The 56,064-nt window shown below is 69.5% G+C and carries 52 protein-coding genes, 2 tRNA genes and 1 riboswitch (2 of these 55 only partly in view); of the genes, 27 read left to right on the top strand and 27 right to left on the bottom strand.

Going from position 1 to position 56,064, the window contains the following annotated elements:
* A protein-coding gene (locus tag ACZ60E_RS17770) for a peptidoglycan-binding protein (protein WP_469441449.1) crosses the window boundary here: on the bottom strand, positions 1 to 1,159 show its 5' portion. The gene continues 197 nt to the left of window position 1, outside the view; only the first 1,159 of its 1,356 coding nucleotides appear in the window; its start codon is at positions 1,157 to 1,159; the stop codon falls past the left edge of the window.
* 283 nt (positions 1,160 to 1,442) lie between these two features.
* Here ACZ60E_RS17770 and ACZ60E_RS17765 point away from each other — a divergent pair.
* From ACZ60E_RS17765 to glxA, 4 genes are all read left to right on the top strand, one after another.
* Positions 1,443 to 1,516, top strand: a tRNA-Lys gene (locus ACZ60E_RS17765).
* Positions 1,517 to 1,631: 115 nt separating this feature from the next.
* A complete protein-coding gene (locus ACZ60E_RS17760) occupies positions 1,632 to 2,333 on the top strand; it encodes a FadR/GntR family transcriptional regulator (protein WP_469441448.1) in 702 nt (233 codons plus the stop codon).
* A 322-nt stretch (positions 2,334 to 2,655) separates the two neighbouring features.
* Positions 2,656 to 4,671, top strand: coding sequence for a glycosyltransferase family 2 protein (locus ACZ60E_RS17755; protein WP_469441446.1), 2,016 nt, complete (start codon positions 2,656 to 2,658; stop codon positions 4,669 to 4,671).
* Between the two features lie 100 nt (positions 4,672 to 4,771).
* On the top strand, positions 4,772 to 6,709 hold the full coding sequence (gene glxA / locus ACZ60E_RS17750; RefSeq protein WP_384805096.1) for a radical copper oxidase GlxA: 1,938 nt from the start codon (positions 4,772 to 4,774) through the stop codon (positions 6,707 to 6,709).
* Positions 6,710 to 6,793: 84 nt separating this feature from the next.
* Here the strand turns inward: glxA and ACZ60E_RS17745 are convergent, their stop codons facing one another.
* From ACZ60E_RS17745 to ACZ60E_RS17720, 6 genes are all read right to left on the bottom strand, one after another.
* Positions 6,794 to 7,810 (bottom strand): glycoside hydrolase family 6 protein, encoded by a 1,017-nt coding sequence (locus tag ACZ60E_RS17745; protein ID WP_453795031.1) that lies wholly within the window; start codon positions 7,808 to 7,810, stop codon positions 6,794 to 6,796.
* A gap of 419 nt (positions 7,811 to 8,229) precedes the next feature.
* The gene (locus ACZ60E_RS17740) at positions 8,230 to 8,916 is read right to left on the bottom strand and encodes a class F sortase (protein ID WP_469441445.1); all 687 of its coding nucleotides are present in this window, start codon (positions 8,914 to 8,916) and stop codon (positions 8,230 to 8,232) included.
* A gap of 6 nt (positions 8,917 to 8,922) precedes the next feature.
* Positions 8,923 to 9,564: a hypothetical protein gene (locus tag ACZ60E_RS17735; RefSeq protein ID WP_469441444.1), complete on the bottom strand. Its 642-nt coding sequence runs from the start codon at positions 9,562 to 9,564 to the stop codon at positions 8,923 to 8,925.
* Between the two features lie 116 nt (positions 9,565 to 9,680).
* Complete coding sequence (locus ACZ60E_RS17730; protein ID WP_107016032.1) at positions 9,681 to 10,460, bottom strand: HAD-IIA family hydrolase; 780 nt, start codon at positions 10,458 to 10,460, stop codon at positions 9,681 to 9,683.
* A 180-nt stretch (positions 10,461 to 10,640) separates the two neighbouring features.
* Complete coding sequence (locus tag ACZ60E_RS17725) at positions 10,641 to 11,501, bottom strand: hypothetical protein (RefSeq protein WP_469441440.1); 861 nt, start codon at positions 11,499 to 11,501, stop codon at positions 10,641 to 10,643.
* Positions 11,502 to 12,090: 589 nt separating this feature from the next.
* The gene (locus tag ACZ60E_RS17720) at positions 12,091 to 13,206 is read right to left on the bottom strand and encodes an ROK family transcriptional regulator (protein WP_469441438.1); all 1,116 of its coding nucleotides are present in this window, start codon (positions 13,204 to 13,206) and stop codon (positions 12,091 to 12,093) included.
* A 147-nt stretch (positions 13,207 to 13,353) separates the two neighbouring features.
* On the opposite strand from ACZ60E_RS17720, the gene ACZ60E_RS17715 reads away from it, so the two are divergent.
* Positions 13,354 to 14,475, top strand: coding sequence for a Gfo/Idh/MocA family oxidoreductase (locus ACZ60E_RS17715; protein ID WP_469441436.1), 1,122 nt, complete (start codon positions 13,354 to 13,356; stop codon positions 14,473 to 14,475).
* Positions 14,472 to 14,963 (top strand): heme-degrading domain-containing protein, encoded by a 492-nt coding sequence (locus ACZ60E_RS17710; RefSeq protein ID WP_469441434.1) that lies wholly within the window; start codon positions 14,472 to 14,474, stop codon positions 14,961 to 14,963. The genes ACZ60E_RS17715 and ACZ60E_RS17710 overlap by 4 nt, the downstream gene beginning before the upstream one ends.
* Positions 14,964 to 15,111: 148 nt before the next feature.
* Here the strand turns inward: ACZ60E_RS17710 and ACZ60E_RS17705 are convergent, their stop codons facing one another.
* From ACZ60E_RS17705 to ACZ60E_RS17695, 3 genes are all read right to left on the bottom strand, one after another.
* On the bottom strand, positions 15,112 to 15,969 hold the full coding sequence (locus ACZ60E_RS17705; RefSeq protein ID WP_469441429.1) for a fumarylacetoacetate hydrolase family protein: 858 nt from the start codon (positions 15,967 to 15,969) through the stop codon (positions 15,112 to 15,114).
* Positions 15,970 to 16,108: 139 nt separating this feature from the next.
* A complete protein-coding gene (locus tag ACZ60E_RS17700) occupies positions 16,109 to 16,894 on the bottom strand; it encodes a YidC/Oxa1 family membrane protein insertase (protein WP_469441427.1) in 786 nt (261 codons plus the stop codon).
* A gap of 188 nt (positions 16,895 to 17,082) precedes the next feature.
* On the bottom strand, positions 17,083 to 17,397 hold the full coding sequence (locus ACZ60E_RS17695; protein WP_469441423.1) for a DUF6412 domain-containing protein: 315 nt from the start codon (positions 17,395 to 17,397) through the stop codon (positions 17,083 to 17,085).
* Between the two features lie 212 nt (positions 17,398 to 17,609).
* Between ACZ60E_RS17695 and ACZ60E_RS17690 the strand changes: the two genes are divergently transcribed.
* Genes ACZ60E_RS17690 through ACZ60E_RS17680 form a run of 3 tightly spaced genes read left to right on the top strand, consistent with a single transcriptional unit; the run spans position 17,610 to position 23,055 of the window.
* Positions 17,610 to 18,446, top strand: a complete 837-nt coding sequence (locus ACZ60E_RS17690; protein WP_469441421.1) for a hypothetical protein — start codon at positions 17,610 to 17,612, stop codon at positions 18,444 to 18,446.
* Positions 18,443 to 20,758 (top strand): protein kinase domain-containing protein, encoded by a 2,316-nt coding sequence (locus tag ACZ60E_RS17685; protein ID WP_469441418.1) that lies wholly within the window; start codon positions 18,443 to 18,445, stop codon positions 20,756 to 20,758. Before ACZ60E_RS17690 ends, ACZ60E_RS17685 begins: the two co-directional genes overlap by 4 nt.
* A 35-nt stretch (positions 20,759 to 20,793) precedes the next feature.
* Positions 20,794 to 23,055 (top strand): bifunctional serine/threonine-protein kinase/ABC transporter substrate-binding protein, encoded by a 2,262-nt coding sequence (locus tag ACZ60E_RS17680; RefSeq protein WP_469441797.1) that lies wholly within the window; start codon positions 20,794 to 20,796, stop codon positions 23,053 to 23,055.
* A gap of 7 nt (positions 23,056 to 23,062) precedes the next feature.
* Here the strand turns inward: ACZ60E_RS17680 and ACZ60E_RS17675 are convergent, their stop codons facing one another.
* Positions 23,063 to 23,860, bottom strand: coding sequence for a class E sortase (locus tag ACZ60E_RS17675; protein ID WP_469441416.1), 798 nt, complete (start codon positions 23,858 to 23,860; stop codon positions 23,063 to 23,065).
* Positions 23,861 to 24,055: 195 nt separating this feature from the next.
* On the opposite strand from ACZ60E_RS17675, the gene ACZ60E_RS17670 reads away from it, so the two are divergent.
* From ACZ60E_RS17670 to ACZ60E_RS17655, 4 genes are read left to right on the top strand one after another with little or no spacing between them, the layout of a single operon-like run.
* Complete coding sequence (locus ACZ60E_RS17670; RefSeq protein ID WP_469441413.1) at positions 24,056 to 25,072, top strand: SEC-C metal-binding domain-containing protein; 1,017 nt, start codon at positions 24,056 to 24,058, stop codon at positions 25,070 to 25,072.
* A gap of 46 nt (positions 25,073 to 25,118) precedes the next feature.
* Complete coding sequence (locus tag ACZ60E_RS17665) at positions 25,119 to 28,259, top strand: DEAD/DEAH box helicase (protein ID WP_469441411.1); 3,141 nt, start codon at positions 25,119 to 25,121, stop codon at positions 28,257 to 28,259.
* A 41-nt stretch (positions 28,260 to 28,300) separates the two neighbouring features.
* Positions 28,301 to 29,287, top strand: coding sequence for an SRA domain-containing endonuclease (locus ACZ60E_RS17660; protein WP_469441409.1), 987 nt, complete (start codon positions 28,301 to 28,303; stop codon positions 29,285 to 29,287).
* A gap of 1 nt (position 29,288) precedes the next feature.
* Positions 29,289 to 30,233, top strand: a complete 945-nt coding sequence (locus ACZ60E_RS17655) for a hypothetical protein (protein ID WP_469441407.1) — start codon at positions 29,289 to 29,291, stop codon at positions 30,231 to 30,233.
* 56 nt (positions 30,234 to 30,289) lie between these two features.
* On the opposite strand, the gene ACZ60E_RS17650 is transcribed toward ACZ60E_RS17655, so the two are convergent.
* Positions 30,290 to 30,967: an ATP-binding protein gene (locus ACZ60E_RS17650; protein WP_469441404.1), complete on the bottom strand. Its 678-nt coding sequence runs from the start codon at positions 30,965 to 30,967 to the stop codon at positions 30,290 to 30,292.
* Positions 30,968 to 31,170: 203 nt separating this feature from the next.
* On the opposite strand from ACZ60E_RS17650, the gene ACZ60E_RS17645 reads away from it, so the two are divergent.
* The 8 genes from ACZ60E_RS17645 (at position 31,171) to ACZ60E_RS17610 (ending at position 36,601) form a co-directional block, all read left to right on the top strand.
* Entirely contained in the window at positions 31,171 to 32,016 is an 846-nt protein-coding gene (locus ACZ60E_RS17645) for a helix-turn-helix domain-containing protein (protein WP_469441403.1), read from the top strand.
* Positions 32,016 to 32,195 (top strand): DUF397 domain-containing protein, encoded by a 180-nt coding sequence (locus tag ACZ60E_RS17640; protein ID WP_469441401.1) that lies wholly within the window; start codon positions 32,016 to 32,018, stop codon positions 32,193 to 32,195. The genes ACZ60E_RS17645 and ACZ60E_RS17640 overlap by 1 nt, the downstream gene beginning before the upstream one ends.
* A 157-nt stretch (positions 32,196 to 32,352) precedes the next feature.
* A complete protein-coding gene (locus ACZ60E_RS17635) occupies positions 32,353 to 32,889 on the top strand; it encodes a hypothetical protein (protein WP_469441397.1) in 537 nt (178 codons plus the stop codon).
* Between the two features lie 398 nt (positions 32,890 to 33,287).
* On the top strand, positions 33,288 to 33,800 hold the full coding sequence (locus ACZ60E_RS17630) for a SigE family RNA polymerase sigma factor (protein ID WP_469441396.1): 513 nt from the start codon (positions 33,288 to 33,290) through the stop codon (positions 33,798 to 33,800).
* Complete coding sequence (locus tag ACZ60E_RS17625; protein ID WP_384805155.1) at positions 33,797 to 34,318, top strand: hypothetical protein; 522 nt, start codon at positions 33,797 to 33,799, stop codon at positions 34,316 to 34,318. Before ACZ60E_RS17630 ends, ACZ60E_RS17625 begins: the two co-directional genes overlap by 4 nt.
* Before the next feature lie 119 nt (positions 34,319 to 34,437).
* A complete protein-coding gene (locus ACZ60E_RS17620) occupies positions 34,438 to 35,154 on the top strand; it encodes a hypothetical protein (protein WP_384805157.1) in 717 nt (238 codons plus the stop codon).
* A gap of 152 nt (positions 35,155 to 35,306) precedes the next feature.
* The gene (locus ACZ60E_RS17615; protein WP_469441392.1) at positions 35,307 to 36,176 is read left to right on the top strand and encodes a rhamnogalacturonan acetylesterase; all 870 of its coding nucleotides are present in this window, start codon (positions 35,307 to 35,309) and stop codon (positions 36,174 to 36,176) included.
* A gap of 122 nt (positions 36,177 to 36,298) precedes the next feature.
* Positions 36,299 to 36,601 (top strand): hypothetical protein, encoded by a 303-nt coding sequence (locus ACZ60E_RS17610; RefSeq protein ID WP_453795011.1) that lies wholly within the window; start codon positions 36,299 to 36,301, stop codon positions 36,599 to 36,601.
* Between the two features lie 129 nt (positions 36,602 to 36,730).
* Here ACZ60E_RS17610 and ACZ60E_RS17605 read toward each other — a convergent pair whose 3' ends face one another.
* Positions 36,731 to 37,774 (bottom strand): GlxA family transcriptional regulator, encoded by a 1,044-nt coding sequence (locus ACZ60E_RS17605; RefSeq protein ID WP_469441390.1) that lies wholly within the window; start codon positions 37,772 to 37,774, stop codon positions 36,731 to 36,733.
* A 198-nt stretch (positions 37,775 to 37,972) separates the two neighbouring features.
* Between ACZ60E_RS17605 and ACZ60E_RS17600 the strand changes: the two genes are divergently transcribed.
* Entirely contained in the window at positions 37,973 to 38,491 is a 519-nt protein-coding gene (locus ACZ60E_RS17600) for a protease (RefSeq protein ID WP_469441388.1), read from the top strand.
* A 3-nt stretch (positions 38,492 to 38,494) separates the two neighbouring features.
* On the opposite strand, the gene ACZ60E_RS17595 is transcribed toward ACZ60E_RS17600, so the two are convergent.
* The 3 genes from ACZ60E_RS17595 to ACZ60E_RS17585 all read right to left on the bottom strand — a co-directional run bounded on the left by ACZ60E_RS17595 (position 38,495) and on the right by ACZ60E_RS17585 (position 42,235).
* Positions 38,495 to 39,043 (bottom strand): hypothetical protein, encoded by a 549-nt coding sequence (locus ACZ60E_RS17595; RefSeq protein ID WP_469441385.1) that lies wholly within the window; start codon positions 39,041 to 39,043, stop codon positions 38,495 to 38,497.
* Between the two features lie 66 nt (positions 39,044 to 39,109).
* Positions 39,110 to 40,576 (bottom strand): MFS transporter, encoded by a 1,467-nt coding sequence (locus tag ACZ60E_RS17590; RefSeq protein ID WP_469441383.1) that lies wholly within the window; start codon positions 40,574 to 40,576, stop codon positions 39,110 to 39,112.
* 234 nt (positions 40,577 to 40,810) lie between these two features.
* Positions 40,811 to 42,235, bottom strand: coding sequence for a DUF445 domain-containing protein (locus tag ACZ60E_RS17585; protein WP_469441381.1), 1,425 nt, complete (start codon positions 42,233 to 42,235; stop codon positions 40,811 to 40,813).
* 224 nt (positions 42,236 to 42,459) lie between these two features.
* Here ACZ60E_RS17585 and ACZ60E_RS17580 point away from each other — a divergent pair, with 224 nt between their 5' ends.
* A complete protein-coding gene (locus ACZ60E_RS17580; RefSeq protein ID WP_453795006.1) occupies positions 42,460 to 43,782 on the top strand; it encodes an SGNH/GDSL hydrolase family protein in 1,323 nt (440 codons plus the stop codon).
* Positions 43,783 to 44,049: 267 nt separating this feature from the next.
* Here the strand turns inward: ACZ60E_RS17580 and ACZ60E_RS17575 are convergent, their stop codons facing one another.
* From ACZ60E_RS17575 to ACZ60E_RS17560, 4 genes are read right to left on the bottom strand one after another with little or no spacing between them, the layout of a single operon-like run.
* The gene (locus tag ACZ60E_RS17575) at positions 44,050 to 44,793 is read right to left on the bottom strand and encodes a DUF1707 SHOCT-like domain-containing protein (RefSeq protein ID WP_469441378.1); all 744 of its coding nucleotides are present in this window, start codon (positions 44,791 to 44,793) and stop codon (positions 44,050 to 44,052) included.
* A 10-nt stretch (positions 44,794 to 44,803) separates the two neighbouring features.
* Positions 44,804 to 45,811 carry an ABC transporter ATP-binding protein gene (locus ACZ60E_RS17570; protein ID WP_469441377.1) on the bottom strand — a complete coding sequence of 336 codons (1,008 nt, stop codon included), beginning with the start codon at positions 45,809 to 45,811 and terminating at the stop codon, positions 44,804 to 44,806.
* Between the two features lie 6 nt (positions 45,812 to 45,817).
* Positions 45,818 to 46,732: an ABC transporter permease gene (locus ACZ60E_RS17565; protein WP_469441375.1), complete on the bottom strand. Its 915-nt coding sequence runs from the start codon at positions 46,730 to 46,732 to the stop codon at positions 45,818 to 45,820.
* Positions 46,725 to 47,534: an ABC transporter permease gene (locus ACZ60E_RS17560; protein ID WP_469441795.1), complete on the bottom strand. Its 810-nt coding sequence runs from the start codon at positions 47,532 to 47,534 to the stop codon at positions 46,725 to 46,727. The genes ACZ60E_RS17565 and ACZ60E_RS17560 overlap by 8 nt, the downstream gene beginning before the upstream one ends.
* A gap of 198 nt (positions 47,535 to 47,732) precedes the next feature.
* On the opposite strand from ACZ60E_RS17560, the gene ACZ60E_RS17555 reads away from it, so the two are divergent.
* Positions 47,733 to 50,402, top strand: a complete 2,670-nt coding sequence (locus ACZ60E_RS17555) for a transglycosylase domain-containing protein (RefSeq protein WP_469441373.1) — start codon at positions 47,733 to 47,735, stop codon at positions 50,400 to 50,402.
* 56 nt (positions 50,403 to 50,458) lie between these two features.
* Here ACZ60E_RS17555 and ACZ60E_RS17550 read toward each other — a convergent pair whose 3' ends face one another.
* From ACZ60E_RS17550 to ACZ60E_RS17540, 3 genes are all read right to left on the bottom strand, one after another.
* Positions 50,459 to 50,779: a DMT family transporter gene (locus ACZ60E_RS17550; RefSeq protein ID WP_384805179.1), complete on the bottom strand. Its 321-nt coding sequence runs from the start codon at positions 50,777 to 50,779 to the stop codon at positions 50,459 to 50,461.
* Between the two features lie 28 nt (positions 50,780 to 50,807).
* Positions 50,808 to 50,871: riboswitch (guanidine-III (ykkC-III) riboswitch) on the bottom strand.
* Between the two features lie 90 nt (positions 50,872 to 50,961).
* Entirely contained in the window at positions 50,962 to 51,318 is a 357-nt protein-coding gene (locus ACZ60E_RS17545; protein ID WP_107015997.1) for a GroES family chaperonin, read from the bottom strand.
* 78 nt (positions 51,319 to 51,396) lie between these two features.
* The gene (locus ACZ60E_RS17540) at positions 51,397 to 51,735 is read right to left on the bottom strand and encodes a DUF3618 domain-containing protein (protein ID WP_384805181.1); all 339 of its coding nucleotides are present in this window, start codon (positions 51,733 to 51,735) and stop codon (positions 51,397 to 51,399) included.
* A 168-nt stretch (positions 51,736 to 51,903) separates the two neighbouring features.
* Between ACZ60E_RS17540 and bcp the strand changes: the two genes are divergently transcribed.
* Both bcp and ACZ60E_RS17530 read left to right on the top strand, forming a co-directional pair.
* Positions 51,904 to 52,371 (top strand): thioredoxin-dependent thiol peroxidase, encoded by a 468-nt coding sequence (gene bcp, locus ACZ60E_RS17535; RefSeq protein ID WP_381833322.1) that lies wholly within the window; start codon positions 51,904 to 51,906, stop codon positions 52,369 to 52,371.
* Between the two features lie 84 nt (positions 52,372 to 52,455).
* Positions 52,456 to 52,540, top strand: a tRNA-Leu gene (locus tag ACZ60E_RS17530).
* 98 nt (positions 52,541 to 52,638) lie between these two features.
* Here ACZ60E_RS17530 and rdgB read toward each other — a convergent pair.
* The 4 genes from rdgB to ACZ60E_RS17510 form a co-directional block, all read right to left on the bottom strand.
* Positions 52,639 to 53,241, bottom strand: coding sequence for an RdgB/HAM1 family non-canonical purine NTP pyrophosphatase (gene rdgB, locus ACZ60E_RS17525; RefSeq protein ID WP_453795002.1), 603 nt, complete (start codon positions 53,239 to 53,241; stop codon positions 52,639 to 52,641).
* Positions 53,242 to 53,487: 246 nt separating this feature from the next.
* A complete protein-coding gene (locus ACZ60E_RS17520) occupies positions 53,488 to 53,892 on the bottom strand; it encodes a hypothetical protein (RefSeq protein ID WP_384805185.1) in 405 nt (134 codons plus the stop codon).
* Positions 53,893 to 54,061: 169 nt separating this feature from the next.
* Entirely contained in the window at positions 54,062 to 54,799 is a 738-nt protein-coding gene (rph, locus tag ACZ60E_RS17515) for a ribonuclease PH (RefSeq protein WP_384805187.1), read from the bottom strand.
* 93 nt (positions 54,800 to 54,892) lie between these two features.
* A complete protein-coding gene (locus ACZ60E_RS17510; RefSeq protein WP_384805189.1) occupies positions 54,893 to 55,192 on the bottom strand; it encodes a PTS sugar transporter subunit IIB in 300 nt (99 codons plus the stop codon).
* Positions 55,193 to 55,323: 131 nt separating this feature from the next.
* On the opposite strand from ACZ60E_RS17510, the gene ACZ60E_RS17505 reads away from it, so the two are divergent.
* Positions 55,324 to 56,064, top strand: the 5' portion of a protein-coding gene (locus ACZ60E_RS17505; RefSeq protein ID WP_384805191.1) for a PTS transporter subunit EIIC. It continues 546 nt past the right edge of the window; only the first 741 of its 1,287 coding nucleotides appear in the window; its start codon is at positions 55,324 to 55,326; the stop codon falls past the right edge of the window.

Genomic DNA, 56,064 nt, shown 5'->3' with positions numbered 1-56,064 from the left:
GGTCGTTGTCCGCGCCGGGCCGGAACATCGCCCGTCCGGGATAGCCGGGGACGCCGTGCGGGGCGACACCGCCGGCCGGGGGCTTCACGGGCGTGCCGGGGCTGCCTGCGCTCGCGGCCCGGACGTCCCGGCCCTTGCCGTTCACCAGGTACGACCAGGTCGCCGGCCCCGGCAGCCCGTCGGCGTCGGCCCCGGTCCAGCCCTGCGCCTGCTGGAACGCCCGGGTCGCCCGCCGGTCCGCGTCCGACCAGCGCGGCCCGGGACCCGAGGTGTAGAAACTCCCCGCGCCCCGCGCGACGAGCATCCGCCCCAGCCGGGTGACGTACGCGTTGTTCGCACCGGGCCCGAACGCGGCGGCGCCGGGATAGCCGGCCGCGGCCGGAGAGGTGACGGGCGTGCCGGTGCCGGTGCCCGTGCCGCCCTTGCCCGGCTCCGGCTTGAGCCCCTTGTAGCGATACGCGAGATAGCGGTCCGAATTGCTCCAGTAGGCGTAAGGAGTGGCCTGCCTGCGGGCGTGCGGACGCGTCAGCTCGTACGCGACGTAATGGCTCTGCGTGTAATCCGTCCAGCCGCCGAAAATCACGACGTGGGACCCTTTCTCGGGGTCGGACGGATTGTGGAAGAGCAGGATGTCCCCCGGCTGGAGATCACCCTGGGCGATCCGGACGCCGTACTTGTCGAGGCTGCCCGTCCATTCGTTCCCGCCGAGGTTCCACGCCATCGAGACGAAGCCGGAGCAGTCCTGGCGGTAGCCGTCGGACCAGTACGCGCCCATGTTGTAGGGCACCTGCGCGGCGACCCACTCCCTGGCCCGGTTGATGATCTCGGCCCGGGTCGTCTGGGGCGCCTTGATCCTGGCCGGCACCCCACCGGGGCCGTGCAGCGGGGTCGTGCCGCCCTGCGGAGTGCCGGGGTCGTCGGCCGCGGGGGCGCCGGGGCGCTGCGGGGCGTGCGCTGCGGCGACGGCGGGGGTGGCGCCGGCCGCGCCGAGCACCGTGCCGGTGGCCGCGGCGAGGGCCAGCGCCATGGGGGACAGTGCGGCCGGGTGGCCGCCGAATCCGCCGGTTCTGGAATGCGGCAGTACGCGCCGCCAGTGTGTACATCCGGGGCAGTCGCAGTCGCTCTCGGGATCGAATTCCTCGAATGCCGGAGCGGGCATGCTTTTCCCGTCGTCGTCCTGTCTGAGAATTTCGCGCTTCTGCACGTGCGTCAGTTTCGCAACGTGTTGCTCGGACCGCATGTTGACGGTCCGAATGATGTATCGACCGCCTCCGGCGAGCGGGTCTGATTTCGGCTGCGGGCCGGTGGGGGTTGCTCGCGCAGTTCCCCGCGCCCCCAACCGCCCAGGGGCGCGGGGAACTGCGCGGCCCACCCCCACCGGCCCGCAGCCGAATCCCCCGGTCAAAGCCCCCGCAGGGATCCGCTAGGATTCCTGACGAGACGCGCCGCTAGCTCAGTTGGTTAGAGCAGCTGACTCTTAATCAGCGGGTCCGGGGTTCGAGTCCCTGGCGGCGCACAAGAAGCAGGAAGAAGCACCAGCAGGGCAAGAGAAGTAACGAAGAGGCTCCCCGCGAGAAGCGGGGAGCCTCTTCGCGTATGGCCGAACCCTTACGGCCCGCTACCCTCTCGCCATGGCGCGCGACCTCCAGGAGCAGATCAAGAAGCTCATCATCGACCGTCGGCTGCCCTCGGGCGCCGTACTGCCGACCGAGCCCGACCTCATGGAGCTGCTCGGCGCCAGCCGGAACTCCGTGCGCGAGGCCCTCAAGGCCCTCCAGGCGATGGGCATCGTAGAGATCCGGCACGGCTTCGGCACTTACGTCGGCCCGATGTCCATGGCCCCGATGATCGAGGGCCTGGCCTTCCGCACGGTCGCCGGGCACTACCGCGGCGAGGACAGCCTCCTGCAGCTCCTGCAGCTGCGCGAGGCCGTGGAGACCGGCCTGGTCTCGCGTGTGGCGGGCAACGTCCCGCCGGACGATCTGGCCGTCCTGGACGCGCTGGTCGAGCGCATGGAGGCCGAGGCCACCGCGGGAGCGGGTCTCGCCGAGACCGACCGCGCGTTTCACGCCACCCTCTACCGGAGTCTGGGCAACGTCCTGCTGAGTGAACTCCTGGAGGCGTTCTGGGACGCCTTCCACCGCGTACGCACGGATCTCGTGGAACTTCCGCAGGATCCGAAGGTCACCTGCCGGCAGCACCGGGAGATTCTCGACGCGGTGCGCTCCGGTGATCCGGGGCGGGCCGAGGACGCGATAAGAGAACACTTCGGCAACATCCGTACGCGGTTGACAGCAACCGGTACCGAACGAGACCAGCAGGCTCCCCAATGAGCGCGTATGACCGGTAAACACCGTGTTTCGCATCTTGCGATCATGACGAACGGCATAGAACCCTGGGCAACAAGAGGCTGCGGTTACAGAGCAGTTGGGGGCATGAAAGCGGTTGCGTGCGAAGGCAGGGATTGGGGCCCTGTCAATGAACGGATGCCGAGGGGGGCATCATGCAACCGGAAGGCCGCTCCGCCATGTCTATAAGGTGTGTGGATGATGTGGTGACGGGGGCCTGCTGTTGATACGCCAGTGCGGGTTCAGGGGGACCGGCCGGCGAAGGGAACAACGAGCACGTGGAAACTCGCGTGTGGGGGGATGACTCATGACGTCGACGCCGACGGGCGCCCGGCAGAACTCCGACCCGTCCGAGACCACCCAGCTGAGGGTGCCGTCACAGACGCGGACCGGCACTTTCCGCAGAATCAAGAAGAACCTGCCGAGATACGACTACGAGCACTACAGCCGGCTCGCGGGTCCTCTCACGCAGCCGGACCCGACCAAGCCGTACAAGGTGCAGTACCGCACGCTGCTCTCGCAGGAGCCGCACCGGCTGCGCGCCGCCCTGATGCTGGGCGCGGCCCCGCTGCTGTCGATCGTGCTGCTCATCTGGCTCCTCCAGCCGGCGCACTGGACCGAGCGGGACTATCCCGCGTACGACTTCCTGCCGGCGCTCGACGTGGTGATGCTCGTCTCCATCGGTCTGATCGAGCTGTTCCGCTGCATGAACGTGCTGTCGAACGCGCACGCCACGCTGGTCGCCCGCGACCCGATCCCGGTGGTGCCCGAGACCGGCACCAGAGTGGCCTTCCTCACCTCCTTCGTGCCCGGCAAGGAGCCGTTGGAGATGGTGACGAAGACCCTGGAAGCCGCGGTGCGGATCCGGCACCGCGGCCTCATGCATGTCTGGCTCCTCGACGAGGGCGACGACCCCGAGGTGAAGGCGGTGTGCGAGCGCCTCGGAGTGCACCACTTCTCCCGCAAGGGCGTCGCGAAGTGGAACCAGAAGAAGGGCCCGCACCGCGCCAAGACCAAGCACGGCAACTACAACGCCTGGCTGGACGCGCACGGTGACCACTACGACTTCTTCGCCAGCGTCGACACCGACCATGTCCCGCTGCCGAACTACCTGGAGCGGATGCTGGGCTTCTTCCGCGACCCGAACATCGGCTTCGTGATCGGCCCGCAGGTCTACGGCAACTACGACAACCCGATCACCAAGGCCGCCGAGTCGCAGCAGTTCCTGTTCCACGCGCTGATCCAGCGCGCGGGCAACGCGTACGGCTCGCCGATGTTCGTGGGCACGTCGAACGCCGTGCGCATCAAGGCGCTGAAGCAGATCGGCGGCCTGTACGACTCGATCACCGAGGACATGGCGACCGGCTTCGAGATCCACCGCCACAAGAACCCGGCGACGGGCAGGAAGTGGCGCTCGGTCTACACCCCGGACGTCCTCGCGGTCGGTGAGGGCCCGAACGCCTGGACGGACTTCTTCACCCAGCAGATGCGCTGGTCACGGGGTACGTACGAGACGATCCTCAAGCAGTACTGGAAGGGCGCCTACTCGCTGCCGCCGAGTAAGTTCTTCAACTACACGATGATGATCATCTTCTACCCGATGTCGGCGCTCAACTGGATCCTGGCCGCGCTGAGCTGCGCCCTGTTCCTGGGTCTGGGCGCCTCGGGTGTGAACATCGACCCGGCGATCTGGCTGATGCTCTACGGCAACGCCTCGGCGCTGCAGATCGGCCTCTACGTCTGGAACCGCCGCCACAACGTCTCGCCGCACGAGCCCGAGGGCTCCGGCGGTGTGGCGGGCATGATCATGTCCGCGCTGTCGGCACCGCTGTACGCGAAGGCCCTCATCGACTCGATGCTGCGCCGCAAGAGCAAGTTCGTGGTGACCCCGAAGGGCGACTCCGCGAGCCCGGACACCTGGTTCGGGACGTTCCGGTACCACTGGTACTTCATCGCGATCTTCAGCGGTTCGATCACCGCGGGCTTCGTCTACGGCCACTCCCACCCGGCGATGATCATCTGGGCGACGTTCGCGCTCCTCATCACGGCCTCGCCGATGTTCGCCTGGCGCTGGATGATGCGGCAGGACAAGAAGGGGAGGAAGCACCGGCACGGTTCCCCCCAGGAGCCCCCGGCCGCCCCGGCGCCCGTGTACGACAGCCGGATCCCCCTCCAGCCACAGCAGTCCCAGGCGCCTCAGCACGCCGCCCCGCACGGGCAGCAGCACGCACCTCAGCACAAGCCGAGCTGGGCGTCGGGCGGGGGCACCGACCAGACCGTGCAGATCTCCCTCGGAGGCCGGCACCGTTCGTCCGGGGAATGAGATGCGCGGCCACCGCGCCGCGTATCCCACCCCAGGGGCCGGACCAGGGACGAGGCCTGGTCCGTGCCGGCCAAGTCAGTCGAGTTAGACGGGAATTCAAGTGAAAGACGGTTCCAGCCGCCGCCGCGCCCGCCGCATCGCGATAGGTGCGGCGGTGGTGCTTGCGCTGGCCGGGATGAACGGACCCGCGCTCTACCGCTTCGGGTCGGAGCAGTACCACGAGTACAAGATCAACAGACCTGAGTACAAGGCCGAGAACGGCAAGTGGGACATCGTCGAGTTCCCCGAGAAGTACCGGCTGAACACCATTCACGCCGCGCTGCTGCACACCGGCAAGATCCTGCTGATCGCCGGTTCGGGGAACAACCAGGACAACTTCGACGCGAAGAAGTTCGACACCCGCGTCTGGGACCCGGTCAAGAAGACGATCAAGAAGGTCCCGACGCCGGCCGACCTGTTCTGCACGGGCCACACCCAGCTGCCCAACGGCAATCTGCTGATCGCGGGCGGCACCAAGCGCTACGAGAAGCTCAAGGGCGACATCACCAAGGCGGGCGGCCTGATGGTCGTCCACAACGAGAACCCCGACGAGCCGATCACCCTGCCCGCGGGCACCCGCTTCTCCGGCAAGGAGAACGGCAAGACGTTCGTGTCGAAGGACCCGGTCGTCGTCGAGCGCGCCAAGAAGGTCTTCGACCCGGCGACCGGCAAGTTCCTGCGCAACGAACCGGGCCTCGGCCGGATCTACGTCGAGGCGCAGAAGAGCGGCTCCAAGTACGAGACGGGCACGCAGGACAACTACCGCGTGCAGGGGCTCTCGGGCGCCGACGCCCGCAACACGTACGGCATCGCGCAGAAGCTCGCCCTGGACAAGAAGGACTTCCAGGGCATCCGGGACGCCTACGAGTTCGACCCGGTCGCCGAGAAGTACATCAAGGTCGACCCGATGAACGAGGCGCGCTGGTACCCGACGCTCACCACGCTCTCGGACGGCAAGATCCTCAGCCTCTCCGGCCTGGACGAGATCGGCCAGCTGGTCCCGGGCAAGAACGAGGTGTACGACCCGAAGACCAAGAAGTGGACGTACACCGACGGCGTCCGCCAGTTCCCGACCTACCCGGCGATCTCCCTGATGCAGAACGGCAAGCTGTTCTACTCGGGCGCGAACGCCGGCTACGGACCCGACGACGTCGGCCGTGACCCGGGCGTCTGGGACCTGGAGACGAACAAGTTCAAGAAGCTCAAGGGCATGTCCGACCCGAAGCTCCTGGAGACCGCGGGCACGGTGCTGCTGCCGCCCGCGCAGGACGAGAAGTACATGGTGATCGGCGGCGGCGGGGTCGGCGAGTCCAAGCTGTCCAGCAAGAAGACCCGCATCATCGACCTGCTGGCCGACAACCCGAAGTTCGTCGACGGTCCCGAGATGGAGAAGGGCACGCGCTACCCGCAGTACTCGATCCTCCCGGACGACGACGTGCTGGTGTCGGGCGGCTCGGAGGACTACCGCGGGCGCGGTGCCACCAACATCCTGCAGGCGCGGATGTACGACTCGAAGACCAACGAGTTCAAGCGGGTCGCCGATCCGCTGGTGGGGCGCAACTACCACTCGGGCTCGATCCTGCTGCCCGACGGCCGCGTGATGTTCTTCGGCTCGGACTCGCTCTACGCCGACAAGGCCAACACCAAGCCGGGCAAGTTCGAGCAGCGCGTGGAGATCTACACGCCGCCGTACCTCTTCCAGGGTTCGCGGCCGACGCTCTCCGGCGGTCCGAAGACCATCGAGCGCGGCGGGTCGGCGACCTTCACGTCGAAGCACTCCTCGTCGATCAAGTCGGCCCGGCTGATCCGGCCGAGCGCGTCGACGCACGTCACCGACGTCGACCAGCGGTCGATCGCGCTGGACTTCGAGAAGACGCAGGACGGCATCGAGGTCACCGTCCCGAAGAGCCGCAACCTGGTCGAGTCCGGCTGGTACATGCTGTTCGTGACGGACGACCAGGGCACCCCGAGCAAGGCCCAGTGGGTGAAGATCCCCTGACGGACGTGGTGCGTACGTGACTGGGGGCGCCCTCCGCACAGGGAGGGCGCCCCCAGTCACGTGCACGTCACCTACAAGCAGTTACTACTTGCTCGCCTTCGCGAGCTTCAGCGCGTACTCCGGCCACCACTGGCCCGCCTTCGGTCCGTCCTTGCACGTGCCGTCGGACTCGCCGGGCCGCTTGACCCACAGGTACGCGTCGACGAGATCGTCGTCGGTCTTCGTGGTGGGTGACTCGCCCAGCGCGCGCCCCGGCGGGTTGCACCAGTTCTCCTCCGGGTCGCCGTCCGTGTAGGGGCCGTTGCCGTTGCGGCTGGTGTCGATCACGAACGGTTTGCCGCCGACCTTCGACGACAGTTCCTTGCCGTACTTCGTGCTGTCGGGCGTCTTGTAGAAGTTGGAGACGTTGACCGCGAACCCGTCGCCGTTCTCGACGCCCGCCAGCTTCAGCGGCTCGGCGATGTCGGCGGGCTTGCCCCAGCCCGCGTTGCCGGCGTCCAGGTAGACCTTCGTGTTCTTCAGCGACTTGAACTTCTCCACCGCGCCCCGGAGCAGGTCGTAGCGCTCCTCGTGGAACTCGTCCGGGGTGCAGCCGTCCACCATGTGGAGCACGGCGTCCGGCTCCAGGATCACCGTGGCCGCCCGGTCGCCGATGCCGTTGGCGACCTGGTCGATGAAGGTCCGGTACGCGTTGCCGTCGGCGGCGCCGCCGCTGGAGAACTGGCCGCAGTCGCGGTGCGGGATGTTGTAGACGACGAGCAGGGCGTCCCGGTCGGCCTTCGCCGCGGCCTCGGTGAAGCCGCGCGCCTCCTGCTCCGCGTTCTCCGGAGTCAGCCACTGCCCGGTGGGCTGCTCGGCGATCTTACGGATCAGTTCGGCGTTCTCGTCCTTGCCGTCCTTCGCATAGGCGGCGACCTGTTCGGCCGCGTTCCCGTCCGGGTTGACCCAGAACGGGTCCTTCTCCTTGGGCTGCTGGCTCACCTCGGCGCCCGACGTGTCCTTGTCGCCGTCGTCGCCCGAGGACGAACACGCCCCGAGCAGCAGCACAGCTCCGGCCACCGCCACGGACGCCCTTGCCCCGGCCCCCCTGCTCCCGTACATCGAAAAACTCCCCCTCGGGTGCACCGTCCGAAGTACCAATCCTGACATACGTGTCGGGCCGCCCACGAGCACAGTCACGCCTTGTCGGCCAGCTGTTACAGCGCTGAACGGCCGGACAGCGGCGGGGTCCCGCGGACCTGCCCGGACGCCGCGGCCACCTGCGCGGATAACGCAGCGCCACCGTGCTGGGACTTGGCGTCATTCAGCCCCTAGGCCGGGGCGCTCATCCGTTCTAGAGTCGTCCCAGACGGCCCGGGCCCCCGGCTGTCCGGCCATCCGCCCGTCCGCGGATGGGACCCTGAACCTCCCGTGCCGGTCGCCGGGTTACTCCCGCAGCCCGTGCGCGCACGGTCGAGGACCAGCCCGGTCGACGGCTCCGGGGGGAGCGGGTCGTCGACCGGGCCAGGTACCGCCGCCCCTCATCCGTGACGGGTCCCGCTGAGGTACGCGGAGACGACCACGTTCGCCGTGTAGGTGCGGCTCGTGCGGTCGAAGGTGCCGCCGCACGTGATGAGCCGCAGTTCGGCGCGCCCGGTCTGCCGGGCCCCGTACACCTTCCGGGCGTCGAAGCGGTCGCGGGCGAAGACCTGTACGTCCTCGACGGTGAACTCGGCGACCGTGCCGTCGTCCCGGACCACCCGGACCGCCGCGCCGGGCCGTATCTCGCTGAGGTGGTAGAAGACCGCGGGCCGGGTCTCGGTGTCCACGTGCCCAACGAGCAGCGCGGTTCCGGCCGCCCCGGGCCGCACCCCGTCCTGGTACCAGCCGACGGTCCCCGGCTGTCCGTACGGCGGCGGATCGATCGCCCCGCCCGGGTCGAGGCCGCGGCTCACGACGGGGGCCCGTACGCCCAGTGCGGGCACGTCCACGCGCTGGGGCCGCGCGTCGCCCAGCGGCTTCACGGCGGGCGGCAGTTCGACGCCGAGCGGGCGTCCGACCGCCGCCATGTCGCCGGTGGTCGGCGCGGATATGCCCTGCCGTATGTCGGTGACCTCGCGGCCCCAGAGCCACAGTCCGAGCAGCAGCAGCGCCCAGGCGAGCCCCATCAGGAGCCGGCCGGCGCCCGCCGTGTGTTCCCGGTGTTCCGATTGCGTGCGTGGTGACATGGCCCCTCAGTCCGTACGGCGGCGGCCCCGCCGGGCGCTGCTGACGGCCACGGCGACGGCGGCGACCCCGGCCAGGACGAGTCCGACGACCGCGTGCCGGGTACCGGGCCCCTCCGACCTGGCCTCGGCGGCGGCGAGCCGTGAGGTACCGCCACCGCCCGCGTGCACGGGGGCGACGGGGGACGCGGGCGCGGCGGGCGAAGCGGCGGCCGAGCCGTCCGGCTGCTTCCGCTTCTGCTTCTCCTCCCGCTGCTCCTCCCGCTCCCGCTTCTCCTTCTGTTCCTGCTTCTCGCGCTGCTTCTTGTCGGCGACGGTGACCGTGCCCTTGACCTTGTGCTCGAAGCCGTCGCAGGTGACCTTGATGTCGTACGTGCCCGGGTCGAGCGTCGAGCGGACGCGGGTCTCGCCCGCGAGGTCCCCCCGGCCCCCGGTGAGCTGTGCGTCGGCGACGAACGCCGCCGACGCGGCGGTGCCGGTCAGCCCGGTGCACCCCTGGACCCGCAACCGGACGTCGCTGCCGGGAGCCGGGGACCCCGGGGTCACCCGGACACCTCCGTCGGCCGCGAACACAGAGGGGGCGTACGCCGTGGGGGCGAGTGCGGCGGCAGCCGCCGCACCGGCACAGAGAGCGAGTCGCAGTGAACCCATCGTGAACCTCCAGACATCTGGAGCGTCCTCCGCGGGCCGGACGGGCGCATCCGGGGAGGGGGCCCGCTGCTCCGTACGGGTGGCGGCCCGTACGGGTGGCGGCTCGTGCGGCCGGCTCAGACGCGGTCGACGAGGTCCGCGATGGAGTCGACGATCGTGGACGGGCGGTACGGGTACTTCTCGATCTCCGCCTTCGTGGTGAGACCGGTGAGGACGAGGAAGGTCTCCATGCCCGCCTCCAGACCGGCCAGCACGTCGGTGTCCATGCGGTCGCCGATCATCGCGCTGGTCTCGGAGTGCGCGCCGATGGTGTTGAGCCCGGTCCGCATCATCAGCGGGTTCGGCTTGCCCGCGAAGTACGGCTGCTTGCCGGTCGCCTTGGTGATCAGCGCGGCGACCGCGCCGGTGGCGGGCAGCGCGCCCTCGGCGGACGGGCCGGTCTCGTCGGGGTTCGTGGCGATGAAACGGGCGCCGTCGTTGATCAGCCGCACCGCCTTGGTCATCGCCTCGAAGGAGTACGTGCGGGTCTCGCCGAGGACCACGTAGTCGGGGTCGTGGTCGGTCAGCACGTACCCGATGTCGTGCAGCGCGGTGGTCAGACCGGCCTCGCCGATGACGTACGCGGAGCCCTCGGGGCGCTGGTCCTCCAGGAACTGCGCGGTGGCCAGGGCGGACGTCCAGATGTTCTCGACCGGCACGTCCAGGCCCATCCGCCGCAGCCGGGCGTGCAGGTCGCGGGCCGTGTAGATGGAGTTGTTGGTGAGGACCAGGAAAGGCTTCCCGGAGTCCCTGAGCTTCCTTATGAAGGCGTCGGCGCCGGGGATGGGCACGCCCTCGTGGATGAGCACCCCGTCCATGTCGGTGAGCCACGATTCGATGGGCTTGCGCTCTGCCATGTGCCGTCTCCTGCCGTACGCGTTCTGCGTGAGCCGTGCGGGTGCGCCGTGCGGGTGCGCCGACGCCGCCGGTCACCGCCGTGTGCCGACGCCCCCAGCCTAGCCATCCGCTGGATCTTGGAGGAGGGGAGGACGAGGGAGAGGGACGCGGGAGGGGGAACGCCGGAGGGGGTCGCGGGCTCAGCGTCTGCGGCGGGCCACGACCAGCGCGGTGGCCCCGGCGGTCAGGAGCAGCAGCGCGCCGCCGGCCGCGGCGAGGAGGGCGCGGGGCGAGGAGAGCCCCGTACCGGCCAGTTCCTCGGCGAACGGCAGCCCGTCCGGTACGCCGTCGGCGGCACCCCGACGCTCCGGGTCCGGGTCCCGGTCCGGGACGCCCGTGTCACCGCGCGGCTCGCCCGTCTCCTTGCCCCCGGCCACTCCCCCGACGATGCGGAACCGGTAGTCGTTCGACTGGCCCACCCAGGCGCCGTCGTCCTGGTGCCGCTGGACGACGGCCGCGTTGGCGACGACGTCGTTGGCCACCGCGTCCGAGGTGACCGCGAGCCGCACCTTGACGGAGAGGGTCTTGCCGGGCGCGACGGTGAACCCAGGGAAGCCGTCCTCCCCGGCGGAGTCCGGCGCCGGGGAGCCCGACACGGAAGGGCCTGGCCCGGCGGAGCCGAGCACGCCGATGTGCTCGTCCTCGTCGGTCCGCTCGAAGGTCACGGCGTGGGGCCGGTCCCCGTCGTAGAACTCCAGGCGCGGCTGCTCCGGCCGCAGCGCCCGCTTCTTGTCCACGAGGACGACGACCGGGTGGACGTTCTCGCAGGGGGCGTCGGTGGTGTTGGTGAGGTCGATGTACCAGATCCGGAATCCGCCGCCGGCCTCGTAGGCGTCGGGGCCGCCGTGGATGCGGGTGCGCACGGGGAAGTCCCGTTTCCCGGACGTGGCGCAGGTGGGTCCGGCCCCGGGCAGGGCCTGTGCGGAGGCCGGTGCGGCGGGCACGGAGGTGAGGGCGGCTGCAGCGGTCACGGCGAGAGACAGGGGCTTGCTCAGTCGCATGGACACGGGAGCCTGCCACGGGGACGCGTGCCGCTGGCCGCGACGCGCGGGGGTGAAGCCCGTTCGGGGGTGCAGGTACGTCCGGTTGGGCGCGGGCGGTCGGCCGCAAGTGTGCGTCCGATCGGCCGCGGAGGGGGGCGGCCAGTCTGGGGCCGTTCGGAGGTGCAGGTACGTCCGGCCGACGGCGAGGGTGCGGGCGAGCGGGCGGCAAGGCTGCGTCCGTCCGGCGGCAGCGGTACGTCCGGGCGGCGGGCAGGGTGCGGGCGGTCGGCGGCAAGGGTGCGTCCGTCCGGCGGCAGCGGTACGTCCGGGCGGCGGGCAGGGTGCGGGCGGGTGGACCGGTGTGCGGCCGGCCGACGGCGAGGGTGCGGGCGGGCGGCGAGGCTGCGTCCGTCCGGCGGCAGCGGTACGTCCGGGCGGCGGGCAGGGTGCGGGCGGGTGGACCGGTGTGCGGCCGGCCGACGGCGAGGGTGCGGGCGGGCGGCGAGGCTGCGTCCGTCCGGCGGCAGCGGTGCGTCCGGGCGGCGGGCAGGGTGCGGGCGGGCGGACCGGTGTGTGGCCGGCGGGGCCCCCGGGCGCCCGCCGCCGTTCAGTCCTGTGTCCGGCCGAACAGCGGGGCCAGCAGCAGTTGGGCCGCTCCCTCCGCGACCGCCCGCGCGCCGCCGGGCGCGATCCGCACCGGTACGGGGCTGCTCGCGCCCTCGCGCCGGGCGCGGGTGTCCAGCACGGCGCCGACACCGCGTACGAAGCGTTCGGGCTCCGCGGTGACCGTACGGCCGCCGAGCAGCACGAGGTCGATGTCGAGCAGCCCGACGAGGTTCGCGGCGCCCTCGCCGAGGACACGGGCCGCCCCGTCGATGTCGCCCCGGGCCACCGCCGCGAGGCAGAGCGCCTCGACGCAGCCCCGGTTGCCGCACGGGCAGGGCGGCCCGTCCAGCTGGACGACCTGGTGCCCGAACTCCCCCGCCCCGGTACGGGCCCCGCGGTGCACGGACCCGCCCAGGACGAGCCCGGCCCCCAGCCCCGTACCGAGATGCAGATAGGCGAAAGCTCCGACCTCGCCGCCGACGGCCAGTCCGAGCGCCGCGGCGTTCGTGTCCTTGTCCAGCACCACGGGCACCCCGAGCCGCCGCGCCAGGGCGTCCCGCAGCGGGAACCCGTCCCATTCGGGGAACCCGGTCACCCGGTGCAGCACGCCGTGCGTGTGGTCGAGCGGCCCCGGCATGGCGACGCCGACCCCGAGGACGGCGGCGTCGGAGGGCCCCTCCACCAGCACCTGGGCCTCGTCCACGACCACGTCCAGCACGGCCTCCGCGCCCGCTCCGAGGTCGAGGGCGGCCCGGCGCTCGGCCACCACCTCGCCCGTGAGGTCGACGAGGACGGCGCGCAGTTCGTCGCGGTCGACCTGGAGTCCCACCGCGTGCCCGGCCTCCGGCACCAGCCGCAGCGCGGTCCGGGGCTTGCCTCCCGTGGAGGCCTGCCGGCCCGCCTCGGCGATCAGACCGTCCTCGCGCAACCGGGCGGTGATCTTGCTGACGGCCTGGGGGGTCAGCCCCGTACGCTCGGCGAGTTCGAGACGGCTCATCCCGGCCCGCCCGGCCCTGCGCAGCAGGTCGAGCAGCAGCGCGGCATTGTGGCTGCGCAGCGAGAGCAGATTCACCCCGCTGACCGCACCGCCCGGTCCCGCGGCCCTGATCCCAGCCACTCGGCACTCCTCCTCACTCGACACTTCCGCGCACCCGACAACACTCTGCTCGCCGCACCGCTCCCGACGCTTGCGCGCTCCTCGCGTCCCACACCCCATTGTCCCCCGCGCTTGCACTTTGGCAACAGCGTTGTTTAAGTGGAGGGCATGACTGGCACAGGTGCTGACACCTCCCTCCGCCCGGACTCCCGTCGCGAAGGCCCCTTCCGCGTGGGTCTCGTCGGCTACGGCCTCGCGGGCTCCGTCTTCCACGCCCCGCTGATCGCCGCCACCGAGGGCCTCGTCCTCGACACGGTCGTCACGGCGAACCCGGACCGGCAGCGGCAGGCGAGGGACGAGTTCCCCGGCGTACGGTTCGCGACGTCCCCCGACGAGCTGTGGCAGCGCGCGGACGGGCTGGACCTGATCGTCATCGCGTCCCCGAACAAGACGCACGTCCCGATCGCCAGGGCCGCCCTCGAAGCGGGCCTGCCGGTGGTCGTCGACAAGCCGATCGCGGGCGCGGCGGCCGAGGCCCGCGAGCTGGCCGCCCTCGCCGACGAACGCGGTCTGCTGCTCTCCGTCTTCCAGAACCGCCGCTGGGACAACGACTTCCTGACGCTCCGGAAGCTGATCGCCGACGGTGAACTCGGCGACGTCTACCGCTTCGAGTCCCGCTTCGAGCGCTGGCGCCCCGAACTCAAGGGCGGCTGGCGCGAGTCCGGCGACCCCGCAGAGATCGGAGGTCTGCTGTACGACCTCGGCAGCCACGTGGTCGACCAGGCACTGGTCCTCTTCGGCCCCGCGGCCACCGTCTACGCGGAGTCGGACGTCCGCCGCGCCGGCGCCGAGGCCGACGACGACACGTTCATCGCGATCACGCACACGAGCGGCGTCCGCTCCCACCTCTACGCCTCCGCGACGACGGCCCAGCTCGGCCCGCGCTTCCGGACGCTGGGCTCGAAGGCCGGTTACGTGAAGTACGGCCTGGATCCCCAGGAGGCGGCCCTGCGCGACGGCGGACGCCCGGTCGCGGGCGGCGAGAAGGAGTGGGGCGTGGAGCCGGAGGAGCTGCGGGGCCGCGTCGGCTCGGGCGAGTCCCCGCAGACCGGCGGCGGCACCCCGGTCCCGACCGTGCCGGGCGCGTACCCCGCGTACTACACGGCGGTCGCCGAGGCCCTGCGCGGCACCGGCGAGAACCCGGTCACCGCGCTGGAGGCCGCCGCGGCCCTGGACGTCCTGGAGGCCGCGTACCGCTCGGCCCACGAGAACGTGACGGTGACCCTGTGAGCACTTCCACGCCCGCCACGCCCGCCACGGCCCCGACCGTCGCCGAACTGGAGGAGCAGGAGCGCCGCCTGACGCTCCCCCGCTTCACCCACGACGACGCGTGGACCCTCGGCTCGCTCCTCGTCGAACTGGCCCGCGAGCGCGAGGCGCCCGTCGCCATCGACATCCGCCGCGGCGGCCAGCAGCTCTTCCACGCCGCGCTGCCCGGTTCGACCCGGGACAACGACGCCTGGATCGACCGCAAGCGCCGGGTCGTCGAACGCTACGCCGCCTCGTCCCTCCTGGTCGGCAGCCGCTTCCGGGCCAAGGACACGACGTTCGAGGCCTCCTCCCGCCTGGACCCCGACACGTACGCGGCCCACGGCGGAGCCTTCCCGATCACGGTGAAGGACACAGGCGTGATCGGCACGGTGGTGGTCTCGGGCCTCCCCCAACTGGAGGACCACGCATTGGTGGTAGAAGCCCTGACCCGCTTCATGACGACGTAAGGGCCACCACACCCAGGGGCGCGGGGAACGGCGCAATCTGTTGTCTTGAGGGGGCGCAGCCCCCAAGGGGCGCGGGGAACTGCGCGACCAGCCACGACGTCGCCGCAGCCGACAACGCGCCGACGTTCCCCGCCCCCGAGTGGAACGGCTACGCGGGCGCGAAAACCTGCCGCTGCCGCCCCAACCCCCCGATCTCCAACTCCACGACATCCCCCGCCCGCAGGAACGGCTTCGGCTCGGGCATCCCGAGCGCAACCCCCGCAGGCGTCCCGGTATTGATGACATCCCCGGGATAGAGAGTCATGAACTGACTCACGTACCGCACCACTTCCGCGACGGAGAAGATCTGGTCGCCCGTACTGCCGTCCTGCCGCAGCTCCCCGTTCACCCACAGCTTCAGCGCGAGCGCCTGCGGATCGGGCACCTCGTCGGCCGTCACCAGCCACGGCCCGAGCGGGTTGAACGTCTCGCAGTTCTTGCCCTTGTCCCAGGTCCCGCCGCGCTCGATCTGGAACTCCCGCTCGGACACGTCGTGCGCGACCGCGTACCCGGCGACATGCGCGAGCGCCTCCTCGCGCGAGCCGAGGTAGCGCGCCGTACGCCCGATGACGACGGCCAGCTCGACCTCCCAGTCGGTCTTGACCGAGCCACGCGGTACGAGCACCGTGTCGTGCGGCCCGACCACCGTGTCCGCGGCCTTGAAGAAGATGACCGGCTCGGCGGGCGGCTCGGCCCCCGTCTCCCGCGCGTGGTCGTGGTAGTTGAGGCCGATGCAGACAACCTTGCCTATGCGGGCGACCGGCGGCCCGACCCGCAGTCCGTCCGCGTCGAGCGCGGGCAGTTCCCCGGCCTCGGCGGCGGTACGGATCCGGCCGAGCGCCACGTCGTCGGCGAGCAGCGCCCCGTCGATGTCCGGCACGACGTCCGACAGGTCCCGCAGAACTCCGTCGGCATCGAGCAGCGCGGGACGCTCGGCCCCCGCCGTACCGACTCGCAGCAGCTTCATGAGCAGTGTCTCCCTTGATCGCGGGCGGCCGACCGATGGGTGCAGCCATCGGAGGACTGGTCGATCCTCCAAGGTCGGCGTCCAGTCCGCAATACCCGGTTCACGGACTGGACCGTAACCACCAGAGTCGGTGTCGGCGTCAGCCCAGCACCGCGGCGGCCGGCACGGCCCCCGGCATGTCCCGGTACAGCACCGCCCGCTCGACCGCGCTCCACGTCGTACTGGTCACCACGTACAGCGCGGCGGCCAGCGGCACGAACGCCACGGTGAGCAGCGTGAAGAAGGACATCAGCGGCATGATCTTGGTGATCGCGCCCATCCCCGGCACCTGCGGCTGTCCGTCGCCGGAGGCCGGGTTGGCCGCGTTCGCCGCCGCCCCGGCCGCCATCGTCCGCTTGGTCCGGCGGTAGTTGAAGGTCGCGACGACGGCGACGATCACGAACAGCCCCACGTACACGAGCCCCTGCGCCCCGAGGACCCCGCCGTCACCCAGCGCGTCCGCCCACCGGTCGCCCAGCGGCGCCGCGAACAGCTTGTGGGCGAGCAGGGAGTTCGCCTCGTCGCCGATCCGGGAGTTGGAGAACAGGTGGTAGAGGAGGAAGAAGGCCGGCAGCTGGAAGAGGCTCGGCAGGCATCCGGAGAGCGGGGACACCTTCTCCGCCGCGTGCAGTTCCATCACCGCCTTCTGCAGTTTCTCGGGGTTCTTGCCGTGCTTCTTGCGCAGCTCGGCGATCCGCGGCTGCAACGCGGCCCGTGCCCGCTGCCCGCGCGCCGAGGCCCGCGACAGAGGGTGCACGAGGAGCCGTACGAACGCGGTGAACAGGACGATCGCGGCGGCCGTCGCCGAGTCGTGGAAGAGCGGGCCGAGCAGATCGGCGAGCCCTTCCACGAGGCTCGCGAAAGCGGACATGAAGGTGGCGAACATGGGTGAGCCCTCCGTGGGTCCCGTGGTGCGTCGATGCCGAGGAGATGTGACGTGGCGGCACGTGCGTCGGGGTGGGACGTGACGTGCGTCGGCATGACGGCCCGCGAGGGGCACTGCGCAGGCAGGAGGAACGGGAGGAGCAGGAGGAACACGATCAGGAGGATCGGGTGAACGCTGCTGCGAGGTCCCTACGCGGCCGTCGGGAGGGGCCGGCCCGGGGCTCGGGGACGCCTGCGCCCCCGGGCGTCGGGATCGCGCTGCGGCAGGAACGCCGTGCGCTGCTCACGGTCGCGCATGGCCGTACGGACCCGGGTCCGGGGCACGGCGGGCGCGAGGCGCGAGGAGATCAGGGAACAGGCGGCGAGCGCGGACCCGGCCGCGGCGGTCGCCGCGAACGTGACGGCGACGGCTCCGGAGAGGCTGCCGGTGTCCAGGAGCGCCACCTGCAGCAGGAGGACGAGCAGCAGGACGGCGGGCTTCACCTGTGCCCAGGTCCGTGTCATCGACTGCTCCCTCCTCTCTGTTCCGCGACGGCTCGCCATGATCCGCTCTGTTCCGCCACGGTCCGCTGATTCTTCGCGTTCCATGGCCTCCTGCCGTTATACAGGATCCGCCCGCGGGACCCGTCGGACGGACTCCAGCAGACCCGTGGTACGCCGGGGGCATAGTCGATACCCTCCCTGCGGGGAACGCGTGTGCGGATGGGGGGGCGCTGATGGGATACCGGAGACCCGTGCGGTTGTTGACGGGTGTCTTGGCCACCGGGCTGTTACTGGGGGGCCTGGGAGGTTGTTCGGGGACCGGAGGTGACGGGTCCGCCGAAGCCACCCGCTCCGGATCACCCCCGAGCCCGGCCCCCACCAGCACCGGCACCAGCGGCGCCGCCCCCAGCGCGAGCGCCACCACCCTGGGGTTCACCCCCGATCCCGGCCGTCTGCCGAAGACCCGCGCGGAGGGCCTGCGCCTGGCCCGCACGGTCGCCGCGACGCCCGTCGACTGGGGCCCCGGCTTCGTACGGCGCAGCCCGTACGAGAGCGACCCCGGCTCCTGGCCCGTACTCGACTCCGACTGTGTGTGGGAGCGCGAGCCGCTGCCCGCGACGGTGCTCGCCAGCCTCACCCGCAACAGCGAACTGCCCGCGGAGGGCGGCAGGGGCCCGATCCGCGTCACCGCCGTCGTCACCGTGCACCGGGCCGTCGACGGAGCCGACTGGGAGATGGCCGGCACGTTGGAGGAGGCGCTGCGCTGTCCCGACCAGCAGCTCCGCCAGGGCGAGCGGATCACCGGACTGCTCTCGCAGGGCGCGGCCTACGGTCTGCTGGCCAACTTCACCTCCGAGGACTCGCTCACGGAGGGCGGCAAGTACTACAGCGACGTACTCGGCGGCCCCCACTACTACTACTGGGTGCAGAGCCGGCTGGGCCAGGTCACCGTGGCCGTCGTCGGCCGGGGTGCGAAGGGGCGTTCCCAGGACGACGTCGACTCCGCGCTGCGACAGGGGGCGGGCCAGATGCTGAGCCGCGTCGAGACCGAACTGGAGGCACCGCAGTGAGCGGGCCGCTGCTCCCCACCGACCCCGCCCGGATCGGCGGACACCGGCTGCTGGCCCGGCTCGGCGCGGGCGGCATGGGCGTGGTCTACCTCGGCCGCACCGAGGCCGGCGCCCTGGCCGCCGTCAAGGTCGTGCGGTCCGAGTACGCGGACGAGCCCGACTTCCGTGCCCGCTTCCGCCGCGAGGTGGAGACGGCCCGCCGGGTGAGCAGCCCCTGGGCGGTGCCGGTCACCGGCGCGGACCCGGACGCGGACGAGCCGTGGCTGGCCACCGCCTTCGTACCCGGCCCCTCGCTTGAGGAGTCCGTCGTCCGGCACGGCCCGCTGCCCGCCCGCAGCGTGCTCGCCCTGGCCAGGATGCTCGCCGCCGCGCTGCGCGAGGTGCACGCGGCCGGGCTGGTCCACCGCGACGTCAAGCCCGCCAACGTCCTGCTCGCCATGGACGGCCCCCGTCTGATCGACTTCGGGATCGCCCGGTCGACCGACGGGACCGCGATCACCTCGACCGACCTGGTCGTCGGCACGCCCGGTTTCCTCTCGCCCGAGCAGGCCGAGGCGCGGGGCGCGGCGGTGGGTCCGGCGAGCGACATCTTCTCGCTGGGCTGTCTGCTGGCGTACGCGGCGAGCGGCGGTCCGCCGTTCGGCTCGGGTACGGCGGACGCCCTGCTCTACCGCACGGTCCACGACGAACCCGACCTGTCCGGCGTCCCCGCCGACTCGACCGGCTCCACCGGTTCCGACGACTCCACCGATCCCTCCGGCGGGATCGACCTGCTGACGCTGCTGCGCCTGTGCCTGGCGAAGGACCCGGCGGACCGTCCGACGGCCGAACAGATCGACACGGTCCTGCTGGTCGAGGACGCGGTCCCCCGGGGCGAGCAGATCGCCTGGCTGCCCGAGGACGTCGTACGGGGTATCGCCGACCGTTCGGCAGAGATGCTGGCGCTCCCCGACATCGAGCCGACGGCCGCCGGAACCCCGGCCCCGGAGAGCGCCGGGGGCGCGGAGAGCACGGTGGGCTCAGGGGGCTCGGGCGAGACCAAGGACATGGCGGCGGAGCCCGCGTCGCCCGGCCGCCGACGGCTGCTTTTCGCCTCCGGCGCGGCGCTGGTCCTGGCGGCGGGCGGAACCGCGGCCTGGGCGGCCCTGCGCGACGACAACCCGGGAACTTCGGGGACCCGCCGCTGGGCCATCGGCGTCCAGGCGGATCTGAGCGGGCCCCTCCAGGCGGCGGGCGAGGCGCAGGTGCGGGGTGCCCGGCTGGCGGTCGAGCAGTACAACTCCCGTAAGAACAAGCCCTTCGCGCTCGACCTGAAGGCCGTGGACGACGGCGGCAGCGCGGGGCGGGCGCCGGCCGCGGCCGAGAAGCTGATCCAGGACTCCGATGTGCTCGCCGTGCTCGGCCCCACCGGCGACGAGGCGGCCCGCGCGATCCTCGGCACGTACGACGAGGCCCTGCTGCCGTTGCTGTCGGTCTCGGCCGGTGGACTGCTCCTGACCTCGAAGGAGTACCGGTCCTTCGTGCACTGCCGCCCCAGCGACGCGGCCCTCTCCCTCCCCATGAGCGTCTATCTCATGAAGCACACGAAGAGCACGAAGAACGCGGAGCGGTCGGGATCGGGAGCCGGAGCGCTGCGCCCCGGCCTGCTCCAGGACCGCACCGCGCAGACGTACGCCCAGGAGTCCGCCGGGATCAACGCCACGATGATGCGCAGTCTGGGCCGCCCGGCCTACCCCCGGGTGGTCCCGGCGGGCACGAAGGACATGGGGCCCGTCGTCACCGACATGCTGCGGGCCGGGATCGGCTCGTTCGTCTACGCCGGGTACGCGCCGGGCGCGGCCCGGGTGGCCCGCGAACTGGCGGCGGCCGGCTTCGACGGACCGCGGTTCGCCCCGCAGGCCGTGATCGACCCGGAGTTCCTGAAGAGCGCCGGGGAGGCCGCCGAGGGCTGGCTGATGACCGCGTCCTTCGTCGACCCCTCCGCCGTACCGGCCGCGAAGGCCTTCACCGCCGCGTTCCGCAAGCGCTACGACGCCGCGCCCGGCTACTACGCCGCCGAGGCGTACGACACCGTCAACCTCGTCATCCAGGAGCTGCTGAAGGCCACGAACACCAAGCACAACCGGGTTTCCGCCCGTCCCCCGAGCCGCCGAAAGCTCGTGGAGCTGCTGCGCGCGAGCCGCTACAAGGGCATCACCAAGCAGTTCTCCTTCAAGCCGGAGGACGGCACGTTCGCCGGCTGGGGCATCTTCCTGCACCAGGTCGAGGGCGGCAGGTTCCGCTACCTCGGCGAAGCCCCCTCCAAGGTGTAGTGGTGAGCGGACCGCACGCGGAGGGGTTCGCGGGACTGCGCCCGCTCAGGCCCGGCGACCCGCTCTCCGTCGGCGGCCACCGGCTGCTCGGCCGGCTCGGCGCGGGCGGCATGGGCGTGGTCTACCTGGCCCGTTCGGCGGGCGGCACGCTGGTCGCCCTGAAGGTGATCCGCGCCGAGTACGCGGCCGACCACGACTTCCGGACGCGTTTCCGCCGCGAGGCCGAGGCGGCGGGCGGCCTCACCGGGCGGTGGGTGGTGCCGGTCCTCGCGGCGGAACCGGCGGCCCGCGAACCCTGGCTGGCGACCGCCTTCGTACCGGGCCCGTCGCTGGCCGAGGCCGTCGCCCTGCACGGGCCGCTGCCGGACCGTACGGTGCGTGCCCTGGGCGCGCGGCTGGCCGAGGCGCTCACCGAGGTGCACGCGGCGGGCCTGGTGCACCGGGACGTCAAGCCGGGCAACGTCCTGCTCGCCCTCGACGGACCCCGGCTGATCGATTTCGGCATCGCGCGGTCCGCCGGTGCCACCGCGCTGACCGCGAGCGACGTGGTGATCGGCTCGCCCGGCTATCTCTCGCCCGAGCAGGCGCGGGTACGGGCCGGTGGCGGCGGTGTCGGGCCGCCGAGCGACGTCTTCTCGCTGGGCTGCGTGCTGGCGTACGCGGCGACCGGCCGCCGCCCGTTCGGCACCGGCACCGTGGCCGCCGTCATCTTCCGTACGGTCCACGAGGAACCGGACCTGGACGCCGTGCCGTGGACCCTGGTGCCGCTGCTGGCCGCCTGCCTCGCCAAGGATCCGCGGGCCCGGCCCACCGCGCAGGAGGTACGGGACACCCTGACCGACGAGGGCGGCCCGGAGCCCGACTGGCTGCCGCCCTCGCTCCCCCGGCTGATCGCGGAACGCTCGTCCGCGGTCCTGTCCCTGCCCGACCCGGACCCCGGCCGCGGCCCGGGACCGGGTTCGGGCCCCGTCACGCTCGTACAGCCCGACGACGTACCGGAGCCGGCCCGCCCCGCCCTCTCCCGCCGCCGCGTCCTGACACTGGGCTCGGCGGCCGGGGTCGTCCTGACCGGCGGCGGCCTCGCGGCCTGGGCCGCCGCCAGGTCCGCGTCCGGCCGCGACGGCTCGGCCCGCTCGGGACCGCTCCCCCGGTACGTCATCGGCCTGCACGCCGACCTGTCGGGCCCGGACAGGGCGACGGGCCGGGCCCAGGAACGGGGCGCGCGGATCGCCGTGTCGGACTTCAACTCGGGCGCCCTCGCATCCGGCACCGGCGACTCCCGGCCCAGTGGATCCGGCTCCCGGGGGACCCCCTCCCTTCGTGACGGCCGCCCCTTCGACCTCGCGCTGAAGGTCCTGGACGACGGCGGGAAGGCGAAGCGGGCCGAGAAGGTGTCCGACGGGTTCGTCGCGGACCGTGACGTGTACGCCGTCATCGCCGCGACCGGTGCCGCCGCGTCCGGGGTCGCCGTGGCCCGCTATGAGAAGGCCCTGCTGCCCATCGTGTCCGTCTCCTCCGGCGCCGATCTGTACTCCACGACCACCACCCGCGCGTACTTCCAGCTCAGGCCCGACGAGTACGCCCTGGCGACGCCCTTCATCCAGTACCTCACCCACGCCGAGAAGAGCCGCAGGACCGCGCTCGTCGACGACCGGGCCGCGGGCAGGGCCAGTTGGCAGATCGTCAAGGACGTGAGCGCGTACCCGCCCTCCCAGGGCACGACCACGACCCACACCGTCCCCGCGGACAGCGAGGACTTCGACGCGGTCGCCGCCGCCGTGCTCGCCGCGGACGCCCAGGCCGTCATCTACGCCGGCACCTCACCGCACCGGGCCGCCCGCTGCGCCCGCGCCCTGGCACGGGCCGGTTTCCGCGGCCCGCGCATGGCCCCGGAACCCGTACTGCAGACCGCGTTCCTCAAGGAGGCGGGCGCGGCGGCCGAGGGCTGGGTGATCAGCACGACCTATGCGGACCCGGCCGAGCTGCCGGCCGCGGCACACTTCGTGGAGACGTACCGCAGACGCTTCGGGGTACGCACGGTCGAGCGGTACGCGGTGGAGGCGTACGACGCGGTGCTCTTCGTCGCCCAGGCCATGCGCGAGCTGGGCAGCGTCGAGCCCGAACGGGGCGCCATGGTCCGCAGACTCCGCGAGACCACCCACCGGGGTCTCGCCAAGACCATCGAGTTCGACCCGGTGACCCACGAGTTCCGCTGGGTCAACAGCCTGTTCCTGCACCGCGTGCAGGACGGCGTCCCGGTCTTCCTGGGCCACTTCGACAAGGTGGGGAAACCCTGACCGAGGGCTAGCGGGGCCGCACGGAACGGAGCTTGCCCCAGACGACCAGCCGGTACTTGGAGGTGTACTGGGGTGTGCAGGTGGTGAGCGTCAGATAGTGCGCGGGCTCCGTGTACCCGTACGCCGGCCTGACCGTACTGCGGGGAATCGACCGGATCGTCCCGCCGTCCCCGGCCGAGGTCCGCGGCAGCGTCCGGTCGACGGCGTACGTGTAGACGGCGGCCCGGGTCTCGACCACGACCCGGTCCCCGCGCCGCAGCCGGTCGAGATACCGGAACGGCTCGCCATGGGTGTTCCGGTGCCCGGCGAGAGCGAAGTTCCCAACGCGGCCGGGCTGGGCGGTGTCCGGATAGTGCCCGACGTACCCCTTGTTGAGCACACCGGACGTGCTGACCCCCTCGGCGACGGGCACGCGGAGCCCGAGCCGGGGAATGGTGAGGACGGCGTAGGCCTGCTCCCAGCGGGGCTGCGACCGAGGCTGGGCCCGGGAGCCGGTCCCGGGGCCGCCGTCACCGGACCCGGAATCCGACCCGCCCCCGGAACGCGCCGCGGCAGAAGCCCCACCACCCGCCCCTGCCCCCGTGTCCCCCTCGTCCTCCCCTTCTCCCTCCCACTCGCGTTCCAGGGCGTGGACCTCGCGCTCGGCGCCCTCCCTGGCCTGGCGGTTGGTCCACCACAGTTGATGGGCGACGAGGAGCAGGAGGACGACCCCGAGGGTCACGACGACCTCGGCACCGTTCCAGAGAAGCCGGGCGTACCGCGCACGCCGCCGCCGGCCCTGCTGATGGACGACGGGAACCCGCACGCGCGCCTCCTCCCAGCCAGGTACCGGGGCTCAGGAACCGGGCCCGCACGATAAGGGCTGAGCCCTCAACTCACCATCCCCATGAACGCTCAGCCGAACAAAGGGCTGGACAAGCGGCTGAACACTGCGCGCCGATCCGACCCCTGGCCTGCACATACCTCACCTCTGTCGGCGGTCGGCAGTACGGTGTCACTCATGCGCCCCGACACGTCTGCCGAGTACGTCGACCACAACGCCGAAGCAGCACGCCTGGAGCGGACAGCCGGCCTGTATCCCGAGGACGCCGAACACCTGCTCGTGCAGGCGGCGGCCCACCTCGAACTGGCCGACGACCGCCCGCGAGCCACCTCTCTCTACGACAGCCTGCTCTCCAGCACGACCCCGCTGGAGAACCCGTTCCTGGTACGGGCCCTGAAGGCGGCCAACCTCTGGGAGTACGGCCACGAGGCGGAGGCCAGGGCGATCATCGAGGGCGTCCGCGCGGCGGCCCCGCGCGACCCGGCCCCCTGGGTGATCGTCGCCGAGTCCCTGGAGTCCCACGACGAGCTGGAGGCGGCGCAGGAGACGTTCACGGAGGCGGCGGTCCACCTCCTCACCGACGTCCCGGAGCCGCCGTACGCGACGCACCCGGTCCTCTTCGGCCGCCATCGCGTACGCCGCATGCTGGGCCTCTCCCACGACGCCTGGGACTCCCTCGCGGACACCCTCAACTCCTCCCCGGTCACCCTGGACGAGCTGCACGACCCGAAGCGCGTGTGGTCGCTGGGCTCCGACAACCCGGCGGAACTGCAGGCGGAGATCAGCCGCCTGCGCGCCGAACTGGGCACGTTCCGGGAGGCGTTGTCGCGCCCGTTCCCGGTGGCGGTCCTGCACTGGCCGGCCCCCGAACTGACCGAACTCCTGACGGCGTACCCGGACCTGTCCACGGAGTACCCGTCCCACGAGGCCCACCTGGCGACGATAGAGGCCTCCCTGCGCGAACTGTCCGCCTCGGGCACCCCGAACCTGGGCATCGTGACGGGCACGGTCCCGTCGTACGAGGCCTTCGCAGCCTCGGAACTGGCTTCCCCGAGCGACGCGTCGCTGCTCCCGCAGTACGCGACGACACTGGCGGCCAGGGGCCGGGCTGTGGCTTGGCCGCCGGAGCGGGGGGTGGCTTGTTGGTGTGGGTCGGGGCGGGGGTATGGGGAGTGCCACGGCAGTGATGCGTGACCTGATTTCCCCCACTACGTAACGTGTGCAATCGAGGGAGTATCGGGTGGCGGAGCCGGGGGATCTGGCGCAGCCGGACGCGGGTGTTTACGAGCAGCTCATCACCCAGAGCCTGCACGGTCAGATAGAGCAGCTCGAAGCGTCGGGCTGGAAGGCGATCCACGAAGAAGTCAGTGCGCAATCGGCTCCGCATGTGCTCGCTCGCCACGTCGCTGAAGTCGTGGGGCGCAGGCTAAGCCGACTGCCGCACGACAAGCGGGTGGCCGCCGCTAACCAAATCCTGTCGTCGCTCGATGAGAGTGCGCCGGAGCCTGACGAGGTCGTCGGCGCCATCATGGACGGCCCACGGCAGCTGCTGTCCCTCGCGGAGCAAGAGGCGCCGGGCGTTTACGCGCTCCGCCCCCTCACGCCTCTGTCTGAGACGGCACTCATCACCAACGCCTCAGATGACCCGAGTCTGGGCGCGGAGCTGCGAGCCGAGTTGGCTACCGCAGACAGCGTGGACCTGCTCTGTGCCTTTGTGAAGTGGTACGGCATCCGCGTACTGGAAGACTCGCTCCGGGCCGCTAAGGAACGGAACGTACGGATTCGCGTCATCACGTCGACTTACATTGGTGCCACCGATCGGCTCGCGCTGGACCGCCTAGTCCGGGACTTCGGCGCCGAGGTGAAGGTCAACTACGAGATTCGGTCTACACGACTGCATGCGAAGGCCTGGTTGTTCCGACGTAACAGCGGTTTCGACACTGCGTATGTCGGCAGCTCGAACCTGTCTAAGGCTGCGTTGCTCGACGGTTTGGAGTGGAACGTACGTCTGTCGTCGGTGGCGACCCCCGCGGTCCTGAACAAGTTCGAGGCGACCTTCGACGCGTACTGGAACGACATTGCCTTCGAGTCGTACGACCCTGACGGTGACGGTGAGCGACTTGATCGAGCCCTCGCCCAGGCGAGCGGCACCGGCTCTGCAGCCGACCTGAAGATCAATCTCTCTGGCCTTGAGGTACGAGCATTTCCCCATCAGCGGGACATGTTGGAACGCCTCACCGTTGAGCGCGAGATTCGCGGTCGAAACCGCAACCTTCTCGTGGCAGCCACCGGTACGGGTAAGACTGTGATGGCCGCCCTGGACTACCGCTCTCTCCGGAAAAAGCTCGGCGACGGGAACCCGAAGCTGCTTTTTGTGGCCCACCGCAAGGAGATACTCCGACAGTCATTGCGTACATACCGCGAGGTACTCGATGACGCATCCTTCGGAGAGTTGCTCCATGGCGGCGAGGACCCCCGCAACTGGAACCACGTCTTCGCCAGCGTTCAGTCACTGCGGGAACAACGGCTTGAACAACTCGCCCCGGACCACTTTGACATCATCGTCATCGACGAGTTCCACCACGCCACAGCGGCCACGTATCGCCGGGTTCTCGACCACTTCAAGCCGAAGGAACTACTCGGCCTCACGGCTACGCCTGAGCGCATGGACGGACGAAACGTCCAAGATGAGTTCTTCGATGGACACATCGCAGCGGAGATGCGGCTTTGGGAAGCACTTGAGAACGACCTGCTGTGCCCTTTCCACTACTTTGGCATCCCAGACGGCACAGATCTGACCAACCTCGGCTGGCAAAAGGGCACGTACGCGGACCGCGAGCTCGACAACCTCTATACGGGCAACCACGCGCGCGCCCGTATCGTGGTGAAGCAGATCCAGGACAAAATCTCCCGCCCAGGAGCCATGCGGGCCTTGGGCTTCTGTGTCTCCAAGGTCCACGCCCACTTCATGGCCGACTTCTTTCGCAAGGCCGGCTTCGAAGCTGCGGCACTCGACAGCGAATCACCCGCTGGGGTGCGAGATCAGGCCCTGGACAATCTGCGCGACGGCAAGCTGCAAGTGATCTTCTCCGTCGACTTGTTCAACGAGGGGCTCGACATTCCCGACGTCGACACTCTCCTGCTCCTACGTCCCACGAACAGCGCCACGGTCTTCCTCCAGCAACTGGGACGCGGCCTACGCCGCACGGAGACGAAGCCGGTACTCACCGTTCTGGACTTCATCGGGCAGCATCGAGCGGAGTTCCGCTTTGAGGAGCAGTTCCGGGCCCTGACGAACCTCACACGGAACCGGCTCGTAGACCACATCGAGCGAGACTTCCCACAGCTTCCATCCGGATGCCAGATCATCTTGGAGGGCAAGTCGAAGGACCTCGTCCTCGACAACATTCGCACCCAACTGGGCGCCACCATCAAGACATTGGCGACCGAAGCGAAGGCCTACAGCACGCCGCGGATCGCGGACTACCTCCGCGAGAGTCGCCGGGAGATCAAGGAACTCTACAAGAGCGACAACTCTTGGACAGCGATCCTCCGCAAGGCTGACCTCGTTCAGGATCCCGCACCTTCTGGGGAAGCAGCACTCCTCAAGCGCGTCCACTCTTTTCTACATGTCGATGACCCAGAACGGGCCCGCGCCTACCTTCGCCTCCTCTCAGACGATGCGCCTCCATATGAAGCTCTGAGTCCCACCGACCAGACGTACGCCCACATGCTCTTCTTCAACCTGTGGGACAACGCTGGAGGCTTCACCAGTTTCCAACAGGGGCTCGATTCACTGCGCTCGCAGCACGTGTTCCGCGATGAACTCCGACAGGTGCTGTCTTACGTCATCGAGCGATCAGAGCACTTCCCGATCTCGCTCTCGGGGCCCCATCACAACATCCCTTTGAAGGTGCACAGCGCGTACAACCGCTCTGAAATCCTGGCCGCCCTCGGGGTGGCCCGTTTCGGCGGCCAGATGCCTAGGTCCTTCGCTCAGGGCGTCCAGTGGGTCGACCAGATCCAGACCGACGCCCTGTTGATCACGCTGGAGAAGAACGAAAAAGACTTCTCTCCCACCATTCGCTACAAGGACTATGCACTCAGCCCCACCCTCTTCCACTGGGAGTCGCAGAACGCCATCGCGGGTCATTCGCGTACGGGTCTGCGCTACCAGCAGCATGAACAGCAGGGCAGTCACGTCCTGCTGTTCATGCGCCGCTATAAGAGCAACGACATGGGCAAGTCCCAGCCTTGGATGCTCCTGGGACCGGCAACGTACGTGGAGCACACCGGCAGCAAGCCGATGGCGATCACTTGGCGCCTGAAACACGAGCTTCCAGCCGATGTGTGGACGTACTCGGCTGTCGCGGCGGGCTAATTCCCAAGCCCGATGTCAGCGCCGTCCGCTAGCGTCGAGGCATGAACGAATCTCCCATTGAACCTGGACAGCTCACGACGCGAGCCAAGATGAAGAAGCTCTTCGGTGGAGGGGACCAGGAAGGGATAATCTTATCCATAGCGACGCCAAATATATTAATCTACACAGACCACGCAAGCGGCAAAGAGTACGGCTACGAGGATGGCTGGCTCGAAGAAGAAGATGACCAGGGACCCATCTTCGAGTACACAGGCAAAGGCCGCAATGGCGATCAGACTTTCGAGGGACTAGCCGGCTCCCGCAACAAGGCCATTCTCCGTCACGTTGACGATGAGAGAGCTCTGCGCCTCTTCATGGCGGCAGGCAAAGACCCGGGATCCAACTCCTCCGCGAAACTTCAACGATATCTCGGCGAATTTGAACTTGATGCGAAGCAGCCCTACACAATTCGCGAAGCCGATGATCCCGACGGAAATCGACGTCTGATCATCGTCTTTCGACTGAGACCGAAGGGCAAAGTTCAACACGTCCCCGAAGACGCAAAAACTCCCGCCGAGACGACACAAGTTCAACAGGTGTCAGCGGCAGTAACGGCAATTTCGATGGTTGAGCCGCCAAGCAAGGGAGCATCAGAGAGCAGGCGCTCAGCCCAGCCAAGCACCATAGCGGAGCATCGCAAGATGCAACTCCTGGGCGACTACCACCAGCATCTCAATAAGCAGCAACACAAGGTATTCGCCTACCAGATAAAGATCGCAGGGACGCGATCCACTTTGAAGACCGATCTATACGACGCCACCGATCACGTGCTGTACTGCGTGAAGGGCGAGAGCAGTCGTGAAGATATACGTATGGCTATCGGGCAACTCAAGGACTATGTCCGACACATTGACCCGGCCAATCCGAAACTAGCCGTACTGCTCCCTGAGAAGCCTCACGAAGATCTGCAAGACCTACTCAGCAGAGAGGGTATCAGCCTGGTCTACCAGGATGGCGATAAATACCTGACGCATACTTCAGGGAGCTAGCATGCCGTCACTAGAGCACGACTTCCTGTCAGAATCCGCACTGAAAATAATGGAAAATGCCGCGAAATCTGGCCTCTTCAGCTACCAGGAAGGAAGTAGAAAGCTTTTCGACTTCTCATGCGACCTCAAAAAGGACTGGTCCAAGATAGTCTCGGGGCAGACTTTATGGAAGCACGACAGAGACGGTATAGACAAGGACATAAGGACGCTACTCACCCAGCGAGATGTTGCCGCCGCGGTATATATAGCTCGGCATTCAACCCAGAACAAAAGAAGACTAGCCGAAGTAACTGGATCGTACCGCGATACTCCGATGCGGGAGCGACTCTCTCGACTCAGGGTCTTCTGGGTTCCGGCGGACTTCGATGCGAAGAATGCAAACGCGCGAGATTCAGCGTACGAGACCCTGCGGGACGAGATGACCAAGGACCTGCTGATGCAAGTGGTCCTTGGCGGACTGACTCCACAAGATGTTTCTCGCTTCGCAGCTTCGGGACGCCCGGGCCACCCTCTCGCAATCTTGTCCTACGTGAAGACCCATGACTATCTTAGTCTCTCGAAAACCTCAAAAGCTTTGGGATTCAGCACACAAATCCTTAAGGAAGAGGTCCAGCGGCTTTTCGTCATAGGATTTCTTGAGAGTGACAGCCTCCAGGGCGGCATATACCGGGTGAGCGACAGCGGGAACGCCATGCTCGATATTTGCTCCCGCCTTCGTGACTACCTTCATCAAAATCTTGGCGAGGACAACGAAAACAAGGAGCTCGAACACATATGCCGACTGCTCGGCATCGACTACTCTTCAATACCCTCTGAGGTAGCAAATATCATCACGAAGGCGGAGCTGCAGAGTCCGACCGCACTTCTCATGCAGCACGTAGCCCAGGCCGATACGGACGAGTCGGTTGAGTGGCCGGAACCATACTTCGCGCTGCCGAGCGGGTAACAACTACTCCGCTCAGCAGCACCCTTCCCGGCCTCTCTTCACATCCCCACTTCTGTTCAGGCTGATAGGTCGACGCCCTCGGCGACCTTCGCCTCGTACCGAGTCTGCGCACGATCGAGTGCGCCATCGACATCACAACCGTGCGCGTCGAGCCAGCGAAGCAAGTCGGTGATCATGCCGATCGCCGCTTCCTCTGCGATGGTCACGCTCAAGATGCGGGAGCTCGGCGCAGGCGGAGGCTCGCCAAGGTTGTCGCTAGGTAGGCACAGCGGCACCTGCGCCCGAGTAGTGCGATTCGCTTCTTCTGCGCACAGGCCGTGCGCGGGGCTCAGCCCGGTCTTCAACTCACACCAAGTCACTTTCTGATCGAGGCAGAGCTGGACGCCCCATCTGTCGGCTACGGCGTCGATAATGGCCACGCCGCGTCCGGCTTCGGCCTCGGAGCTGGCGTCGAGAAGGGTGGGCAGGGCACGCGTGTCGGGGTCGTGGACTTCGATGCGTAGGTAGGTGCCGTTCATCGAGACGGCGAGCTTCGCGGGTGTGCCCGGGCCGACGTGTGTGATCACGTTGGACACGAGCTCGCTGACACAGAGTTGGGCGGCGTCTGTGACCTCACTCAGTTTCCACAGTTCGAGGTGCGATCTGAGGGTGCGCCGAAGCCCTGAGACCTCCTCAGGTTCGGCCACGAACAGCAGGTTCCACGGCTTCCGCAGCAAACCGGCGGTGCAGTCCATCGTTGAACTCCCATGACGAAGCGTCGCATTGCTCTGTGCAACCGACTACACACTCAGAGTTGCATTGGAACTCTCAAAATGGAACTCTCATTTCGAGTTCATAGGAGCGCGCCCGCACTTCGCACGCCCCCGGCGCGTGCCACCTTGCCGTCGCGGTTGAGCAACCTCGACCATCTGACAGACCGACCCGAGAGGCCGTAACCATGCCAGTCGGACCTACCACTCGTAGGCGCCAGTTGGGCGCCGACCTGCGTCGCCTCCGTGAGCTCAGAGGCTTGACGCTTGAGGAAGCCGGCGCACGCGTTGGCATCTCAAAGGCGACGCTGAGTCGCTACGAGACCAAAGAGGGATCGGTCAAGTGGCCTGCGGTGGATGCCCTTTGCCGTGAGTACGCCGCTTCGGACGTGGAGCGTCTCGCTCTGGTCGACCTGGCGAAGGGCGCCAAGATTCAGGGCTGGTGGCGATCCCTCGCCGACCCCATCCCTGAGTCAATGAACCTCATGCTCACGCTTGAAGACGAGGTGGTGCGCGAGGACCACTACGCCTGCATGTACATCCCAGGGCTCTTGCAGACCCGCGGTTACGCCGAAGCCGTTCACCGCGCCTCCGAAATGCGGTGCGCTGAACGGGAGGTGCAACACATGGTGGACATCCGCATGAAGCGACAGGAGCTTCTACAGCGGGAGGACCCACCGCACGTTTGGTGCGTCATCGACGAGGCTGCGATCCGGCGCAGCGTTGGTGGGCGGACGGTGATGCACGAACAGTTGCAACACCTGCTCATCACATCCGAGCTCCCCCACGTCACCATCCAAGTGTTGCCGTTCTCAACAGGAGCTCACGCGGCGGCGGTTGGGAGCTTTGTGGTCCTGGGAGGCCAGACTCCCGAGCTTGACGTCGTGTACGTGGACATCCTCGGCGGTGGGCTCTTCATGGAGAAGCCGGAGGAACTGGAGCGCTATAGGTTGGCGTTCCAATACCTTCGCGCCCAAGCCCTCGACCTGGAGGCTTCCGTGGCGCTGATCCAACGCATAAGCGAGGAGTCCTGATGGACGTACGGCCCAAGCCCCGCTGGTTCAAGTCCTCGTACAGCGGCGGAAGTGGCACAGAGTGCGTCGAGTGCACCCACGAAGACGACCACTTGAGGGTGCGCGACTCCAAGAGCACGGACGGTCCGGTTGTGGCTGTCCGCGCTGATGCTTGGCGGGCGTTCATACGGGCGCTGTAGGGCTGCCCCTGAGGCATTCAGACCGAGGGATATCCTGACGCACGAAATTCCAGAGGCCAGGCGGATACGCATTGGGTCCATGGCCTAGCAGCGTCGGCGTCGGGCGCCTCGAACCGTGACCGGATGATGGCCGAGCCGATAGGTACCAGGGGACGACGTGGCGCTTGCTGAGCAACTGGTGACGGTGGGGGCTGTTCTGGCCGGTGCCGCCGGGTCCTACTTCACTACTCGGCTGACCGAGCGTGATCGGTTCGCGCGGGACCTTCGCGTTCGGTGGGATGCGCATCGCCTGGACTCGTACGTCGCCTACGTGGCCGCCGTGAAGCACGTCAATCGGTGCACCCAGCAGATATTTGGTCTGCGGTGGGACGGTGGCGATCCGGCGGCTCGGGAACCTCTGCTGGCCGAGATGAGGGCCGCCGAGGGCGATCGGTCGCACGCCTTCGAGCAGGTGATTCTGCTGGGCGACTCCGGAACCGTACAGGCTGCGCACGATCTCAATGAGCGGCTGTGGCAGCTGGAACGGCCGGCTCGGGGCGTGGAGGAGATCACCGAGGCTGTGTGGCGCGAGCGCGCCAATGCGTGGTTGGTCGCACTCAACAACTTTCACGCCCATGCCCGGCAGAATCTGGGGATCTCCGGAGAAGCCGCTCGGCGTGATGTGGTGCCGCCCACTCGTGCCAGCGCGGATTAGCGACCGGGTAGGCCTCGGCCTCGCTACCTGAGTGCCGTTGGGGCCGCCGGTGGGATGCGGGCGGGTTGGTTGGGGTGTGGGGCGGGGCTTGCGGGCGCGGTCGCGTCTCGCCTGCACGCCGGGGTGAGTTGGCGGGTTTGGGTGGGTGGTCGGTTCCTCTTGGGCAGGGCGGGCTTGTGGGTGCAGGTACTTGCCCGGTCCCGTTGCGCCCCGCGCTCCGGTTCTCGTCACGCGGGTCTGTGACCCAGGTCTCTTTTCTGTCGTGCAGCAGAAACGTGGGCTTCTTCGTCGAGGGGGTGACAGGAAGGGAGGGGCGTGTGGATCTGGTGAGTGGGTGGCATCGGCGGGGCGGCGAGCGTAGTGAGGTCGAGGTTGCGGAGTCTTCGGAGGCCTCGGAGATGGATTTCCGTGGGTTCGTCGATGCTCGGTCGGCCGCCTTGTTCCGTGGCGCTCTCGTGCTGACCGGGAATCGTGAGGCCGCTGAGGATCTGGTCCAGGAGACTCTGGAGCGGGTGTGTCGTAAGTGGCGGTTGATCGTGACCAAGGACGCCCCGGACGCATACGTACGGCGGATCATGGTGAATCTGGCCAACGACCGGTGGCGGCGGTTCCGTCGGACGGCTGCGCAGCAGGTCGGCGACGAGCTGGCGGCTCCGGGTGACGAGTACGGGCGTATCGACAGCAGGGACCAGTTGGTCCGTGCCCTGCAGGGGTTGCCGATGCGGATGCGGACGGTCGTGGTGCTGCGGTACTTCCACGATCTGTCCGACGCCGAGATCGCGGCCGATCTGCGGATCTCGCAGAGCACCGTACGGTCCCAGCTCGCCCGCGGCATGGAGAAGCTCCGAAGCCAGTTCCCCGCACTCCCCTCCCGGCCCTCCGCGCGGCAGCCCATGGAAGGACGCCGATGAACACGCATGACGTACGGCCTTTCGGCTGCGGCGATCACACACCCTTCGAGCAGGAACTGGTGAACGCCATGAACAACTTCGCGAACTCCGCCGACGCGCCCACCTTCGACGCGCCCGGTATCGCCCGCCGGTCCCGCCGGAAGCGGGCCACCGCCATAGCCGCCATCTCGGCCGCCCTCATCGTGGCCGGCGGCGGTACCGCCCTCGCCTCCATCACCGGCGGTTCGGACTCGGCGAAGTCCTCCCCCGCCGCCGCCGTCACCGCGGCGCCCGACAAGGACGCCGCCACGTTGCTGTTCGCCCACAGCGAGGGCCTCACCATCCCCATCGAGCTCCTCGGCCGGAGCCTGGACGACGCCAAGGGGCAGATCCTGAAGACGCAGACCGAGTTGGGCACGGTCAGCAAGGTGGACTGCGGCAAGTACGGCAAGCCGGGCAGCGTGATCCAGGTCGACCCGCACAGCCCGAAGACCGTCGCCAAGGGCGACACCGTCAATGTGACGCTCTGCGCCGGTTGAGGGGCCAGAGCGTCGGCTGAGGGATCCGGAAGCGTCGACTGAGGGGTCCTGAGGCGTCGGCTGAGGGGCCGGAGGGGTGGTGTGCGGTCCGCTCGGGGATGATCTGTCCCATGGGGCACATGGGGCATGAGAAAGGGCGCGGGGCGGACATGGACGACGCCCTGGCGTGGGACGAGCGGTTGGCCTGGGCCTATGGACTGATCTCCAAGAATCCGGCCGAGCGGGCCGTCGCACTCGATCACTTGGCCTCCGCCCGGAAAACGGCGGCGGAGGCCGTGGCGCGCTTCAACACGACGTTGATGTCGCTGCAGGAAGAGGGGGTGGAGGAACCGTACGAGGTTCCGGCTCTGCGGTCGGCCTGGGAGGAGCGGCTGCGGGCCGGGGCCCGTTCACTGCCCGACGGTGTGTGGAACAGCCTGGATCACGACGACATCGTCGAGTGGCCGGGGCTGCCCTACGCCCTGCTCTTCCTGGAGTGGGAGGCCCGGTATCCGGACGAGTGGACCCTCGCCGCCAAGGAGTGGGGGACGAAGGAGAAGCTCATCCGGGAACTGGCCGTGGACTCCGTCGGGCGGGATCCGGTGGCCCGGACCAAGCTGATCGACCTGGTGGAGATCGTCGTGCGGCGGGCCTATCGCTGCAAGGACCGGGAGTACGTGCGTGTGGCACGGGTCGTCGACGGGCCTCCGCTGCGCGTGCGGCTGGAGGCGGCCCGGCGTTCGGAGAATCCCTGGGCGCAGCTGCACGCCGGGTACGTGCTGTGGCTGCTCGACCGGCCCGAGGTGCCCAACAGCGGTCTCGTCTGGCGTACCTGGCTGGCGGACGCGCAGCAGTGAGGTCGGGGGCGGGGGCTGCCGTTCTCCCGGGTGCGGCCCTCCCCCGAGGCCCGGGTGCCGAGGACGCCGTCCGTCCGCACCCGGCAACCTTTCCCGTCACTGCTGCCACCCCTCTCTGACATCCCCCCCATCTCCCGTACAGGGAAGGTCAGATGAGCCGCAACAGCATCAGCAGACGCAGTAGCAGTAGCAGTAGCAACAGCAGTGGCAGTGGCAGTGGCCAGGTAGGCAGTCGTCGGCGGTTCCTGGTCGGTTCTGCCGGGGTCGTCGGTGGTGGGGCCCTCGGGGTGCTGGGGCTGCCCGGGGCCGCGCAGGCCGCCGCAGCGGCGACCGGGACCCTCTACATCGCCAGTGACTCCACCGCGCAGACCTACAGCTCCGGCTACTACCCCCAGGCCGGCTGGGGCCAGAAGCTGTCCTCGTACTTCACGTCGAACATCACCGTCGCCAACCGCGCGATCGGCGGGCGCAGTTCGCGTTCCTTCATCGAGCAGGGGCGGCTGGCCGCGATCCATCAGGTGATCAAGGCCGGCGACTACCTCTTCGTGCAGTTCGGGCACAACGACGCCACCGTGGGCAACGCGGAGCGGTACACCTCCCCCGCCGACTACAAGGAGTACCTGCGCAACGACTACATCCGGGGCACCCGCGCGCGGGGCGCCACCCCTGTCGTCGTGACGCCCGTCTCGCGGCGCTCCTACAACGCGACGACCGGGAAGTTCAACGTCTCCTTCCCCGCGTACGTGGATGCCGCGAAGGCGGTCGCGCAGGAGGAGGGCGCTCCACTGGTCGACCTCTCGGCGGCCAGCCGCGCCTACCTCGACGGGATCGGCGTCGAGGCCTCCAAGGGGATCTTCCTGTGGCTCAACGCCGGGCAGTACCCGAACTTCCCCAACGGGGTGCAGGACAACACCCACTTCCAGGAGCGCGGCGCCGTCGAGATGGCCCGGCTCGTCGCCCGCGCGGTGGCGGGGCTGGGGCTGCCGCTGTCGGGAGAGGTGGTCCCGGGCCTCGCCCGATAGGGCGGGTATGCGGGCGGGCGGCTGCCGGGACCGGCGGGCTAGTCTCGGCTGACCGGCGGACGTGACCGCCGGACGTGGCAGTCGGACATGGCCGTCGGGCGCGACAGCAACAGGAGGCAGTGATGGCGAAGGTACCGACCGCGGTGGTGGCCGCGGGTGGGCTCGTCGGCGGGTACGGGGTCGCCCGCTGGACCAGGAAGCGGCAGCTCGGCGGGGTCGTGCTCGCCGCCGCCGGGGCAGCCGCCGCCCAGCAGTGGCGGCAGCAGGCCGGCGGGCGGGCCGCCGGGGCACTGACCGCGGCGTACGTCGCCGCCTTCGCCGGATCCCATCCGCTCGCCAAGAAGGTCGGGGCGTGGCCCGCGGTGTTCGGGGCGGCCGGGGCCGTCGCCCTGGCATCGTGGGCCGTGGCCGACCGGCGGGGCTGATCTGCGGGATCGACCGGCAGGGCTGATCGGCGGGGCTGACCGGTAGGGCGACCGGTGGGGCTGACCGGTGGGGCTGAGAATCTGACTCGCCGCGGCGCCACTTGCTCCGGTTCGGCCCGCTCCCCGGGCTCAGCCCCGCCGCGCCCCGCTCAGCCCGGCGAGGTCGGAGTCCGCCGGGCGGCCGAGATCGGGGTCGATCGGCCGGGCGAAGTCGCTCTCCGTGCCCTCCGGTGCTCCCCGGAACGCCCTCCGGTACGCCTGCGGGCTCGTCCCCACCACCCTCTTGAAGCGGTCCCGGAAGGCGGTCGGCGAGCCGAAGCCCGCCTGCACCGCGATCCGTTCGACGGGGTGGGACGTGTTCTCCAGGAGGTGCTGGGCCCTGCGCACCCGCGCCAGGTGCAGCCACTGCAGGGGTGTCGTACCGGTCTGTTCGCGGAAACGGCGGTTGAGCGTGCGGGCGCTGGTGCCCGCCCGGGTGGCGATGTCGTCCAGTGTCAGATCGCGGCCGGCGTTCTCCTCCAGCCAGTTCAGCAGGGGTTCCATCGTCGTGCCCGCCGGGGCCGGGGGCTGGGTGTGGACGATGAACTGGGCCTGCCCGCCCTCCCGTTCGAGCGGCATGACGGACATCCGGGCCGCGTGGGCGGCGACGGCCGAGCCGTAGTCCTTGCGGATCATGTGCAGGCACATGTCCATCGCCGCGGCGGCGCCCGCCGAGGTGAGGAACTGGCCGTTGTCGACGTAGAGGACGTTCGGGTCGACCGCCACCGCCGGGTGCATGGCCGCCAGGTCCGCGGCGGCGATCCAGTGCGTGGTCGCCCGCTGCCCGTCGAGCAGGCCGGTGGCGGCGAAGATGAACGCGCCGACGCAGATCGAGGCGATGCGCGTCCCGTTCGCCGCCGCCGCGCGCAGGGCCTCGGCCACCCCGGGCGGCAGCGGGGAGGTCGGGTCCGTGGTGCCGGGCACGATGATCGTGTCCGCCTCGGCCAGCGCCTCAAGCCCGTACGGCGCCCGTACGGTGAACGCCCCCGCGCTCACCTCCTCGGCCGGCGAGCAGACCTTGATCCGGTAGGGCGCGCGGCCGTCGGGCAGCCGGGCCCAGTTGAAGGTGTCGATCGGGGCGGAGAGATCGAACGGGATGACCTGGTCGAGCGCCAGTACGGCCACGGTGTGCATGGCGAAAGGATAGGCAGGCAACGGATTACGGCCAAGCGGGGGTCCTGGGGGGGTGGAGGGCCCAAGCCCTGTTCCGTGAGCGTGCACCGCTCTGCTGCTGGAGTGGGGATCGCCGCGTCCTGCGCCTGGCGAGAATCCGTTGAAGGCTGGCGATACCGCCACTTCCCGAAGATCCGGTACGCCGCCTACCGTCCCCTCGTGACCAAGTTCCTCCTCGTCCTCCACGTCCTCGTCGCGATCGTCGCCGTCGGTCCCGTCACCGTCGCGGCCAGCATGTTCCCGCCCAGCGCCCGGCGGGCCCTCGCCGAACCGGACAACCCGCGGGCCACGGAGACCGTGCGCCTGCTGCACCGGATCTGCCGGGTGTACGCGGGCCTGGGCATCGCCGTTCCCGTCCTCGGCATGGCCACGGCGCTCAGCATGGGCGTGCTCTACGACACCTGGCTGATCGTCTCGATGGTCCTGACCGGGATCGCGGCGGCCGTCCTGCTGGCGCTGGTGCTGCCGCGTCAGGAGGAGATCATCGAAGCGGTGGGGTCCGCGTCCGCCACACCCGCCACATCTGCGACACCCGCCACATCCGCCGCCTCCACCGAGGTCGCCGTGAACCCGCGGGTGACCGTTCGACTCGCCATGTTCACCGGCATCTTCAACCTGCTCTGGGCCACCGTCACGATCCTCATGATCGTGCGGCCCGGGTCCACGACGGGCGCCTGACGCTCACACCCGCTGCTGGTGCCGCTGCTGCCGGGCCTGCGGCTGGGGCTGTGGCTGGGGCTGTGGCTGGGGCTGGGGCTGATGGGCGAACACCAGTCCGTCCAGCGACTCCTCCGCGTCCGCCCTGAGCCGTCGGCCCACGGACGTCGCGACGAGCACGCCCGCGGCGATCACGAGTGTGGAGGACGCCCAGATCAGCTGCCAGGGCCAGCCGGGCATCTCGGCCGGCTCGGGCGGCTCCGGGTGCGTGTGGAACGAGAGGTACATGAGCGCGGCCGGGGGCACCGCCACCAGCAGCAGGGGCCAGGCGAGCGCGTCACGGTGGCCGAAGTAGACGGCCAGCAGGAGCAGCAGCACGGCCAGGACCGTCACTCCGAAGACGGTCACCGGCGTCGCCCCCGTGGTCGAACCGGGTGACGCGGGGTGGTCGCGCAGATCCCTGGGCAGGCAGAGGAGGTACGCCGCCGAGGACACGGCGGCACCCAGCAGGCGGGTCGACCAGCGTTCCGTCCAGGGGCGCTTCGACAGCGGGCCCAGCAGCTTCTCGGTCATGGGAACAAAGGTCCCTCTGTCGCACACGCGGCCGACAGAGTACGCGTACTCAGTTCGGCGGTCTTGCTAGGACGCTTCCGCCGTCGACAGGGGGCTGGCGATGTCCTCCAGGGAACGGCCCTCCGCCCGTACCGCGAGCAGTGCCGCGACGAGGCCCGCCGCGCACATCAGCCCCGCGCCGATCTGGAAGGCGAGGACCGTGTCGCCGACGACACCCGTGCTGGTCAGCTCCGAGAAGATCAGCGGGCCGCTGATACCGCCCGCCGCGGTGCCGATGGCGTAGAAGAAGGCGATGGCCATCGCGCGGGTCTCCATCGGGAAGATCTCGGAGACCGTCAGATACGCGCTGCTCGCGCCCGCCGAGGCGAAGAACAGCACCACGCACCAGCAGGCGGTCAGGGTGGTCGCGGTCAGCGAGCCCCGGTCGAAGAGCCAGGCCGTGCCGAAGAGCAGGATGCCGGAGAGCAGATACGTGGACGAGATCATGATCCGGCGGCCCACGGTGTCGAAGAGCTTGCCGAGGAAGAGCGGGCCGAGGAAGTTGCCGACCGCGATGACGGCGAAGTAGTAACCGGTGTGGCCGGTCGGTACGTCGAAGAACTTGGTGAGGATCGCGCCGAAGCCGAAGGTGATCGCGTTGTAGAGGAACGCCTGCCCGATGAAGAGGGAGAGACCGAGGACGGCCCGCTTGGGGTACGTCGTGAACACCGTGCGGGCGATCAGGCCGAAGCCGATGCTCTTGCGCTGGTGGATGGTGATCTCACCGGCGGGCGGTGGGAGTTCGCGTCCTGTCTCCTCCTTGATCTGCTGCTCGGCCTCGGTGACCAGGCGTTCCGCCTCCTCCCCCTTGCCGTGGATGAACAGCCACCGCGGGCTCTCGGGGACGTTGCGGCGTACGAGGAGGATCACCAGGCCGAGGACGACACCGAGGACGAAGGTGAGCCGCCAGCCGACGTTCATCGCGAACAGGTCCGTGTTCAGCGCGACGATCGACAGGAGCGAGCCGGCGATCGCGCCCAGCCAGAAGCTGCCGTTGATGATCAGATCGACCCGGCCGCGGTACTTCGAGGGGATCAGTTCGTCGATCGCCGAGTTGATGGCCGCGTACTCGCCGCCGATGCCGAAGCCGGTGAGGAAGCGGAAGAGGAGGAACCACCAGGTGGAGAAGGAGAGCGCCGTCATGGCGGTGGCCGCGAGATAGACGGCCAGGGTGACCATGAACAGCTTGCGGCGGCCGAACTTGTCCGTCAGCCGGCCGAAGAACAGGGCGCCCGCGCAGGCTCCGGCCACGTACAGGGCGGCGGCGATGCCGGTGACCTGGGCGGCCGAGATGGGCAGTCCGCTGCCTTCCTCGGAGAGCCGGCCGGCGATGTTGCCGACGACGGTGACTTCGAGGCCGTCCAGGATCCAGACCGTGCCGAGGCCGATGACGATGGTCCAGTGCCAGCGGGACCAGGGCAGGCGGTCCAGTCGGGCGGGCACGGCGGTGGTGACGGCTCCGGTTTCCGCGGACCCGGCATCGGTGACGGCCATGGCACCCCTCCTTGCGGCTCGGGAACATCTCCCCGAGTTCCCCGATCCGCCGAGCTCTCACCTGGCCGGTGAGGGGCGCTCTGCGGGTTGTGCGTTGGCTGCGGGCCGGTGGGGGTTGCTCGCGCAGTTCCCCGCGCCCCTAAGAGGGGCTGCGCCCCATCAGGGGCGCGGGGAACTGCGCGGCCAGCCACAGCGCGCCCGCGGACGAACGCACAACCCGCGGAAGCAAAAGGGCTACGCCCCCAGCGCCTTGGACACCGCATAGATCAGAAGGCCCGCCAGCGAGCCAACAACCGTGCCGTTGATCCGGATGAACTGCAGATCCCGCCCGATGTGCGCCTCGATCTTCCGAGACGTATGCTCCGCGTCCCACCCGGCGACCGTCTCGGTGATGAGCGAGGTGATCTCGTCGCGGTACGTCGTCACGACGTACACCGCCGCCCCCTCGACCCACCCGTCGACCTTGCCCTGCAACCGCGCGTCGGTCGCCATCCGTGTCCCGAGGGACAGCAGAGACGCCCGGACCCGCAACCGCAGCTCACTGCGCTCGTCCTCCGCCGCGGACACGATCATCCGCCGTACGGAGGACCATGTGGAGGCGATCAGGTCCTGGACCTCGCCCCGGCCGAGGACCTCGCGCTTGAGGTTCTCCACCCGCGCCCGGGTGTCGGTGTCGGACTGCAGGTCGGAGGCGAAGTCGGTGAGGAACCGGTCGAGGGCCCCGCGCGCCGGATGGGCGGGCATGTCGCGCATCTCGGTGACGAACCGCAGCAGCTCCTTGTAGACGCGCTCCCCGACCCGCTTGTCGACGAACCGCGGGGTCCAGCCGGGAGCGCCGCCCTGTACGGCGTCCATCACCTGCTCGTTGTGGAGGACGAGCCAGTCGTGGGCGCGTACGCAGATCAGGTCGACGACCCGCCGGTGGCCGCCGTCCGCGACGACCTTCTCCAGCGTCTTCCCTATGCCGGGGGCGATCTCCTGGGCGTCGGCCCGCCGGTTGATGGCCTCGCCGACGACGGCCTGCACGTCCGAGTCGCGGAGCACCGCGAGGGCTCCCCTGAGAGCGGTGGCCAGTTCCTCGGTCACCCGGTCGGCGTGCTCGGGCAGGGCCAGCCAGGTGCCGAGCCGGCTGCCGATGCCGACGGCGCGCAGCCGCTGCCGTACGACGTCCTGCGAGAGGAAGTTCTCGCCGACGAACTCGCCCAGCGACACGCCGAGCTGGTCCTTCTTGGTCGGGATGATCGCGGTGTGCGGGATGGGCAGGCCCATGGGCCGCCGGAACAGTGCGGTGACGGCGAACCAGTCTGCGAGCGCGCCCACCATGCCGGCCTCGGCGGCGGCGGCCACGTACCCCGTCCAGGCGCCCGCGCCGGAGTTCCCGGCCCATTTGGCGAGTACGTAGACGACGGCGACGAACAGCAGCAGTCCGGTCGCCATGAGTTTCATGCGGCGGACACCGCGGAACTTCTCCTCGTCGGCGGGGCTGAACGAGTTCATCGCCCGGTTCGGCGCGGCGCGGCCCGGCCCCGTGGCTCCCGGGACCGCCCCCTCGGCCCCGATGGCGCTCGCGGCGCTCGTGGGGTTCGCCACACCGTCGGCGTGGGAAGGCTGCCCTTCCGGGCCCTTTTCCCCTGTTTCATCCTCTTTCGTTCGTTCCATCCGCTCCATCCGTTCCCGGTCCCCCATAAAGCATTGTTCCAACCTGACCGACTCCTGGAACGGAACAGGAGTTCCCCGCGTCTGTCCGGGCGGGGGATTTCACCGGGCCCAGGGGTTCTGTCGAGTCCCGGGGGTCCTGTCGGGTTCCTCCCGCGTCATGCCTCATCATGGGGTCATCACACCGGAGCTCCGGGCTCCCACTTTTCCGAGGAGATACGCACCGCATGACCAAGCGTCACGGTTATGCCTTGCTGGCCGCGATCGTCGCTGTGATCGTCGCCATTTCGACCGCCATATACGTCGGAGTCGCCGCCGACGACGGCGGGGAGACCACGGCCGTCGTCGGCGGCCGGACCCCGCACAACTCTGCGGCCCCCGCCTCCGTCGGCACCTGGGTGGGCGCCTGGTCGGCGTCCCCCGCCGGCTCGGAGCCCGGCACCGAGGCGAACGGCATGGCGGGCCGCTCCGTACGCAACGTGGTGCACGTCGGCGTCGGCGGCACCGCGGCCCGGATCACCCTGTCCAACCTGTACGGGCAGCAGCCGCTCAGCATCACGCACGCCTCGGTCGCCGTCGCGGCCACCGCGAACAACGCCGCCGCGACCGCCGACACCATGCGGCGCCTCACCTTCGGCGGCCGTCCCTCGGTGGTCGTGCCCGCCGGGCAGCAGGTCGTCAGCGACGCCGTACGGCTGCTGGTCCCGCACGGCAGCGACGTACTGGTGACGACGTACTCGCCGACCCCGTCGGGGCCCGTCACCTACCACCCGCAGGCGCGGCAGATCTCGTACACCGCGGAGGGCGACCGTACGGAGGACGTCAGCGGGGCCGCATACACCGGGCAGACGCCCTACTGGCGGTATCTGACCGCGCTGGACGTGCTCAGCAACGAGTCGCAGGGCACGGTCGTCGTCATCGGCGACTCGCTCACCGACGGTGTGACCTCGACCGTGGGCGAGAACCGGCGCTGGACCGACGTCCTCGGCGAACGACTGCACGCGGCCGGCTCCGACGGGCCCCGCTACAGCGTCGTCAACCAGGGGATCAGCGGCAACCGCGTCCTGGCGAGCGGGCTCGGGCGGCCCGCCGAGAATCCGAGCGGGCTGATCCGCTTCGACCGTGACGTGCTCGGCCGCACCAACGTCAAGGCGGTCGTGATCGCCCTCGGCGTCAACGACATCCTGCGGACGCCGAACCAGACCGACGCGAACCGGATCACCGCGGGGTTGCGTGAGCTGAAGCGGTTGGCGCATGCGCGGGGGCTGCGGGTCGTGGGGGCGACGCTCATGCCGTTCCAGGGGCACCGGGGGTACCGGCCGTATCTGGAGGACACGCGGCAGGCCGTCAACGCGCAGATCCGTGCGGGGAAAGTCTTCGACGACTACGCCGACTTCGACAAGGCGTTGCGGGATCCGTACAACCCTCGGCGGCTGCGGTCCGACTACGACTCGGGGGATCATCTGCACCCGAGCGACAAGGGGTACCGGCGGATGGCGGACATCTTCAACCTGTCCGACCTCAAGGGTTCACCCCCGGCCCAGCTCTAGCCCCACCGGGCGGGGGCTTGCAGGCCGCCCGCGGCCCGGCGGGGGTTGCCCGCGCAGTTCCCCGCGCCCCTTAAAAACTCGTGCCTCGGCTGCGGGCCGGTGGGGGCGAGCCGCGCAGTTCCCCGCGCCCCTGAAGGGGCGCAGCCCCTCCCAGGGGCGCGGGGAACTGCGCAATCTTTTGCCTTTAGGGGCGCGGGGAACTGCGCGACCAGCCACGACTCACCCGCAGACAACCGCACAACCCGCGGAAGCGAAGGGGCACCCCCCTCAGTCCAGGCCCGCTTCCAGCTCCTCCCGGCGCGCAGCCTTGCGTTCAAGCTTCTCCCGCCGCCGCTCCTCCCGCAGGCGGAGCCGCTCCGCCTTCGAGATCTTCCGCTCCACCCCGACCCCGCCCCAGAACGCGAACCCGGTCACCACGACCCGCGGAGCGCCCGGTTCGCCCGCGACCCCCTCCTGACCGTGGTCGAAGCCGCCCATGACGCCGATCCCGCGGGTCACGACCTCGACCCCCGGCGGGACCACCACGTTCAACCCGCCCATGACGGCGACGCAGTTGACGACGACCTCGCCGTCCGCGAAGTTCGCCTCGCGCAGGTCCACGACTCCACCGCCCCAGAACGCGAAGCAGTTGAACCGCTTGGGCACGGTCCAGTGCCCCCGGCGCTCGAACCCCGACATGACGGCGACGCCCCACCGGGACGTGCCCTCACCGCCGACGATCCGGCCCGCCCAGTCCCCCGTACCGACGGCGCCCGCGGGCCGCTTGACCATCGACACGGCGGGAGCGGGGGCCGGGACGCCCGACACGGGCAGGTCCCGGGTGATCGGCTCCAGCTCCCCGTACGTACGCGCCTTGTACGTGGCCTCCAGCCGCTCCTCGAACTCCGCCATGTCCAGGCGGCCCTCGGCGAGGGCGTCCCTCAGCACTTCGGCGACCTGTTCGCGGTCGGCGTCGGAGGCGCGCAACTCGGGGAGTGAGCCGGAAGGTTCGGCCGGGAGTTCGTCCGTCATGGACAGAAGCCTACGAGGTTGACTTGCCCGCGTACATGCGGCTGATGACCGCCTCGATGTCGGGTTCCCGCACCGACAGGTCGACCAGCGGATACTCCGCCGCGATCCGCGCCACCAGCGGCGCCGCCGACTGCGCCGCCGGGAAGGCGAGCCACTGCCGGGGCCCCTCGACCTTCACCACCCGCGCCGACTCCACGTCGATGGGCGGCAGTTCGCGCTCCAGGTCCACGACCAGCGTCCGCTCGCTCTCGCCGATCTCGTGCAGCCCGGTCAGCGGACCGTCGTACATCAGGCGTCCGTGGTCGATGACCATCACCCGCCGGCACAGCTGCTCGATGTCGGAGAGGTCGTGGGTCGTCAGGAGGACGGTCGTGCCGCGCTCCGCGTTGAGGTCGCGCAGGAACTCCCGCACCCGCACCTTGCTGACCACGTCGAGCCCGATCGTCGGCTCGTCGAGGTACAGCACCTCGGGGTCGTGCAACAGCGCCGCCGCGATGTCCCCGCGCATCCGCTGCCCGAGCGAGAGCTGCCGTACGGGTACGTCGAGGAGTTCGCCCAGTTCGAGGAGTTCGACGCACCGGTCGAGGTTCTCCGCGTACCGGGCGTCGGGAATCCGGTACATGCGGTGCATCAGCCGGTACGAGTCGATCAGCGGGAGGTCCCACCACAGGGTGGTCCGCTGCCCGAAGACGACGCCGATGCGCTGCGCGAGCCGGGTGCGTTCACGGGAGGGATCGATGCCCGCGACGCGCAGGCGCCCGCCGCTGGGCGTGAGGATGCCGGTGAGCATCTTGATGGTGGTGGACTTCCCCGCGCCGTTCGGCCCGATGTAGCCGACCATCTCGCCGCGCGACACGGTGAAGGAGATCGAGTCGACCGCCCGCACCTGCCGCCGCTCGCTGCGCAGGAAGCCGGTCTTCTTGCGTACGTCGAAGACCTTCTCCACGCCGTCGAGGCTGATGAGGTCGGAGTCCAGGTCCGAGTCGGTCACGCCGATGTCCGCGTGAGTGGATTTCATGTGCGGTCAACTCCCCGTGCTGCGGTACGAACGAAGGCCCGCCCGCCATGCGAGCCCCGAGAGCCCGCAGCAGGCGACGGCCACGAGTGGCGACACGAACGCGGTCCACTCCGGCAGGTCGAGCGGATACGGCAGCCCGAGCACGTACAGCGCGGGCAGCCAGTTGACGAAGGCCAGCGGCAGCACGAAGGTCACCCCGCGCACCAGGTCCTTCGCGAAGACGGTCGGCGGATACTGCAGCAGCGTGGTGCCGCCGTACGTGAACGAGTTCTGCACCTGGGACGCGTCCTGCGCCACGAACTGGAAGGCCCCGCCCGCCACGAACACCGACGAGAAGATGGCCGCCCCGCTGACCACCATCACCGGCATCAGCAGCACCTTCGCCGGGGTCCAGTCGATGTCGACCACGGCGAGCGCGTACCCGAGGACCAGCAGCCCCTGGGTGATCCGGCCCAGGCGCCGCAGCGCGAACCGGTCCGCGGCGACCTGCGCGAGCACCGGCGCGGGGCGTACGAGCAGGGTGTCGAGCGTGCCGTCCCGCACCCGCTGCCCGAGGCGGTCCATCGAGCCGAGCGTCAGATCGGCGATGCCGAACGCCGCGCTGGACAGCCCGTACAGGAACGCCACCTCGCCGAGCGAGTAGCCGCCGAGTTCGTCGACGCGCGAGAACATCAGGAGGATCGCGACGAAGTCGAGCACGGTCCCGGCGAAGTTGCCGAAGAGGGTCATCGCGAAGGACGCGCGGTACGCCATCGTCGAGCGGATCCACATCCAGGCGATCAGCCGGTAGGCCCGCAGCCCGTCCACCAGCCGCGCCCCGTACGTCGGCGCGGCTCCGAAGCCGGTACCGGGTCCGGAGCCGGTACCGCCGCCGGAGCCGGTACCGCCGCCGGAGCCGGTTTCCTCCCGCAGGTCAGCCACCTTGAACCACCACCCTCCGTGTCGCCGCCGACTGGACCAGCCGACCCAGCGTCAGCAGCCCGACGGCCCAGGCGGCCTGGAAGGCGTACGTACGCAGCAGCGCGAAGCCCGTGCGCTCGCCCAGCAGCACGTCCGCCGGGGCCTGGATCAGCGCGGACCAGGGCAGTACGCGGGCCAGCTCGCCGAGCGCGCCCGGGAAGACGTTCAGCGGCAGGGTCATCCCGGAGAAGAACAGTCCCGCCAGCACGGCCAGCTGCTGCACCCCCGCCCCGTCCATGAACCAGAACGCCGCCAGCGCCACGAGATAGCGGATCGCGTAACTCACCAGGACCCCCAGCACCACGGCGACGAGGAACGCCAGCCAGGTCCCGGCGTCCGCGGGCAGCGCCAGCTGGAAGACGAGCCCGCCGAACACCATCGGCACCACACCGCGCCCCAGCAGCTGGAACGCGGCCCGTCCCGCGTCCGCCGCCAGCCACCACGCCTGGAGGTCCACGGGCCGGTAGAGGTCGATCGCGATGTCACCCGTACGGATTCTCTCGATCAGCTCGTCCTCGAAGCCGCCGCCCATCACCGCGACCACCGCCAGCAGCCCCTGCCCCACCCACACGTACGTCACCGCCTGGGCCTGGTCGTACCCGCCGAGACCTGGTCTCTCGTCCCACAGCGCGATGTACGTGTACGCCAGGATCAGCCCGAAGACCGTGTTGGTGAACACACCCGCGGCGGTGGCCACCCGATAGGTCGCGTACCGCCGGAACCCGCCCGCCGCGACGGCCGCGTACAACCTCCAAGCCCGCACCACGAAGCCTCTCCAGCCGTTCTGAGCCAAAGCGCTGGAGCCTAGTCCGGGGCCGGTACCGCGTGCCAGGCATTTTCTCCTGGGACGCGTGCCACGCACCGGGAACGATTCACCGGATGGGACAGTCTTCAAGGGAGGGCGCAGCAGGCGTACGAGGGCGTACCAGACGTACGACGTGAAACGGGAGCACGGCACAAGATGAACGACCAGCCGCAGCCGCAGCAGCCGAGCGAAGGCTGGGCACCGCGAGATCCCGACTCCGCCTCGGCGGCCGCGTCGGAACCACCGCACACATCTGGCGCATCGGGCACATCAGGCGCTTCGGGTAAGCCGAGTGAGCCGAGTGAGCCGGGCGCACCCGGCAAGGCGTCGGGGACGGCGCCGGACACCGGACCGGACACGGCACGGGCCGCGTCGGGCGGGACGCCGGACGCACCGGGCGACCCGGCCGCGCGGGACGACGCGACCGTCGCGCTGACGGCCGCGTCCGTCGACGCGGGAGCCGCACCCGGTGAACAGCCCGAGGAGCCCGGGAAGCCCGCGAAGGCGAAGAAGGCCAAGCGGCCCAAGCGCACCGGCTGGAAGCGGCTGATCCCGACCTGGCGGATGGTGCTCGGCACGTTCGTCGGCGTGGTCCTGCTGCTCGTCGGCGCGTTCGCGCTCGGCTACTACCTGGTGAAGATCCCGTCGGCGAACGCGACCGCGATCAAGCAGAGCAACGTGTACCTGTACGCGGACGGCAGCCAGCTCGCCCGCGACGGCGAGGTCAACCGCGAGAACGTGGACCTGTCGCTGATCTCCAAGGACGCCCAGCACGCGGTGCTCGCCGCCGAGGACCGCGACTTCTACACCGAGTCCGCGGTCGACCCCAAGGCGATGCTCCGCGCGGGCTGGAACACCGCGACCGGCAAGGGCAAGCAGTCCGGCTCGACGATCACCCAGCAGTACGTGAAGAACTACTACCTGGCTCAGGAGCAGACGGTCACGCGGAAGGTGAAGGAGTTCTTCATCTCCATCAAGCTGGACCGTGAGAAGAGCAAGGACGACATCCTTGAGGGCTACCTCAACACCAGCTACTTCGGCCGCAACGCGTACGGCATCCAGGCCGCCGCCCAGGCCTACTACGGCGTCGACGCCAAGGGCCTGTCGGCCGGGCAGGGCGCCTACCTGGCGGCGCTCCTGAACGCGCCGAGCGAGTACGACGTGGTCGCGCACCCCGAGAACAAGCCGGCCGCGCTGGCCCGTTGGAACTACGTGCTCGACGGCATGGTCAAGAAGAAGTGGATCAGCGAGTCGGCGCGGGCCGGCATCACGTTCCCGGCGCCCAAGGAGACCGTGGTCGCGGCCGGGATGTCGGGCCAGCGCGGCTACATCGTCAAGGCCGTCAACGACTACCTCGCCGACAACAAGATCCTCAGCGAGGACGCACTGAACGCGGGCGGCTACCGCATCACGACCACCCTGCAGAAGCCCAAGCAGGACGCCTTCGTGAAGGCCGTCGACGACCAGGTGATGGACGAACTCGACAAGAAGGACCGCAAGGTCGACAACTACGTCCGCGCGGGCGGCGCCTCCATCGACCCGAAGACCGGCAAGGTCCTCGCGATGTACGGCGGCATCGACTACACGAAGCAGTACTACAACAACGCCACCCGCCGGGACTACCAGGTCGGCTCCATCTTCAAGCCGTTCGTGTTCACCTCGGCCGTGCAGAACGACTCGGTCACCCAGGACGGCCGCACGATCACCCCGAACACCGTCTACGACGGCACGAACAAGCGGCCCGTGCAGGGCTGGGACGGCGGCACGTACGCCCCGGAGAACGAGGACCAGGTCTCGTACGGCCAGATCCCGGTCCGTACCGCCACCGACAAGTCCGTGAACTCCGTGTACGCGCAACTGGCCGTGGACGTCGGCTCCGCGAAGGTCGAGCAGACCGCCGTCGACCTCGGCATCCCGGCCGACACCCCCGACCTGAACGCGTCCCCGTCCATCGCGCTCGGCACAGCCACCGCGAGCGTCCTCGACATGACGGAGGCGTACGCGACCCTCGCCAACCACGGCAAGCACGGCACGTACACGATGATCGAGAAGGTCACCAAGGACGGCTCCGAGGACGTGAAGCTGCCGGACGGGAAGACCGAGCAGGCCGTCAGCCGGGAGTCCGCCGACACGACGACCTCGATCCTGCAGAGCGTCGTCGAGGGCGGCACCGGTACGGCCGCGCAGGCCGCCGGGCGTCCCGTGGCGGGCAAGACGGGCACCGCGGAGGACGACAAGGCGGCCTGGTTCGCGGGCTACACCCCGAACCTCGCCACGGTCGTCGCCGTGATGGGCCAGGACCCCGACACCGGCGCCCACAAGTCGCTGTACGGGGCGCTCGGGCAGGCGCGTATCAACGGCGGCGGGTACCCGGCGCAGATCTGGGCCCAGTACACGAAGGCCGCGCTGAAGGGTGTCGCGGTCAAGGACTTCGACCTGAGACTCCAGGACGGCGCCGAGGAGCAGGAGCTCCCGCCGGCCGACCCCGACGAGGACGCGACCACCACGGGCGGCACCACCGACACGGGCGGTACGACCACCGGCGGCGAGGAGACCCCGGGCACCCAGGGCCAGGACAACGGCGGCACCGCCACCGACGGGGGCACCACCGACACCGGCGGCACGACCACCGGAGGCGGCGGCACCACCACGGACGGCGGTACCACCGGCACCGGCGGCACGACGACCGACGGCGGCGCGACCACGGACGGCGGCACGGGCGGCACCACCGGGGACGGCGGCGCCACGACGGACGGCGGGACGGGCGGCACCACCGGGGACGGCGGGGTCGGGAGCACGGGGACGACGTTCGGGGACTTCCCGTAGCCCCGGCCGCCCGTCGAGTGACTGGTGACCGGTGACTGGTGGTCAGTGGCTGGTGGTCAGTGGCCGGAGGTCGCCTTCAGCCCGACCACGGCCACCAGCAGCAGACAGACGAAGAAGATCCGGGCGGCGGTCGTCGGTTCACCGAGCACCGCCATGCCGTACACCGCCGCCCCGGCCGCGCCGATGCCCACCCAGACGCCGTACGCGGTACCGATGGGCAGTGTCTTCGCCGCGTACGACAGCAGCAGCATGCTGGCGACGATGCCGGCGCCGGTGAACACGCTGGGCACGAGCCGCGTGAACCCGTCGGTGTACTTCATACCGACCGACCAGCCGACTTCGAGCAGACCGGCGACGACAAGCAGGACCCAGGCCATGAGGCACCTCCGTGAAGGAATCAACAGGGGTGCGTCGTCTTTTCCTGCCCGGTACGGCGCGTCTCGTCGGGTTGCCTCCAAGGTAGCAAGGAGCAGCCGGAAGGGGCTGGTGACGATGGTCACCAGCCCCTTCGACCGTTCCTGCCGCTCATGAAGATCTGCCTGAAGATCTATCCAAAGATCTAGAGGTACAGGCCGGTGGAGTCCTCGGACCCCTCGAACCGGTCCGCGGCGACGGCGTGCAGATCCCGCTCGCGCATCAGCACGTACGCGGTTCCGCGCACCTCGACCTCGGCACGGTCCTCCGGGTCGTACAGCACCCGGTCACCCGGCTCCACCGTCCGTACGTTCTGCCCGACCGCCACGACCTCGGCCCAGGCGAGCCGCCGGCCCACCGCCGCGGTCGCGGGGATCAGGATGCCGCCACCGGACCGGCGTTCACCCTCGGCGGCGTCCTGCCGCACGAGCACACGGTCGTGCAGCATCCGGATGGGCAGCTTGTCGTGCTGGCTGCTGGGCTCAGTCCTCTTGGCGCTCACGGTCCGAATTTACCTGCCTTCGCGCCACTCGTACGTGGGTGGGTCGTACGTAGTGGGCCGCGGCCGGGCCGGCCCGGCTCAGCGCTTGCGGCGCCTGGTGTTCAGGGTGAGCAGTCCGACGACGCCGACCACCACGAGGGCCACGGGCACGATGCGGTCCAGCCGCGGCGCCCCGTCCTCCGTGACGAACTGGCCCTTCACATCGTCGACGACGCGGTTGACGCCGACGTAGGCGCGTCCGAGGGTGTGGTCGACGCTGGACGCCACCTTGGCCTTGGCATCCCCGACGATGGTCTTCGGGTGCACCCGCACACCGATCTCGTCGAGCGTCTCGGCGAGGGTTTCGCGACGGCGTTTGATGTCCGCCTCGATCTGCGCCGGAGTCCTGGTGTCCGGCGTGCTCGACGTGTCCGACACGCGCTGCCTCCGTAATCGTGGTCGTTTCTTCCCGTGGCCGGTCCATGGCCGGTTCCTGTCGGCCCTGTACCTGATCGACAGTCTGTCAGCTTCACCCTCCGCGCACCGCCCGGCACCCCCATTACGCTCGGTTCCGTATCCACCACCTCGCAAGGAGACCGAACCGAGATGAGCGAGCGACTCCAGCCCGGCGACACCGCCCCCGCCTTCACCCTGCCCGACGCCGACGGCAACGAGGTGTCCCTTGCCGACCACAAGGGCCGCAAGGTCATCGTGTACTTCTACCCGTCCGCCCTCACTCCGGGCTGCACCAAGCAGGCCTGCGACTTCACCGACAACCTGGACCTGCTCGCGGGCGCCGGCTACGACGTCATCGGCGTCTCCCCCGACAAGCCGGAGAAACTCGCCAAGTTCCGCGAGCAGGAGAACCTGAAGGTCACCCTGGTCGCCGACCCGGACAAGACGGTCCTGGACGCGTACGGCGCGTTCGGCGAGAAGAAGAACTACGGCAAGACCTACATGGGCGTCATCCGCTCCACGATCGTGGTGGACGAGGAGGGCAAGGTGGAACGGGCCCTGTACAACGTCCGCGCGACGGGCCACGTCGCCAAGATCATCAAGGACCTGGAGATCTGACACCCCACGCCCGGGGCCTGTGAACCGCGCGACGCAAACCCCCGCCAACCGCCGACCACTTGACCGGTACGATGGCATGCGCTGGCGGTGGTGGCGCAACGGTTGACGCAGCAGACTTAGGATCTGTGGCCGGTGAAACGGCTTGAGGGTTCGAATCCCTTCCGCCGCACGGCAGACGGCCTGTGAATCGAAGGACTGATTCACAGGCCGTTGCTTTGCGCCAAGCGTGACACATGCCAGGTCCGGCCTTCCGACCGTCCGGCTCTGTCAGCCCAGCAGTTCCCTCACCACCGGTACCAGTTCTCGGAATGCCTTGCCGCGGTGGCTGATCGCGTTCTTTTCGTCGGGGGTCAGTTCCGCGCAGGTGCGGGTGTCGCCGTCGGGCTGGAGGATCGGGTCGTAGCCGAAGCCGTTGGCGCCGGAGGGGGTGTGGCGCAGGGTGCCCCGCAGCCGGCCCTCGACCACGCGCTCGGTGCCGTCGGGCAGGGCGAGAGCGGCGGCGCAGGCGAAGTGGGCGGCGCGGTGGCCGTCGGCGATGTCGCCGAGCTGGGCGAGGAGGAGGGCGAGGTTGGCGCGGTCGTCGCCGTGGGTGCCGGACCAGCGGGCGGAGAAGATGCCGGGGGCGCCGCCGAGTACGTCGACGCACAGGCCGGAGTCGTCGGCGACGGCCGGGAGTCCGGTGGCGCGGGCGAGGGCGTGGGCCTTGAGGAGCGCGTTCTCGGCGAAGGTGACGCCGGTCTCCTTGACGTCGGGGATCTCCGGGTAGGCGTCCGCGCCGACGAGTTCGTGGGGCAGATCCGCCGCGGCGAGGATCGCCCTCAGCTCGGTGATCTTTCCGGGGTTGCGGGTGGCGAGGATCAGGCGGGTCATGGTGCTCACCCTAAGGGCTGTCCCGTAACTCCCGGCGGGCGCACGACGACAGCTACGGCACCTCGCGGCGTTGCCGGATCGCCCGAATACACCCGGTATGAGGGCGACCCGGCGCCTTGCGATGCACCGCATCTGACGCCGCGCGCTGATCCACCGGGACTTACGGGACAGCCCTTCGCCAGGTGGACGCACGCGTTCGCGTGCCGCCCGTGATCGTTCGCCGCCCGCGGGGGCCGGCCGGTGTCGCTACGGGGTACAGACCTTGGTGAGTTCGCCCGCCGCGTCGGTGACGGGGCTGATGTCCGGGGTCGCGTCACCGTCGTTGATGGCGTCACGGACGTTGCCGACCGCCTTCTGGAGGTCGTCCACGGCCTTGTTGATGTCGGTGTCGTCGGTCTTGTCGCCGATGGTGTCGAGGTTCTTGTCGATCGAGTCGAGTGCCTCGTCGGCTTGCCTCGGGTCGTCGCCGGCGTTCTCCACGGCCTGCTGGAGGTCGGTGACGCTGTCGGCGATCGTGTCGGCGGTCTGGACGCAGTCGAGCGCCTTGTTGACGGCGTCGCAGCCGGTGGTGAGCCCGGCCGTCAGCGCGACGGCTGCCACTGCTGCGGCGACGGCGGTGATACGGCGTGGTCGGCGGCGGCTCGCGGCCATGGAACGGTCCTCCCGTGGTCAGGCCCCCGAGGGCCCCGTTTCGTAGGCCTCAGGGCCCCCGTTTGGTACTGGCCGGGCGAGACGGTGGTGTGCCGTTCGCCCGCACCTGTAGGGACGCGTCTGCCGGTGCCGTGGTTGCCCGCGACCTGCGGCCTTCTTGGTACGTCCTTTACCTTTCGAGGACGGTATCAAGTGCCGTGCGCTGGGCGACAGCGAGTTCCGTGCAGCCCAGAACGGCCAGATCGAGAAGGGAGTTGAGCTCGTCGCGGTCGAACGGCTCGGCCTCGGCGGTGCCTTGCACCTCGACGAAGCGGCCGTCGCCGGTGCAGACGACGTTCATGTCGGTGTCGGCGCGGACGTCCTCCTCGTAGCAGAGGTCGAGGAGGGGGAGGCCGCCGACGATGCCGACGGAGACGGCGCTGACCGTTCCGGTGAGGGGCTGCCGGTTGGCCTTGATGAGCTTCTTGCCCTGGGCCCAGGTGACGGCGTCGGCGAGGGCGACGTACGCGCCGGTGATGGCGGCCGTGCGGGTGCCTCCGTCGGCCTGGAGGACGTCGCAGTCCAGGACGATGGTGTTCTCGCCGAGCGCCTTGTAGTCGATGACCGCGCGCAGGGAGCGGCCGATGAGCCGGCTGATCTCGTGGGTGCGGCCGCCGATCTTGCCGCGGACGGACTCGCGGTCGCCGCGGGAGTTGGTGGCGCGGGGAAGCATGGAGTATTCGGCGGTCACCCAGCCTTCGCCGCTGCCCTTGCGCCAGCGCGGGACGCCTTCGGTGACGGAGGCGGTGCAGAAGACCTTCGTGTCGCCGAAGGAGACGAGGACGGAGCCCTCGGCGTGCTTGCTCCAGCCGCGTTCGATGGTGATCGGGCGGAGCTGTTCGGGCGTGCGGCCGTCGATGCGAGACATGGCGAAGAGCCTAGTCGTATACGGGTGAGGGGCCGCCCCCGTATACGGAAGCGGCCCCTCGCCCGGGTCGGACTTCGACGTCCGTCCCGGCAGTTACATCATGTCTTCGATGTCGGCGGCGATCGGGTCGGCGTCGGTGCCGATGACGACCTGGATCGCGGTGCCCATCTTGACGACGCCGTGGGCGCCCGCGGCCTTCAGGGCGGCCTCGTCGACCTTGCTCGGGTCGACGACCTCGGTGCGCAGCCGGGTGATGCAGCCCTCGACCTCTTCGATGTTGTCGATGCCACCGAGCCCGGCGACGATCTTCTCAGCCTTGCTGGCCATGTCCTTCTCCCTGATCCGAACCGCTTTGTCGCAGCGCTTTTTCGCAGTAACCCACAGTTGGCCCATCTTCGCGAGCGGCCACGTCGCCTCTGCCGAATGATGGCGATCACGACAGCGAGAACCGTTCACACATCGTTCGCTGACTGGTCTACACCAGTTTTCGGCGGCCGCCAAACCTGGGACGCAGGAGGACACCCATGAGTGCCGACAGCGCGGTCGTGCCCGCGCGCTCCCGGTGGAGCGATCTGTTCCAGGGTCTGCAGAAGATGGGCCGCAGCCTTCAATTGCCCATCGCGGTACTGCCGGCGGCGGGCATCCTCAACCGGCTGGGGCAGCCCGACGTGTTCGGGGCCGACGGTCTCGGCTGGACGAACGTCTCGAAGGTGATGGCGGGCGCGGGCGGTGCGCTGCTCGACGGTTCGCTCGGCCTGCCGCTGCTGTTCTGCATCGGTGTGGCGATCGGGATGGCGAAGAAGTCGGACGGTTCGACGGCGCTGGCGGCCACGGCCGGTTTCCTCGTCTACTACAGCGTGCTGCGGCAGTTCCCGGAGGACTGTGCGGACCAGGCGAAGGTGGTGGCGGCGGGCTGCCAGGCGCAGGACGGCACGGTGGCGGTCTTCACGTACCAGAATCCGGGTGTGTTCGGCGGTATCGCCATCGGGCTGATGGCGGCCTACTTCTGGCAGCGCTACCACCGCACGAGGCTCGTCGACTGGCTGGGCTTCTTCAACGGCCGCCGGCTGGTGCCGATCATCATGGCGTTCGTGGCGATCGCGTTCGCCGCGCTGTGCCTGTGGGTGTGGCCGCCGATCGGCCGGGGCCTGGAGGACTTCAGCGACTGGCTGGTGAGTCTGGGTGCGTGGGGTGCGGGTGTCTTCGGTATCGCCAACCGTGCGCTGCTGGTGATCGGGCTGCACCAGTTCCTGAACGTGCCCATC

It is taken from the genome of Streptomyces sp. NPDC102514 (assembly GCF_055584525.1).
The sequence above is the reverse complement of the archived record's forward strand: the minus strand, read 5'-3'. Positions and strand labels throughout refer to the sequence as shown.

Coding starts and splice junctions, on each gene's coding strand:
- ACZ60E_RS17655 (WP_469441407.1), top strand. CDS start 29,289: ATGCCGTCACTAGAGCACGACTTCCTGTCAGAATCCGCACTGAAAATA.
- ACZ60E_RS17615 (WP_469441392.1), top strand. CDS start 35,307: ATGAGCCGCAACAGCATCAGCAGACGCAGTAGCAGTAGCAGTAGCAAC.
- ACZ60E_RS17650 (WP_469441404.1), bottom strand. CDS start 30,967: ATGGACTGCACCGCCGGTTTGCTGCGGAAGCCGTGGAACCTGCTGTTC.
- ACZ60E_RS17755 (WP_469441446.1), top strand. CDS start 2,656: ATGACGTCGACGCCGACGGGCGCCCGGCAGAACTCCGACCCGTCCGAG.
- ACZ60E_RS17625 (WP_384805155.1), top strand. CDS start 33,797: ATGAACACGCATGACGTACGGCCTTTCGGCTGCGGCGATCACACACCC.
- ACZ60E_RS17580 (WP_453795006.1), top strand. CDS start 42,460: ATGACCAAGCGTCACGGTTATGCCTTGCTGGCCGCGATCGTCGCTGTG.
- ACZ60E_RS17575 (WP_469441378.1), bottom strand. CDS start 44,793: ATGACGGACGAACTCCCGGCCGAACCTTCCGGCTCACTCCCCGAGTTG.
- ACZ60E_RS17520 (WP_384805185.1), bottom strand. CDS start 53,892: ATGGCCGCGAGCCGCCGCCGACCACGCCGTATCACCGCCGTCGCCGCA.
- ACZ60E_RS17585 (WP_469441381.1), bottom strand. CDS start 42,235: ATGGAACGAACGAAAGAGGATGAAACAGGGGAAAAGGGCCCGGAAGGG.
- ACZ60E_RS17690 (WP_469441421.1), top strand. CDS start 17,610: ATGGGATACCGGAGACCCGTGCGGTTGTTGACGGGTGTCTTGGCCACC.
- ACZ60E_RS17550 (WP_384805179.1), bottom strand. CDS start 50,779: ATGGCCTGGGTCCTGCTTGTCGTCGCCGGTCTGCTCGAAGTCGGCTGG.
- ACZ60E_RS17725 (WP_469441440.1), bottom strand. CDS start 11,501: ATGCGACTGAGCAAGCCCCTGTCTCTCGCCGTGACCGCTGCAGCCGCC.
- ACZ60E_RS17570 (WP_469441377.1), bottom strand. CDS start 45,811: ATGAAATCCACTCACGCGGACATCGGCGTGACCGACTCGGACCTGGAC.
- ACZ60E_RS17715 (WP_469441436.1), top strand. CDS start 13,354: ATGACTGGCACAGGTGCTGACACCTCCCTCCGCCCGGACTCCCGTCGC.
- ACZ60E_RS17735 (WP_469441444.1), bottom strand. CDS start 9,564: ATGGGTTCACTGCGACTCGCTCTCTGTGCCGGTGCGGCGGCTGCCGCC.
- ACZ60E_RS17640 (WP_469441401.1), top strand. CDS start 32,016: ATGGACGTACGGCCCAAGCCCCGCTGGTTCAAGTCCTCGTACAGCGGC.
- ACZ60E_RS17555 (WP_469441373.1), top strand. CDS start 47,733: ATGAACGACCAGCCGCAGCCGCAGCAGCCGAGCGAAGGCTGGGCACCG.
- ACZ60E_RS17745 (WP_453795031.1), bottom strand. CDS start 7,810: ATGTACGGGAGCAGGGGGGCCGGGGCAAGGGCGTCCGTGGCGGTGGCC.
- ACZ60E_RS17740 (WP_469441445.1), bottom strand. CDS start 8,916: ATGTCACCACGCACGCAATCGGAACACCGGGAACACACGGCGGGCGCC.
- ACZ60E_RS17610 (WP_453795011.1), top strand. CDS start 36,299: ATGGCGAAGGTACCGACCGCGGTGGTGGCCGCGGGTGGGCTCGTCGGC.
- ACZ60E_RS17645 (WP_469441403.1), top strand. CDS start 31,171: ATGCCAGTCGGACCTACCACTCGTAGGCGCCAGTTGGGCGCCGACCTG.
- ACZ60E_RS17670 (WP_469441413.1), top strand. CDS start 24,056: ATGCGCCCCGACACGTCTGCCGAGTACGTCGACCACAACGCCGAAGCA.
- ACZ60E_RS17630 (WP_469441396.1), top strand. CDS start 33,288: ATGGATTTCCGTGGGTTCGTCGATGCTCGGTCGGCCGCCTTGTTCCGT.
- ACZ60E_RS17620 (WP_384805157.1), top strand. CDS start 34,438: ATGGGGCATGAGAAAGGGCGCGGGGCGGACATGGACGACGCCCTGGCG.
- ACZ60E_RS17660 (WP_469441409.1), top strand. CDS start 28,301: ATGAACGAATCTCCCATTGAACCTGGACAGCTCACGACGCGAGCCAAG.
- ACZ60E_RS17760 (WP_469441448.1), top strand. CDS start 1,632: ATGGCGCGCGACCTCCAGGAGCAGATCAAGAAGCTCATCATCGACCGT.
- rdgB (WP_453795002.1), bottom strand. CDS start 53,241: ATGACCCGCCTGATCCTCGCCACCCGCAACCCCGGAAAGATCACCGAG.
- ACZ60E_RS17590 (WP_469441383.1), bottom strand. CDS start 40,576: ATGGCCGTCACCGATGCCGGGTCCGCGGAAACCGGAGCCGTCACCACC.
- bcp (WP_381833322.1), top strand. CDS start 51,904: ATGAGCGAGCGACTCCAGCCCGGCGACACCGCCCCCGCCTTCACCCTG.
- ACZ60E_RS17510 (WP_384805189.1), bottom strand. CDS start 55,192: ATGGGCCAACTGTGGGTTACTGCGAAAAAGCGCTGCGACAAAGCGGTT.
- rph (WP_384805187.1), bottom strand. CDS start 54,799: ATGTCTCGCATCGACGGCCGCACGCCCGAACAGCTCCGCCCGATCACC.
- ACZ60E_RS17605 (WP_469441390.1), bottom strand. CDS start 37,774: ATGCACACCGTGGCCGTACTGGCGCTCGACCAGGTCATCCCGTTCGAT.
- ACZ60E_RS17730 (WP_107016032.1), bottom strand. CDS start 10,460: ATGGCAGAGCGCAAGCCCATCGAATCGTGGCTCACCGACATGGACGGG.
- ACZ60E_RS17700 (WP_469441427.1), bottom strand. CDS start 16,894: ATGTTCGCCACCTTCATGTCCGCTTTCGCGAGCCTCGTGGAAGGGCTC.
- ACZ60E_RS17695 (WP_469441423.1), bottom strand. CDS start 17,397: ATGACACGGACCTGGGCACAGGTGAAGCCCGCCGTCCTGCTGCTCGTC.
- ACZ60E_RS17595 (WP_469441385.1), bottom strand. CDS start 39,043: ATGACCGAGAAGCTGCTGGGCCCGCTGTCGAAGCGCCCCTGGACGGAA.
- ACZ60E_RS17705 (WP_469441429.1), bottom strand. CDS start 15,969: ATGAAGCTGCTGCGAGTCGGTACGGCGGGGGCCGAGCGTCCCGCGCTG.